Source organism: Pseudomonas sp. 9.2(2024), assembly GCF_039695385.1.
GTDB classification, from domain to species: domain Bacteria; phylum Pseudomonadota; class Gammaproteobacteria; order Pseudomonadales; family Pseudomonadaceae; genus Aquipseudomonas; species Aquipseudomonas paraglycinae.
In genome coordinates this window covers 5,791,740-5,847,165 of the sequence record NZ_CP155585.1, presented here as the reverse complement: position 1 = coordinate 5,847,165, position 55,426 = coordinate 5,791,740, and the positions used below count along the sequence as shown (strand labels likewise).

The 55,426-nt window shown below is 56.3% G+C and carries 58 protein-coding genes, 6 tRNA genes and 3 rRNA genes (2 of these 67 only partly in view); 57 read left to right on the top strand and 10 right to left on the bottom strand.

All coding sequences use genetic code 11. The features are described 5' to 3' along the window. Positions 1–388: the 3' end of an anthranilate synthase component I gene (trpE, locus tag ABFB52_RS26520; protein WP_039768096.1), read on the top strand. It extends 1,091 nt beyond the left edge of the window; only the last 388 of its 1,479 coding nucleotides appear in the window; its start codon lies beyond the left edge, outside the window; its stop codon occupies positions 386–388. A gap of 70 nt (positions 389–458) precedes the next feature. Here trpE and estP read toward each other — a convergent pair whose 3' ends face one another. Then, on the bottom strand, positions 459–2,369 hold the full coding sequence (estP, locus tag ABFB52_RS26515) for an esterase EstP (protein WP_129972170.1): 1,911 nt from the start codon (positions 2,367–2,369) through the stop codon (positions 459–461). A 403-nt stretch (positions 2,370–2,772) separates the two neighbouring features. Here estP and ABFB52_RS26510 point away from each other — a divergent pair, with 403 nt between their 5' ends. The 4 genes from ABFB52_RS26510 (at position 2,773) to ABFB52_RS26495 (ending at position 6,053) form a co-directional block, all read left to right on the top strand. Next, complete coding sequence (locus ABFB52_RS26510; protein WP_007956309.1) at positions 2,773–3,366, top strand: aminodeoxychorismate/anthranilate synthase component II; 594 nt, start codon at positions 2,773–2,775, stop codon at positions 3,364–3,366. Between the two features lie 9 nt (positions 3,367–3,375). Further along, positions 3,376–4,425 (top strand): anthranilate phosphoribosyltransferase, encoded by a 1,050-nt coding sequence (gene trpD / locus ABFB52_RS26505; RefSeq protein ID WP_039768098.1) that lies wholly within the window; start codon positions 3,376–3,378, stop codon positions 4,423–4,425. After that, entirely contained in the window at positions 4,422–5,258 is an 837-nt protein-coding gene (gene trpC, locus ABFB52_RS26500) for an indole-3-glycerol phosphate synthase TrpC (protein WP_007956311.1), read from the top strand. Before trpD ends, trpC begins: the two co-directional genes overlap by 4 nt. 96 nt (positions 5,259–5,354) lie before the next feature. After that, on the top strand, positions 5,355–6,053 hold the full coding sequence (locus ABFB52_RS26495; RefSeq protein ID WP_129972169.1) for a lipoate--protein ligase family protein: 699 nt from the start codon (positions 5,355–5,357) through the stop codon (positions 6,051–6,053). A gap of 10 nt (positions 6,054–6,063) precedes the next feature. Here ABFB52_RS26495 and crp read toward each other — a convergent pair whose 3' ends face one another. After that, the gene (gene crp, locus ABFB52_RS26490) at positions 6,064–6,708 is read right to left on the bottom strand and encodes a cAMP-activated global transcriptional regulator CRP (RefSeq protein WP_007956313.1); all 645 of its coding nucleotides are present in this window, start codon (positions 6,706–6,708) and stop codon (positions 6,064–6,066) included. Between the two features lie 236 nt (positions 6,709–6,944). Between crp and ABFB52_RS26485 the strand changes: the two genes are divergently transcribed. Both ABFB52_RS26485 and speD read left to right on the top strand, forming a co-directional pair. Then, on the top strand, positions 6,945–7,367 hold the full coding sequence (locus ABFB52_RS26485) for an OsmC family protein (RefSeq protein ID WP_003228794.1): 423 nt from the start codon (positions 6,945–6,947) through the stop codon (positions 7,365–7,367). 237 nt (positions 7,368–7,604) lie between these two features. Further along, a complete protein-coding gene (gene speD / locus ABFB52_RS26480; protein ID WP_007956315.1) occupies positions 7,605–8,399 on the top strand; it encodes an adenosylmethionine decarboxylase in 795 nt (264 codons plus the stop codon). 62 nt (positions 8,400–8,461) lie between these two features. On the opposite strand, the gene coq7 is transcribed toward speD, so the two are convergent. From coq7 to hemJ, 6 genes are all read right to left on the bottom strand, one after another. Continuing rightward, positions 8,462–9,109 (bottom strand): 2-polyprenyl-3-methyl-6-methoxy-1,4-benzoquinone monooxygenase, encoded by a 648-nt coding sequence (gene coq7, locus ABFB52_RS26475; RefSeq protein WP_007956317.1) that lies wholly within the window; start codon positions 9,107–9,109, stop codon positions 8,462–8,464. Between the two features lie 107 nt (positions 9,110–9,216). Next, positions 9,217–9,555 (bottom strand): histidine triad nucleotide-binding protein, encoded by a 339-nt coding sequence (locus ABFB52_RS26470; protein ID WP_007956318.1) that lies wholly within the window; start codon positions 9,553–9,555, stop codon positions 9,217–9,219. An 80-nt stretch (positions 9,556–9,635) separates the two neighbouring features. Beyond that, positions 9,636–10,424 (bottom strand): SDR family oxidoreductase, encoded by a 789-nt coding sequence (locus ABFB52_RS26465; protein ID WP_007956321.1) that lies wholly within the window; start codon positions 10,422–10,424, stop codon positions 9,636–9,638. A 61-nt stretch (positions 10,425–10,485) separates the two neighbouring features. After that, positions 10,486–11,436 carry a DUF805 domain-containing protein gene (locus ABFB52_RS26460; protein WP_085746575.1) on the bottom strand — a complete coding sequence of 317 codons (951 nt, stop codon included), beginning with the start codon at positions 11,434–11,436 and terminating at the stop codon, positions 10,486–10,488. A 70-nt stretch (positions 11,437–11,506) separates the two neighbouring features. Continuing rightward, positions 11,507–12,475, bottom strand: a complete 969-nt coding sequence (locus ABFB52_RS26455) for a nitronate monooxygenase family protein (RefSeq protein ID WP_129972168.1) — start codon at positions 12,473–12,475, stop codon at positions 11,507–11,509. Positions 12,476–12,508: 33 nt separating this feature from the next. Then, positions 12,509–12,937 carry a protoporphyrinogen oxidase HemJ gene (gene hemJ / locus ABFB52_RS26450; protein WP_011336184.1) on the bottom strand — a complete coding sequence of 143 codons (429 nt, stop codon included), beginning with the start codon at positions 12,935–12,937 and terminating at the stop codon, positions 12,509–12,511. Between the two features lie 135 nt (positions 12,938–13,072). On the opposite strand from hemJ, the gene argC reads away from it, so the two are divergent. Together argC and erpA are read left to right on the top strand one after the other, a co-directional pair. Then, positions 13,073–14,107 carry an N-acetyl-gamma-glutamyl-phosphate reductase gene (gene argC, locus ABFB52_RS26445; RefSeq protein WP_129972167.1) on the top strand — a complete coding sequence of 345 codons (1,035 nt, stop codon included), beginning with the start codon at positions 13,073–13,075 and terminating at the stop codon, positions 14,105–14,107. A gap of 168 nt (positions 14,108–14,275) precedes the next feature. Then, positions 14,276–14,626: an iron-sulfur cluster insertion protein ErpA gene (erpA, locus tag ABFB52_RS26440; protein WP_003228776.1), complete on the top strand. Its 351-nt coding sequence runs from the start codon at positions 14,276–14,278 to the stop codon at positions 14,624–14,626. A gap of 72 nt (positions 14,627–14,698) precedes the next feature. Here the strand turns inward: erpA and ABFB52_RS26435 are convergent, their stop codons facing one another. Together ABFB52_RS26435 and ABFB52_RS26430 are read right to left on the bottom strand one after the other, a co-directional pair. Next, a complete protein-coding gene (locus tag ABFB52_RS26435; protein WP_129972166.1) occupies positions 14,699–15,790 on the bottom strand; it encodes an anhydro-N-acetylmuramic acid kinase in 1,092 nt (363 codons plus the stop codon). A gap of 3 nt (positions 15,791–15,793) precedes the next feature. Beyond that, positions 15,794–17,218, bottom strand: a complete 1,425-nt coding sequence (locus tag ABFB52_RS26430; protein ID WP_085688419.1) for a peptidoglycan DD-metalloendopeptidase family protein — start codon at positions 17,216–17,218, stop codon at positions 15,794–15,796. Between the two features lie 210 nt (positions 17,219–17,428). Here ABFB52_RS26430 and tyrS point away from each other — a divergent pair, with 210 nt between their 5' ends. From tyrS to secY, 48 genes are all read left to right on the top strand, one after another. Beyond that, on the top strand, positions 17,429–18,628 hold the full coding sequence (gene tyrS, locus ABFB52_RS26425; protein WP_011336180.1) for a tyrosine--tRNA ligase: 1,200 nt from the start codon (positions 17,429–17,431) through the stop codon (positions 18,626–18,628). A 553-nt stretch (positions 18,629–19,181) separates the two neighbouring features. After that, a 16S ribosomal RNA gene (locus tag ABFB52_RS26420) occupies positions 19,182–20,718 on the top strand. A gap of 81 nt (positions 20,719–20,799) precedes the next feature. Then, positions 20,800–20,876, top strand: a tRNA-Ile gene (locus ABFB52_RS26415). 30 nt (positions 20,877–20,906) lie between these two features. After that, positions 20,907–20,982: transfer RNA gene (locus ABFB52_RS26410), tRNA-Ala, on the top strand. 244 nt (positions 20,983–21,226) lie between these two features. Next, positions 21,227–24,117, top strand: a 23S ribosomal RNA gene (locus tag ABFB52_RS26405). A gap of 150 nt (positions 24,118–24,267) precedes the next feature. Beyond that, positions 24,268–24,383, top strand: a 5S ribosomal RNA gene (gene rrf / locus ABFB52_RS26400). Together the 16S, 23S and 5S rRNA genes with 2 tRNA genes alongside form the textbook arrangement of a ribosomal RNA operon. Before the next feature lie 132 nt (positions 24,384–24,515). Beyond that, positions 24,516–25,469, top strand: a complete 954-nt coding sequence (gene birA, locus ABFB52_RS26395; RefSeq protein ID WP_085747587.1) for a bifunctional biotin--[acetyl-CoA-carboxylase] ligase/biotin operon repressor BirA — start codon at positions 24,516–24,518, stop codon at positions 25,467–25,469. Beyond that, a complete protein-coding gene (locus ABFB52_RS26390; RefSeq protein ID WP_085747588.1) occupies positions 25,459–26,208 on the top strand; it encodes a pantothenate kinase in 750 nt (249 codons plus the stop codon). The genes birA and ABFB52_RS26390 overlap by 11 nt, the downstream gene beginning before the upstream one ends. A 7-nt stretch (positions 26,209–26,215) precedes the next feature. Continuing rightward, a complete protein-coding gene (locus ABFB52_RS26385) occupies positions 26,216–26,656 on the top strand; it encodes a hypothetical protein (protein WP_102686412.1) in 441 nt (146 codons plus the stop codon). Between the two features lie 143 nt (positions 26,657–26,799). After that, a tRNA-Tyr gene (locus ABFB52_RS26380) sits at positions 26,800–26,884 on the top strand. A gap of 25 nt (positions 26,885–26,909) precedes the next feature. Beyond that, positions 26,910–26,983: transfer RNA gene (locus ABFB52_RS26375), tRNA-Gly, on the top strand. Between the two features lie 26 nt (positions 26,984–27,009). After that, a tRNA-Thr gene (locus tag ABFB52_RS26370) sits at positions 27,010–27,085 on the top strand. Between the two features lie 85 nt (positions 27,086–27,170). Beyond that, positions 27,171–28,364 (top strand): elongation factor Tu, encoded by a 1,194-nt coding sequence (gene tuf, locus ABFB52_RS26365; protein ID WP_010220303.1) that lies wholly within the window; start codon positions 27,171–27,173, stop codon positions 28,362–28,364. A 53-nt stretch (positions 28,365–28,417) separates the two neighbouring features. Then, a tRNA-Trp gene (locus ABFB52_RS26360) sits at positions 28,418–28,493 on the top strand. Between the two features lie 45 nt (positions 28,494–28,538). Next, positions 28,539–28,907, top strand: a complete 369-nt coding sequence (gene secE / locus ABFB52_RS26355; protein WP_007957600.1) for a preprotein translocase subunit SecE — start codon at positions 28,539–28,541, stop codon at positions 28,905–28,907. 9 nt (positions 28,908–28,916) lie between these two features. Continuing rightward, complete coding sequence (gene nusG / locus ABFB52_RS26350) at positions 28,917–29,450, top strand: transcription termination/antitermination protein NusG (protein ID WP_007957598.1); 534 nt, start codon at positions 28,917–28,919, stop codon at positions 29,448–29,450. A 117-nt stretch (positions 29,451–29,567) separates the two neighbouring features. Continuing rightward, positions 29,568–29,999 (top strand): 50S ribosomal protein L11, encoded by a 432-nt coding sequence (gene rplK, locus ABFB52_RS26345; RefSeq protein WP_003228756.1) that lies wholly within the window; start codon positions 29,568–29,570, stop codon positions 29,997–29,999. Then, the gene (rplA, locus tag ABFB52_RS26340; RefSeq protein WP_085747590.1) at positions 29,999–30,694 is read left to right on the top strand and encodes a 50S ribosomal protein L1; all 696 of its coding nucleotides are present in this window, start codon (positions 29,999–30,001) and stop codon (positions 30,692–30,694) included. The genes rplK and rplA overlap by 1 nt, the downstream gene beginning before the upstream one ends. Positions 30,695–30,892: 198 nt before the next feature. Further along, the gene (rplJ, locus tag ABFB52_RS26335; protein WP_007957597.1) at positions 30,893–31,393 is read left to right on the top strand and encodes a 50S ribosomal protein L10; all 501 of its coding nucleotides are present in this window, start codon (positions 30,893–30,895) and stop codon (positions 31,391–31,393) included. 79 nt (positions 31,394–31,472) lie between these two features. Continuing rightward, complete coding sequence (gene rplL / locus ABFB52_RS26330) at positions 31,473–31,838, top strand: 50S ribosomal protein L7/L12 (RefSeq protein WP_007957596.1); 366 nt, start codon at positions 31,473–31,475, stop codon at positions 31,836–31,838. 220 nt (positions 31,839–32,058) lie between these two features. After that, entirely contained in the window at positions 32,059–36,132 is a 4,074-nt protein-coding gene (rpoB, locus tag ABFB52_RS26325) for a DNA-directed RNA polymerase subunit beta (protein ID WP_007957595.1), read from the top strand. 63 nt (positions 36,133–36,195) lie between these two features. Beyond that, the gene (gene rpoC, locus ABFB52_RS26320) at positions 36,196–40,395 is read left to right on the top strand and encodes a DNA-directed RNA polymerase subunit beta' (protein ID WP_129972524.1); all 4,200 of its coding nucleotides are present in this window, start codon (positions 36,196–36,198) and stop codon (positions 40,393–40,395) included. A gap of 215 nt (positions 40,396–40,610) precedes the next feature. After that, the gene (rpsL, locus tag ABFB52_RS26315; RefSeq protein WP_003186084.1) at positions 40,611–40,982 is read left to right on the top strand and encodes a 30S ribosomal protein S12; all 372 of its coding nucleotides are present in this window, start codon (positions 40,611–40,613) and stop codon (positions 40,980–40,982) included. A gap of 108 nt (positions 40,983–41,090) precedes the next feature. Beyond that, positions 41,091–41,564: a 30S ribosomal protein S7 gene (gene rpsG / locus ABFB52_RS26310; protein ID WP_007957592.1), complete on the top strand. Its 474-nt coding sequence runs from the start codon at positions 41,091–41,093 to the stop codon at positions 41,562–41,564. A gap of 30 nt (positions 41,565–41,594) precedes the next feature. After that, positions 41,595–43,700 carry an elongation factor G gene (gene fusA, locus ABFB52_RS26305; RefSeq protein ID WP_011336173.1) on the top strand — a complete coding sequence of 702 codons (2,106 nt, stop codon included), beginning with the start codon at positions 41,595–41,597 and terminating at the stop codon, positions 43,698–43,700. 31 nt (positions 43,701–43,731) lie between these two features. Then, entirely contained in the window at positions 43,732–44,925 is a 1,194-nt protein-coding gene (tuf, locus tag ABFB52_RS26300) for an elongation factor Tu (RefSeq protein ID WP_010220303.1), read from the top strand. 157 nt (positions 44,926–45,082) lie between these two features. After that, positions 45,083–45,394, top strand: a complete 312-nt coding sequence (gene rpsJ, locus ABFB52_RS26295; protein WP_003186070.1) for a 30S ribosomal protein S10 — start codon at positions 45,083–45,085, stop codon at positions 45,392–45,394. An 80-nt stretch (positions 45,395–45,474) separates the two neighbouring features. Beyond that, a complete protein-coding gene (gene rplC / locus ABFB52_RS26290; RefSeq protein WP_007955641.1) occupies positions 45,475–46,110 on the top strand; it encodes a 50S ribosomal protein L3 in 636 nt (211 codons plus the stop codon). 12 nt (positions 46,111–46,122) lie between these two features. After that, the gene (rplD, locus tag ABFB52_RS26285; RefSeq protein ID WP_003228735.1) at positions 46,123–46,725 is read left to right on the top strand and encodes a 50S ribosomal protein L4; all 603 of its coding nucleotides are present in this window, start codon (positions 46,123–46,125) and stop codon (positions 46,723–46,725) included. After that, a complete protein-coding gene (gene rplW, locus ABFB52_RS26280) occupies positions 46,722–47,021 on the top strand; it encodes a 50S ribosomal protein L23 (protein ID WP_002555488.1) in 300 nt (99 codons plus the stop codon). The genes rplD and rplW overlap by 4 nt, the downstream gene beginning before the upstream one ends. Before the next feature lie 14 nt (positions 47,022–47,035). Then, positions 47,036–47,860 (top strand): 50S ribosomal protein L2, encoded by an 825-nt coding sequence (rplB, locus tag ABFB52_RS26275; protein WP_008018194.1) that lies wholly within the window; start codon positions 47,036–47,038, stop codon positions 47,858–47,860. Between the two features lie 16 nt (positions 47,861–47,876). Then, a complete protein-coding gene (gene rpsS / locus ABFB52_RS26270; protein WP_003228731.1) occupies positions 47,877–48,152 on the top strand; it encodes a 30S ribosomal protein S19 in 276 nt (91 codons plus the stop codon). Between the two features lie 11 nt (positions 48,153–48,163). Continuing rightward, positions 48,164–48,496 carry a 50S ribosomal protein L22 gene (gene rplV / locus ABFB52_RS26265; protein ID WP_003103908.1) on the top strand — a complete coding sequence of 111 codons (333 nt, stop codon included), beginning with the start codon at positions 48,164–48,166 and terminating at the stop codon, positions 48,494–48,496. Between the two features lie 13 nt (positions 48,497–48,509). Next, the gene (gene rpsC / locus ABFB52_RS26260; protein ID WP_003176422.1) at positions 48,510–49,196 is read left to right on the top strand and encodes a 30S ribosomal protein S3; all 687 of its coding nucleotides are present in this window, start codon (positions 48,510–48,512) and stop codon (positions 49,194–49,196) included. 12 nt (positions 49,197–49,208) lie between these two features. Continuing rightward, positions 49,209–49,622 (top strand): 50S ribosomal protein L16, encoded by a 414-nt coding sequence (gene rplP, locus ABFB52_RS26255; protein ID WP_003228729.1) that lies wholly within the window; start codon positions 49,209–49,211, stop codon positions 49,620–49,622. Next, positions 49,622–49,813: a 50S ribosomal protein L29 gene (rpmC, locus tag ABFB52_RS26250; RefSeq protein WP_002555481.1), complete on the top strand. Its 192-nt coding sequence runs from the start codon at positions 49,622–49,624 to the stop codon at positions 49,811–49,813. Before rplP ends, rpmC begins: the two co-directional genes overlap by 1 nt. A 2-nt stretch (positions 49,814–49,815) precedes the next feature. Next, entirely contained in the window at positions 49,816–50,082 is a 267-nt protein-coding gene (gene rpsQ, locus ABFB52_RS26245; RefSeq protein WP_003194644.1) for a 30S ribosomal protein S17, read from the top strand. Positions 50,083–50,105: 23 nt separating this feature from the next. Beyond that, positions 50,106–50,474, top strand: a complete 369-nt coding sequence (gene rplN, locus ABFB52_RS26240) for a 50S ribosomal protein L14 (RefSeq protein ID WP_002555479.1) — start codon at positions 50,106–50,108, stop codon at positions 50,472–50,474. 11 nt (positions 50,475–50,485) lie between these two features. Further along, positions 50,486–50,800 carry a 50S ribosomal protein L24 gene (gene rplX, locus ABFB52_RS26235; protein ID WP_003186046.1) on the top strand — a complete coding sequence of 105 codons (315 nt, stop codon included), beginning with the start codon at positions 50,486–50,488 and terminating at the stop codon, positions 50,798–50,800. A gap of 20 nt (positions 50,801–50,820) precedes the next feature. Continuing rightward, positions 50,821–51,360, top strand: coding sequence for a 50S ribosomal protein L5 (rplE, locus tag ABFB52_RS26230; RefSeq protein ID WP_003210069.1), 540 nt, complete (start codon positions 50,821–50,823; stop codon positions 51,358–51,360). A 13-nt stretch (positions 51,361–51,373) separates the two neighbouring features. Beyond that, positions 51,374–51,679 carry a 30S ribosomal protein S14 gene (gene rpsN, locus ABFB52_RS26225; RefSeq protein WP_007955639.1) on the top strand — a complete coding sequence of 102 codons (306 nt, stop codon included), beginning with the start codon at positions 51,374–51,376 and terminating at the stop codon, positions 51,677–51,679. 209 nt (positions 51,680–51,888) lie between these two features. Then, the gene (rpsH, locus tag ABFB52_RS26220; protein ID WP_011336171.1) at positions 51,889–52,281 is read left to right on the top strand and encodes a 30S ribosomal protein S8; all 393 of its coding nucleotides are present in this window, start codon (positions 51,889–51,891) and stop codon (positions 52,279–52,281) included. Between the two features lie 12 nt (positions 52,282–52,293). Further along, positions 52,294–52,827, top strand: coding sequence for a 50S ribosomal protein L6 (gene rplF / locus ABFB52_RS26215; protein ID WP_011336170.1), 534 nt, complete (start codon positions 52,294–52,296; stop codon positions 52,825–52,827). A gap of 10 nt (positions 52,828–52,837) precedes the next feature. Continuing rightward, a complete protein-coding gene (gene rplR, locus ABFB52_RS26210) occupies positions 52,838–53,188 on the top strand; it encodes a 50S ribosomal protein L18 (protein WP_003186037.1) in 351 nt (116 codons plus the stop codon). A 3-nt stretch (positions 53,189–53,191) separates the two neighbouring features. Further along, positions 53,192–53,692, top strand: coding sequence for a 30S ribosomal protein S5 (gene rpsE / locus ABFB52_RS26205; RefSeq protein WP_007955637.1), 501 nt, complete (start codon positions 53,192–53,194; stop codon positions 53,690–53,692). Positions 53,693–53,694: 2 nt separating this feature from the next. Further along, a complete protein-coding gene (gene rpmD, locus ABFB52_RS26200) occupies positions 53,695–53,871 on the top strand; it encodes a 50S ribosomal protein L30 (RefSeq protein ID WP_003176408.1) in 177 nt (58 codons plus the stop codon). Positions 53,872–53,874: 3 nt separating this feature from the next. Continuing rightward, on the top strand, positions 53,875–54,312 hold the full coding sequence (gene rplO / locus ABFB52_RS26195; RefSeq protein WP_003228720.1) for a 50S ribosomal protein L15: 438 nt from the start codon (positions 53,875–53,877) through the stop codon (positions 54,310–54,312). Beyond that, a protein-coding gene (gene secY, locus ABFB52_RS26190; protein ID WP_003228718.1) for a preprotein translocase subunit SecY crosses the window boundary here: on the top strand, positions 54,313–55,426 show its 5' portion. 215 nt of this gene lie beyond the right edge of the window; only the first 1,114 of its 1,329 coding nucleotides appear in the window; it begins with the start codon at positions 54,313–54,315; its stop codon lies off the right edge, out of view.

Genomic DNA, 55,426 nt, shown 5'->3' with positions numbered 1-55,426 from the left:
CGAGCGTTATTCCAACGTGATGCACATCGTGTCCAACGTCACCGGTCAGTTGAAAGCCGGGCTGACGGCGATGGACGCGCTGCGGGCGATCCTGCCGGCGGGCACTTTGTCGGGCGCGCCGAAGATCCGTGCGATGGAAATCATCGACGAGCTGGAGCCGGTCAAACGTGGCGTGTATGGCGGGGCGGTCGGTTACTTCGCCTGGAACGGCAACATGGACACCGCGATTGCGATCCGTACCGCCGTGATCAAGAACGGCGAGCTGCACGTGCAGGCCGGTGGCGGCATCGTCGCCGACTCGGTGCCGGCGCTGGAATGGGAAGAAACCATCAACAAACGCCGGGCGATGTTCCGCGCTGTTGCGCTCGCCGAGCAAACCCCGGACTGAGTGATTGATGCTTCAGCTATAAAAAAAACGCGGCGCCTGTGAGGGCGCCGCGTTTTTTATGGCCTGCGAATCAGAAGTCGAGCGCTACGCCGACGTTGATCCCTTGCTGGGTGAAGTCGTCATCCTTGCGGATGTCGTAGCTCGCGCGCAATGCCAGATCCTTGGTGAGGTTGTGGCTCACGCCGAGGTTCAGGCGGTTCAGGTTGGTTTGAGGGGCGTAGCCGGCCAGGGTATAGCGGTTGTTCGGCAGGCTGTTGAGGTTCATCGTCACATTCTGGGTGTCGTCATTGTACTCGCGCTCATGAGCCAGTTCGCCGAACACCTGGGTCTGCGAGGTGATCTGGTACTTGCCCTGGATCCCGAGACCGAGACGGCGGGAGATGCGCGACTGGTCATCGAACGTCAGCGCGGTGGAGTCGGCGCCGTTTTCCGAGTAACCATCGACTTCAACCTTGGCAAAGTCAGCACTGACGAATGGCGACAGGTGCCATGGGCTGCTCGCTTCTGGCGCAATGTCGTAACCCACGCGTCCGCTGAAGGCCAGAACATAGCCGTCGGTATCGCCTTTCTCGCCGCGTTCGTTGACTCCCAGCTGGAATTTGCGTTTGAGGCTGTCGTAATCCAGATGCCCGGCGGTTACGGCGGCGTCACCCCACCAGCGGTTCTGCTGGTACTGGGCGAATGCGGTGCCCAGATAAGTGTTCAGCTTGTAGTCCGAATCGTTGTCGCCGGCCTCGAGTTTCTGATTGTAGAAACCGGCCGCCACACCCACGCGCCAGGCATCGTTGAGGCGATAGCTGCCGCCGATGTTCAGGTTGTAACCGTTGCCGTCGGCGCTGGCGCCGCTGCGCTGGCTGTCGAAGTCCTGTTGCTGGCCGCCGCCGGCGACAATCGCCCGCCATTGGCCAACGGCCTGCCAGTTTTCCCAATCCGCCAGCCACTGGTTGCGCAGTTCATCCTGATGCGAGCGCAGGGTGCCTTGAGCCATTTGCGGCAACAGGGTCGCTTCCCATGGTGCGGCCAGCAGCGAGTAGGCGTAATCGGCAATCAGGCGCTGCCCGGCTTCGGTCGGGTGGACGGCGTCGTTGTAGATCAGCTTGGTCGGATCCGGGGTGGCGCTGTTGATGCCATACCGGGCGTTTTCCGTGCAGCTGTTGCCGCTGAAGCAGGTGCCGACCAGATTCTGGTCGGTCGCCAGGCCGAACTGCGCCGGATTGGCGAATGCCTCTTTGAGCAGAACCGGGACGTTCAGTGGGATGACGTTGGCATTGACGCTCTGCAACTGGCTGACCAGTTCGGTGTTGAACTGGGCGCTGAGTTGCGAGGTGAAGGCTTGTAGCGGCGAGCCGTTGATGGCCGGAGTCAGGCCGATGTCCGGCAACAGCCAGACCATAATGTAGCGGGCGCCGGCGCCTTGCAGCGTGCGGACGCTGTCGACCAGTCGATCGGCGGCGGCATTAGCCTGCGGAAGACTGGTGACGCGGCCCTGTAGGAAATCGTTACCGCCCCCGGTCAGGTAATACAGGGCATTCGGGTCCGCGCGGAAGCCGTTCGATGGCAGGTAACCGGCGCGGGTGCGTTCGCCGGTGGCGGACTGGCTGGTGATCGAGTCGAGAATCTGGTCGGTGCGGTAGCCGCCGACAGCCCAGTTGTTACCGTCCGGCTGGCCTTGGCCGGCACGAACTGCCGAGGACGAGGAGGCGGTTTGATCCGGTGTGAAACCGAGTCGGCCACCGAGCAGTTGCGTCGAGTTCAGCGAGCGGAGTTCACCGCTGCCGTCCAGATACACCGGGCCGGTGCGGTTGGTGTAGCGCTGCGTGGCGCCGGCCGGGCCGCCGCTGTCAGTGAAAGTCCCGGCATCGCTCAGGCTGTCGCCGAAAACCACGAAATTCGAATAAGGATTGGGTGCGGCGTTCGCCTGGGCGCAGGCCATCGCGAGCAGGCATCCGGCGAGCGGTACAAACAACGTCTGTTTGATCATGAGCAAGTCCGTTTATTTATTGTTGTAGTGAACGAAACGACAGTACCAAAAACTTCCGGCGTTTTGCCATCGGTCGTCAACCCTCCCATTGTTTTATCCCCCACGGCCCCGGCCATATTGCACGCTCCGCCCAGCTAAGTTACTGTGCCGAAACGTATGAACGAGACCTTCCCCGTGTTGATCACCAGCAAACTTCTGGATCAAGTCATCAAGGCACACGCCCGCTGGCGTTGGCGCGCCTGAATCTTTTCTGCCGGCCCCGCCGGATCTGTATCGCTTTGCCTTCCTTGCCCGTTTGAAATGCCGCTGTGCCGATGCGACCTGCGCGTCCGGCAGTGTGCAGCGCCCTGGCAAGTCATCCGAAGGCTGTCTTCAAGTCAGAATTCAAGAGGTTCGAAACGCCATGTTGCTGATGATCGACAACTACGACTCCTTTACTTACAACGTTGTGCAATACCTCGGCGAGCTGGGTGCCGAGGTCAAGGTGGTGCGCAACGACGAACTGACCATTGCCGAAATCGAAGCGCTCAACCCTGAGCGGATCGTCGTATCCCCTGGCCCGTGCACACCGACCGAAGCCGGCATCTCCATCGAAGCCATCAAGCACTTCGCCGGCAAACTGCCGATCCTCGGCGTCTGCCTCGGTCACCAGTCCATCGGCCAGGCTTTTGGCGGCGATGTCGTCCGCGCCCGGCAAGTGATGCACGGTAAGACTAGCCCGGTATTCCACGAGGACAAGGGCGTGTTTGCCGGTCTGAACCGTCCGCTGACCGTCACCCGCTATCATTCCCTGATCGTCAAACACGAAACGTTGCCCGATTGCCTGGAGCTGACGGCGTGGACCCAGCACGATGACGGTTCGGTCGACGAAATCATGGGCCTGCGTCACAAGACCCTGAACATCGAGGGCGTACAGTTCCACCCGGAATCGATCCTCACCGAACAGGGCCATGAACTGTTTGCCAACTTCCTCAAACAAACCGGCGGCACGCGCTAAGGACTTTCCATGAATATCAAGACAGCCCTGAGCCGTATCGTCGATCACCTCGACCTCAGCACCGATGAAATGCGCGACGTGATGCGCGAAATCATGACCGGCCAATGCACTGACGCGCAGATCGGCGCGTTCATGATGGCCATGCGCATGAAGAGCGAGAGCATCGACGAGATCGTCGGCGCCGTGTCGGTGATGCGCGAGCTGGCGGACAAGGTCGAACTCAAGACCCTCGACGGCGTGGTCGATGTGGTCGGCACCGGCGGTGACGGGGCAAACATTTTCAACGTGTCGACCGCGTCTTCCTTTGTGGTCGCCGCAGCTGGCTGCACCGTGGCCAAACACGGTAACCGTGCAGTGTCGGGCAAGAGCGGCAGTGCCGACTTGCTGGAAGCCGCCGGCATCTACCTCAACCTGACCCCGGTTCAGGTGGCGCGCTGCATCGATAACGTCGGCATCGGCTTCATGTTTGCCCAGACTCACCACAAAGCCATGAAATACGCCGCCGGCCCGCGTCGCGATCTCGGCCTGCGTACCTTGTTCAACATGCTCGGCCCGCTTACGAATCCGGCCGGTGTGAAACATCAGGTGGTGGGCGTGTTCACCCCGGCGCTGTGCCGGCCGTTGGCTGAAGTCTTGCAGCGTCTGGGCAGCAAGCACGTGCTGGTGGTGCATTCGAAGGACGGTCTGGACGAATTCAGTCTGGCGGCGCCGACGTTTGTCGCCGAGCTGAAGGACGATCAGATCACCGAATATTGGGTCGAGCCGGAAGATCTGGGCATGAAGAGCCAGAGCCTGCACGGCCTGTCGGTCGAAGGCCCGGAAGCGTCGCTGGCGCTGATCCGCGATGCACTCGGCAAGCGCAAGACCGAGAACGGTCAGAAGGCTGCCGAAATGATCGTGCTCAATGCCGGTGCGGCGCTGTACGCCGCCGACCTGGCGACAAGTCTGAAAGAGGGCGTGGCACTGGCCCACGACGCTCTGCACACCGGTCTTGCTCGGGAGAAACTCGAGGAGTTGGGTGCCTTTACCGCGGTATTCAAAGTGGAGAATGAGGGATGAGTGTACCGACGGTTCTGGAAAACATTCTGGCCCGCAAGGTTCAGGAAGTCGCCGAGCGTAGCGCTCGTGTGAGCCTGAGCGAGCTGGAAAGTCTGGCCAAGGCGGCCGATGCACCCCGTGGTTTTGCCCAGGCATTGCTGGCGCAGGCCAAGAAGAAACAACCGGCAGTGATCGCCGAAATCAAGAAAGCGTCGCCGAGCAAGGGCGTGATCCGCGAGAACTTCGTTCCTGCCGACATCGCCAAAAGCTACGAGAAGGGCGGGGCGACCTGCCTGTCGGTGCTGACCGACATCGACTACTTCCAGGGCGCCGATGCCTACCTGCAACAGGCCCGCGCGGCCTGCTCGCTGCCGGTGATCCGCAAGGACTTCATGATCGATCCGTACCAGATCGTCGAAGCCCGTGCGCTGGGCGCCGATTGTGTGTTGTTGATCGTCTCCGCACTGGATGACGTGAAAATGGCCGAATTGGCGTCGGTCGCCAAAGACGTCGGCCTCGATGTGCTGGTGGAAGTGCACGACGGCGATGAGCTGGAGCGCGCGCTGAAAACCCTCGACACGCCGCTGGTCGGGGTCAACAACCGCAATCTGCACACTTTTGACGTCAGCCTGGAAACCACCCTCGACCTGCTGCCGCGCATTCCGCGCGATCGTCTGGTGATCACCGAGAGCGGGATCCTCAACCGTGCCGATGTCGAACTGATGGAAATCAGCGACGTTTACGCGTTCCTGGTCGGCGAAGCATTCATGCGCGCCGAAAGCCCGGGCATCGAACTGCAGCGTCTGTTTTTCCCGGAGCGCGGCGTTCCGGTGAGCGGTTCGACCCTCGACTGATCGAGTCTTCGCAGGCGCCCGTTCCCCTGTGGGAGCGGGCTTGCCCGCGAAGGCGGCATAAGATTCACCTCAGACTCAACGTCCTATGGAAACCTTATGATCCCCACGTCCCTGACCATCGAAGCCGGTCTGCAAGCCGAACAGGATCTGCTGGCCTCGGTCTGCGCTGGTGATGCCGAATTTGGCTTGCTGTTCTGGCAGCCCAGCGACCGCGCTTTGGTCATGCCACGTCGTTTGAACCGCTTGCCCGGATTCGATCACGCCTGTGAAGTCTCCGCTGCTGCCGGCTGGCCGGTGTTGCTGCGTGAGACCGGCGGCGAACCTGTTCCGCAGTCGGCTTCGACCATCAACATTGCACTGGTCTACGCACCGCCTCGCAGCGAAGGCGATCTGAACCGTATCGAAACCGGTTACCGGCGTCTGTGTGATCCGATCTGTGAGTTGCTGGATGAATTGGGTGGCACTTCGTCGTTGGGTGAAATCGACGGTGCGTTTTGCGATGGTCGCTTCAACGTCAATCTCGACGGTCGCAAGATGGTCGGCACCGCTCAGCGCTGGCGCCAGAGTCAGGGTGGTCAGCGACCGGTGGGATTGGTGCACGGTGCGATGCTGGTGGAGGACGAGCGTGAGTCGATGGTGGCGGCGGTCAACCGCTTCAACGAAGCGTGTGGTCTGGAGCAGCGGGTTCGTGCCGCCAGCCACATCGCTCTGCATGAGAAATTCCCGGCGCCCCATGCACTGGCGCGTCTCGATGAACTCTTTCGTTTGATGCTGGCGCAGATCTACGCCGGCTGAGTTTTCGCACTCAGCGAGTGCCGAAGACCACCATGGTCTTGCCTTTCACATCGACCAGGTTGCGTTCTTCAAGATCCTTGAGCACGCGACCGACCATCTCTCGCGAACAACCGACAATCCGGCCGATTTCCTGACGGGTCACTTTGATCTGCATGCCGTCCGGGTGGGTCATGGCATCCGGTTGTTTGCACAGCTCCAGCAGGCAGCGAGCGACACGACCGGTGACGTCGAAGAACGCCAGGTCGCCGACCTTACGCGTGGTGTTGCGCAGGCGTTGTGCGATTTGTCCGCTGAGGACGTAAAGAATGTCTGGATCCTGCTGCGACAGTTCGCGGAACTTGGTGTAGCTGATTTCCGCCACTTCGCATTCAACCTTGGCCCGCACCCAGGCGCTGCGCTGTTGCTCCTGGCCGGCTTCTTCGAAAAGACCCAGCTCGCCGAAGAAGTCCCCGGCATTCAGGTACGCGATGATCATCTCGCGGCCGTCGTCGTCCTCGATCAGGATCGTGACCGAGCCGCGGATGATGAAGTACAGCGTGTCGGAGCGATCCCCGGCGCAGATGATGTTGCTCTTGGCCGCGTGACGGCGGCGCTGGCAATGCATCAGCAGCTTGTCGAGGTTCTTGATTTTGGGTGTGGGGGTAATACCAACCATGGTTGTATCCCGAAAAGACTGCACGGTTATATTTGGTTTTTATATGAGGCGCTGAGGCGGTCGCTACACAGTCTGGCGAAGGCGCCAGTGAATTGGCGCCAGCTTACCAGACACTTCGTCGAAATTTCGAGAAATCGCCTACGTCAAAGGTGCATTCGTCCCAGGAACGTGCTCGCTGTCCGGGCAGGGCCCTGTGCTAAGCTGGCGACCCTTTTTTCTACAGTGGAGTCTTGACGATGAAGGCACGCATCCAATGGGCTGGCGAAGCCATGTTCCTCGGCGAATCCGGCAGCGGTCATGTCGTGGTCATGGACGGTCCGCCGGACGCCGGTGGTCGTAACCTGGGTGTCCGCCCGATGGAAATGCTCCTGCTGGGTGTTGGTGGTTGCAGCAACTTCGACGTGGTCAGCATCTTGAAGAAGTCCCGTCAGGCCGTTGAAAGCTGCGAAGCCTTTCTCGAAGCCGAGCGCGCGACCGAAGATCCGAAAGTGTTCACCAAGATCCACATGCACTTCGTGGTCAAGGGCCGTGGCCTGAAAGAAGCCCAGGTCAAACGCGCCATCGAACTGTCTGCCGAGAAGTATTGCTCGGCCTCGATCATGCTCGGCGCAGCTGGCGTAGCGATCACCCACGACTACGAAATCGTTGAACTCGGCTGAGCCGACATTCAACTATCATAAAAGCAGTGCAGACTCTGGCGATCCCCCGCTGACGTCTGCATAATGCGCCACTTTTTTCAGGGCCGTGATCAGTCAACCGACGGGTCATCCGCCTGAACAGATAACCAAAATCGCCATCGCGAAGAGGTGTTAACCGTCCTACGCAGGTGCGTTGTTCGCACTTGACGGGCATGCTTGATCACGCGGCCGTGCCGCATACATAGAGAGTTTTTAACGGTGAAAAGCAAACTCAAGCTCCACGGGTTCAATAACCTGACAAAGACCTTGAGCTTCAACATCTATGACATCTGCTACGCGGAAACCCCGCAAGACCAGCAGGCTTACGTCGAGTACATCAATCAAGAGTACAACGCCGAACGCCTGACGCAGATCCTCACGGAAGTTGTCGAAATCATTGGTGCCAACATTCTGAACATTGCGAGTCAGAACTATGAGCCTCAGGGTGCCAGCGTCACGATTCTGATCTCGGAAGAGCCGGTGACCCCGACCGAAAGCCAGATCGAAGAATCCCCGGGCCCGTTGCCCGAAATCATCCTGGCCCACCTCGACAAGAGCCACATCACGGTGCACACCTACCCGGAAATCCATCCGGACGCCGGTATTGCGACTTTCCGTGTGGACATCGATGTGTCGACCTGTGGTGTCATTTCACCGCTCAAAGCGCTCAACTTCCTCATTCACCAGTTCGATTCGGACATCGTGACCGTGGATTACCGTGTGCGCGGCTTCACCCGTGACGTTGAAGGCAACAAGCATTTCATCGATCACGAGATCAACTCGATCCAGAACTACCTCTCCGAAGACACCCGCGACGCGTACCAGATGACCGACGTGAACGTGTATCAGGAAAACCTGTTCCACACCAAAATGCTGCTGAAGAACTTCGAACTGGACAACTACCTGTTCGGCGATGCCACCAGCAATCTGTCTTCCGAGCAACGTGCTCAGGTGACCGAGCGTGTGAAACACGAAATGCTGGAAATCTTCTACGCGCGCAATATGCCGAGCTAAGAAATCCGGGCACAAAAAAAAGGCGACTGCTTTGCGGCAGTCGCCTTTTTTGTGGGCGTTTTTCAGATCCGGTAAGTGCTCTTGGTCATCACTTTGGCCAACAGGCTCATGCCGAACTTCACCGGCGCCGGGAAGCGGAAGCCGCCGGCCTCCAGTGCGCTTTCCGCGTGATGTTCTTCATCTATGCGCATCTGCTCCAGAATTGCCCGGGATTTTTCGTCCTCGGCCGGCAGTTGCTCCAGATGCTCGTTCAAATGCTTGCACACCTGATGCTCGGTGGCGGCAACAAATCCGAGGCTGACCTTGTCGCTGATCAACCCGGCGACTGCGCCGATGCCGAACGACATACCGTAGAACAGTGGGTTGAGCACGCTGGTGTGGCTGCCCAGCTGGTGAATGCGCTGTTCGCACCAGACCAGATGATCGATCTCTTCTTCGGCCGCATGCTCCATGGCCTCGCGCACCTGCGGCAGCTTGGCGGTCAGCGCCTGGCCCTGATACAGCGCCTGCGCGCAGACTTCACCGGTGTGGTTGATGCGCATCAGGCCGGCGACATGGCGGGTGTCTTCATCGCTCATCTGCACATCGGGCTGCACGATTGCCGGCGACGGACGGTACGGCTGGCCGCTGAAGGGCAGCAAGGTACGCATCGCGGCATCGGCTTGCAGCAGAAGACGATCAATGGGCGAGTAGTGACGTTGGGTAGTCATGCTGACCTCCGGGAAGAATCTCGGCGGCCAGTTTAACCGAATCGGCCGGGGAAGGTTTGCGCTGGGTCATGTGGGAGCAGGGCGCTCCCACCGATCTGCGGGTTCAATCAGCCCGGCGGCCAGTTCATCTGGCGTTGACCGAGTACGTGCATGTGAATGTGGTAGACCGTCTGCCCGCCCATTTCATTGCAGTTCATCACCACCCGGAAGCCTTCCTCGCAACCCAGTTCCAGCGCCAGACGCTGGGCGGTGAACAGGATATGCCCGGCCAGTGCCTTGTCGTCTTCGGTCAGGTCGTTGAGGGTGCGTACCGGTTTCTTCGGGATTACCAGAAAATGCACCGGTGCCTGTGGGGCGATGTCGTGGAACGCCAGAACCTGGTCGTCCTCGTAGATGATCTTCGCCGGGATTTCCCGGTTGATGATCTTGGTGAACAGAGTATCCACAGCTGTTTTCTCCGTTGTGTGAGCTGGACTGAGTGTACCCACGGAGGATCACCACGCCCAGCCATTTGCCTGTCGGCCCTTCAGCGAGGGCAGTAAGCTTTGTTGACCATGCCGACGATGGTGCGGTTGAGCCAGCGCGAACCGAGCCGAGGCAGAAAGGCGAACCAGCGGTTTCGGCGTCCGGGAATGATGATCGCGCGGTTTTTCTCCAGGGCGCGCACGGTATACAGCGCGACCTCCTCGGGACTCATCAGCAGTTTGCTGGCGTTGAGTTTGTCGTTGTTCAGTTGTGCGGTTCTGAAGAACGCGGTGCGGGTCGGGCCGGGGCAGAGCACCGACACCTTGACCGCACACTTCTTCAGTTCCACCCGCAGTGCTTCCGAGAAATGCAGTACATACGCCTTGCTGGCGTAGTAGGTGCTCATCCACGGCCCGGGGTTGAAGGCTGCCACCGACGCGACGTTGAGAATCTGCCCGCCGCCCTGCAACGCCATGCTGTTGCCGATGGCATGGCAAAGGCGGGTAAGGGCGAGGATGTTCACTTCGATCAGGTCCTGTTCGGTCATCCAGTCCTGGGCCAGGAACGGGCCGCAAGTACCGATGCCGGCGCAATTGACCAGCAGATCGATTTGGCGATCGCCTTCTTCAAGCTCCAGCAGAAAACCGGACAGGCGCAGCGGCTCGCCAAGATCACAGGCGCGGAACAGCACTTCCACGCCGAAGCGCTGGGTCAGTTCAATCGCAATGCTTTCCAGCTGATCACGCTGGCGAGCCACCAGAATCAGGCTGCGGCCACGGCGCGCCAGGGCTTCGGCCATGGCCAGGCCAATGCCGCTGGAGGCGCCGGTGATCAGAGCGTAACGGGTCATGCAAATCTCCATCGCAACAGCGCCGCGCCGTGGACGCAGGTGTCACGGCGGGGAGCGTTGTTCATTCTTTCGCCGAGTCTACAGGGGCGAGGGTGGCTTCGGCTGCATCGTCTGCCGAATTCGCGGTGGGCTCGACTTCCACATCGATTTCATCGGTGGTCACCGAGCCGCTCTCGTAGCTGCTTTCAAGACTGCTTTCGTATTCCTGCTGGATGGCGGTAATCCCGCCCAGCATGCCGCCCATGAAAAACAGCCCGATAAACACGATCCACAAAGAGCACAGCACTTTGACTGCCGTGCTGTTCGGCGGAGGCGGTGGGCCATAGCGATTGGCGCCGGTATTGCCCGGCACGACCATGATCACCAGCGGGAAGAAGCTCCCCACGAACGGCACCAGCGTCAGCAGCCAGAGCCAACCCGACCAGCCGATATCGTGCAGGCGCTGAATGCTGAACAGGATCCCGACGATCGCGAAGGCCAGAAACAGGAAGAAGGCGAGGAGACCGCCGATGATCAGGCCGGTCGTCGAGTCGGCGCTCACCAGGCCCAGACCGATCAGCGCGAACACGCTGACGATTGGCAGGGCTACCAGGCTCAACACCATCGACCATGCCAGGTAACGCAAGCGGCCGATCCGGCCTTCAACGCTGAACGGTTTGAGAGGTGCGAATGCCGGCAGGTTTTCACCGACGACGGCGCGAGGCGGCGCATAAGGCGAGTCAGGCTCCGCAACGGCGGCGCTTTGTTCGTGGACATCCGACAGGTTCAGTTCGATGGGTGTTTCCGTTTCGATCCGGGCATCGATCCCGGTCTTGCCCAGCGCTTGCAGGTAGGTCTGCGCATCGCTGTGGGACAGATCACGCTTGAGCGCGACGGTGCGGCCATTGAACAGGCGCTCGATGGCGGCGACATCGCTTTTGAACAGATCGGCCAGGTTGAGCTTGGCCGTGGTGATATCGACGCCGGGCTGGAGCGCGCCGTCGAAAACGATCTTGTAACGGGGTTCGCTCATGGCCGAGGCATCCTTGTCGCGAGATAAATTGAGTCTAAGGCCAGTCAGACAGCGACTGGACGGGTTTCATTCAACGTGGCCAGCGTTTCGGCAGTTGTGCTGCGTGCTCCAGGGCCTGGCGGTATTCGGTATCGAGACGCGCCACCAGTTGATCCACGCTTGGCAGATCGTCGATCTGGCCTACGCCCTGACCCGCCGACCACACGGTTTTCCAGGCCTTGGCTTCGTCGTTGATCGGCTTGAGCTTGTCGCCGAAATTCACTTCGCCCTTGCCTTGCAGGGCGGCCATGTCGAAACCGGCGGCCTCCAGGCTTTGGCGCATGAAACTGGCCGGTACACCGGACACGGCAGGAGTATGAATGATGTCGGCGGCTTTGGCAGTCAGCAGCATCTCCTTGTAAGCGTCAGGCGCATGACTTTCAGTGGTGCCGATAAATCGCGTGCCCAAGTAGGCCAGATCCGCGCCGAGCAGTTGTGCGGCGAGAATCTCATGCCCATGGTTCAAACATCCTGCAAGCAACAGGGTTTTGTCGAAGAACTCGCGGATCTCGGCGATCAGCGAGAACGGGCTCCAGGTCCCGGCGTGCCCACCGGCACCGGCCGCGACGGCGATCAAGCCATCGACACCGGCCTCGGCGGCTTTCTCGGCATGGCGGCGGGTCGTCACGTCGTGGAAGACCAGGCCGCCGTAGCTGTGCACGGCGTCTACCACTTCCTTCACGGCACCGAGACTGGTGATGACGATGGGGACTTTGTGCTCGACGCAGATGTCCAGGTCAGCCTGCAGGCGCGGGTTGCTGTGGTGGACGATCAGGTTCACCGCGTACGGCGCCGGGTTCTCCAATGTCGCCAGCCCCGCTTCGATCTGCTCCAGCCAGGCCTTGAACCCGCTGCTTTCGCGTTGGTTCAGTGCCGGGAAGCTGCCAACCACGCCGTTGCGACAGCACGCCAGCACCAGTTCAGGATTGGAGATAAGGAACATCGGCGCCGCCACTACGGGCAGGCGCAGACGTTGTTCGAGCAGAGCGGGCAGCGACATCGGAAGTACCCCGGAAAGTTGTATTTGTTGAAGTTAGAACGGCTTGACCACGACCAGAATTACGATAGCCAGCAATAGCAGAACCGGTACTTCATTGAACCAGCGATAAAAGACATGGCTGCGGGTATTCTCGCCACGGGCAAAGCGTTTTACCTGCGCGCCGCACATGTGGTGGTAACCGATCAACAGCACGACCAGGGTCAGTTTGGCGTGGATCCAGCCACCGCTGCTGAAGATGCTCGGGTTCAGATAGATCAGCCAGCCACCGAAGATCAGCGCGGCGATCATTGCCGGGCCCATGATGCCGCGATAGAGCTTGCGCTCCATGATGCTGAAGCGTTCCTTGCTGATCGTGTCTTCACTTTGCGCGTGATAAACGAACAGTCGCGGAAGATAGAAGAGGCCGGCAAACCAGCACACGATGCTGACGATATGCAGCGCTTTGATCCACAGATAGAGCATTTTGGGTTATTCCCTGATTCACGGTAGGCCCGATAGTAGAGGCTTGAGCGTCCGCACGTCACCTTGGCGGTTGTCGCAGGGGCGCGCGGCCCCTATTATCGACGGCTTTCCAGTGGGTTCGTTGAGGGCAGGTTTATGGTCAAGGTCGGTATCGTCGGCGGCACGGGTTACACCGGTGTCGAACTGCTGCGTCTGTTGGCACAGCATCCGCAGGCAGAAGTGGTAGTGATCACTTCCCGATCCGAGGCCGGTCTGGCCGTGGCTGATATGTACCCGAACCTGCGCGGTCACTACGACGGTCTGGCATTCAGCGTGCCGGACATCAAGACGCTGGGCGCTTGCGACGTGGTGTTCTTCGCCACTCCGCACGGCGTTGCCCACGCACTGGCAGGCGAATTGCTGGCGGCCGGCACCAAGGTCATCGACCTGTCGGCAGACTTCCGTCTGCAGGACGCCGATGAGTGGGCCAAGTGGTACGGCCAGCCGCACGGCGCGCCGGAGTTGCTGGACGAGGCGGTTTACGGTCTGCCGGAAGTCAATCGTGAGCAGATCAGGAAAGCACGTCTGATCGCGGTGCCGGGTTGCTACCCGACCGCGACGCAGCTGGGTTTCCTGCCGTTGCTTGAAGCGGGTATTGCCGACGCTTCGCACCTGATCGCCGACTGCAAGTCCGGTGTCAGCGGTGCCGGCCGTGGCGCTGCCGTAGGCTCGCTGTACTCCGAGACGTCGGAAAGCATGAAGGCTTATGCGGTGAAAGGTCACCGTCATCTGCCGGAAATTCGCCAGGGACTGCGTCGTGCCGCAGGCAAGGATGTCGGTCTGACTTTTGTGCCGCACCTGACGCCGATGATCCGTGGCATTCACTCCACGCTCTACGCGACCGTGGTGGATCGCTCGGTGGATCTGCAGGCGTTGTTCGAGAAGCGTTATGCCAATGAGCCGTTCGTCGACGTGATGCCGGCTGGTAGCCATCCAGAAACCCGTAGTGTGCGTGGCGCCAACGTCTGCCGCATCGCGGTTCACCGCCCGCAGGATGGTGATCTGGTGGTAGTGCTCTCGGTGATCGACAACCTGGTCAAGGGCGCGTCGGGTCAGGCGGTGCAGAACATGAACATTCTGATCGGGCTGGATGAGCGTTTGGGCCTGTCCCACGCCGGCATGCTGCCGTAACGACTGATCTTGCTTGGCAAAAAGGCCCGTTTGACGGGCCTTTTTGCATTCTGGTCGGCTGATCAGCTTTATTGATATACCGTAACAATAGTTGACCGATTTTCTAGGACAAGCGGATAATGCGCGTCATCACGCATTATGGCGGCGTAACGCCGGGAGAAAGTCAGCATGAGCGTCGAATCCTTCACCCCCACGGCTTTGCAATTCACTCAAGGTGCCGCGCACAAGGTGAAGAGCCTGGTCGATGAAGAGGGGAATGATCGCTTGAAGCTGCGCGTATTCGTTACGGGCGGCGGTTGTTCAGGGTTTCAGTACGGCTTCACCTTCGATGAAGATGTGGCCGAGGACGACACCATCGTCGAGCGCGAAGGCGTCAGTCTGGTGGTCGATCCGATGAGCTTCCAGTATCTGGCGGGGGCCGAGGTGGATTATCAGGAAGGTCTGGAAGGTTCGCGTTTCGTGATCAAGAACCCGAATGCCACCACCACTTGTGGTTGCGGCTCCTCGTTCTCGATCTGATCGCGCTTCAACGTACACAATAAAACGCCGCAGAACCTCACGGTTCTGCGGCGTTTTGTTATCTGCGATTTGTCAGTTGGGGTAGATGGCGCCGAGCACGCGCAAGCCTTTGGCGCCGGTGACGCTCGGGCGATTGGCGGCGATGCCCTCCAGACAGCAGTGGGCCAGCCAGGCGAAGGCCATGGCCTCGACCCAGTCCGGATCGACGCCGTGGGTCGCGGTACTGGCGACTTTGGCGTTGGGTAGCAGGTCGGCCAAGCGCTTCATCAGCGTGGCGTTGTGGGCACCGCCCCCGCAGACCAAGATCTCTTCGGTATTCGATTGAGCGCTTTGCAGCGATTCGACGATTGTCAGCGCCGTCAGTTCGAGCAGTGTTGCCTGTACGTTTTCGGGTGCGAAACCTGGCAGGCGCGACAGTTGCTGCTCCAGCCAAGGCAAGTTGAAGACTTCGCGACCGGTGCTCTTCGGGCCTTGTGTCACGAAAAACGGATCGCTGAGCAGGGCTTTCAGCAGGGTAGGCTCAACCTTCCCGCTGGCTGCCCACTGCCCGTTTCGGTCGAAGTTCTCGCCCCGTTGCTGATGAATCCAGGCGTCCATCAGCACATTCCCCGGCCCGCAGTCGAAACCGGCTACAGGCTTGTTCGGCTCAATCAGACTGAGATTGCTGAAACCGCCGACATTCAGGATCGCGCGGTTGCCGGTACGCTCTTCGAATAACGCTTCATGGAAGGCCGGAACCAAAGGGGCGCCCTGGCCGCCAGCGGCCACATCGCGACTGCGGAAATCGCTGACGACGGTGATACCGGTCAGTTCAGTGAGCAGGGCGGGGTTGCCGATCTGTACGGTGAAACCACGCGCCGGCTCGTGGCGAATAGTCTGGCCGTGGCTGCCGATTGCGCGAATGGCTTCAGGCTTGAGCTGTTGCCGTTCGAGAAGGGTATGGATCCCTTGCGCGGCGAGCTTCACCCAGTTCTGCTGGGCAATCGCCGAACGGGCGATCTCGTCAGGGCCGCTGGCGCACAAGCCAAGCAGCTCGGCGCGCAGGGTTTCAGGCATGGGGATGTAGTGCGTGGCGATCAGGTTGATCGCCGAGGATTGCTCGATCAGGGCGATGTCCAGCCCGTCGAGACTGGTGCCGGACATCACTCCGATATAAAGAGCCATGGCTTAACGCTTGCTCGAAGCCAGCATGGTGGCTTTTTCCTGGTCCATGCGAGCCATCAACGGCTGGCTCTGTGCCAGGAAGCGGGCGCGTTCGGATTTGGCGATCGGGTCGGCCATCGGCAGCTTCTGGCCCAGTGGATCGACGTGGACACCGTTGACCTGGAACTCATAGTGCAGGTGCGGGCCGGTGGACAGGCCGGTGGTGCCGATGTAACCGATCACCTGGCCCTGTTTGACGGTGCCGCCGGTCTTCACGCCCTTGGCGAAGCCCTGCATGTGGCCATACAGCGTACGGTAAGTGTTGCCGTGCTGGATGATCACGGTGTTGCCGTAACCGCCGCGACGGCCGGCCAGCAGCACTTTGCCGTCGCCGGCAGCCTTGATCGGCGTACCGCGTGGAGCGGCATAGTCGACGCCTTTGTGGGCGCGGATCTTGTTGAGGATCGGGTGTTTGCGCCCCATGGAGAATTTCGAGCTGATGCGGGCGAAGTCCACCGGTGTACGGATGAACGCCTTGCGCATGCTGTTGCCATCGGCGGTGTAGTAGCTGCTGTTGCCCTGCTTGTTGGTGTAACGCACGGCAGTGTAAGTCTTGCCGCGGTTGGTGAAGCGGGCGGACAGGATCGGACCGTTGCCAACGGCTTTGCCATTGACCACTTTCTGTTCATAGATGACATCGAACTCGTCGCCCTGACGGATATCCTGAGCGAAGTCGACGTCGTAGCCAAACACGCTGGCCATATCCATGGTCAGGCTGTGGGACAGGCCTGCGCGGGCGGCGGACTGCGACAGCGAGCTGTTGATCACACCGTGCACGTAGGCGGTGCGAACAGTCGGTTTGGCGGTAACGCGGTTGAACACATAACCCTTGTCGTTCTTGGTCAGGGTGATGGTTTCAACGTCGCTGACCTTGCTGTGCAGGTTGGTCAGCTGGCCTTGTGGGTTCAATTCGAATTCGAGTTTCTGGCCATGTTTGAGCTGGCTGAACTGCTTGGCTTGTTTGTCGCTGGCCAGCACTTCATGCACGGCCGCGGCCGGGAGACCGACTTTCTCGAACAGTGTAGAAAGCGTATCGCCCTTGGAGACGATCACTTCCCTGTGATTTGGGGCCTTCTTTTCTTCAGCTACCGGTGTCGGCGCTGGTGCGGCCTGAGCGGTTTCCTGCGTTTCTTCGGCGCTATTTTCGATCTGTGCGAAAGGGGAAGCTACGGACTCATTTGTGGCTTGAGCTGCGTCGGCAGCGTCTTGATCTTGTGTCAGTTGTTCAGCAGGACTTTCCAGTTCAAGGCTCAGCGTTGTCTTTTTGGCTTCAACATCACTGGATGGAAACACCAGGAGCGCCAGGCTGAGAAGGGCGGCGATCCCACTTGCGGCGAGCAGGTGGGTCTTCGGGTAAAGCGGTGGCGCTTTAGACGGTTCAGTGGTCATAAGTAATTTGGCTTTGAAAAAGATGAATTGGAAAAGATGAATGACATGATGAAGATGAAATAACTGTATAAAATATAACCAAATCATCCCTGAAGCAAGTCTGCGGACGCCCTGTCTGTGGATTGGCGTCCGTGCGCCGGGCAAAACTTGTATTTGGTGCGCGATCTTGTATGGTTGGTTCCCTTTGAATCTGAGCCTTGCGGGTCTGTTATGAAGTCGGTTGAAGAGCAGCTAGCGCTGATTAAACGTGGTGCGGAAGAACTGTTGGTCGAGTCCGAGCTGATCGAAAAGCTCAAACGTGGCCAGCCGCTGCGAATCAAGGCCGGCTTCGATCCAACTGCGCCGGATCTGCACCTTGGTCACACTGTGCTTATTAATAAGCTGCGCCAGTTCCAGGAACTGGGGCATCAGGTGATCTTCCTTATTGGTGATTTCACCGGAATGATCGGTGATCCGAGCGGCAAGAGCGCCACACGTCCTCCGTTGACCCGTGAGCAGGTTCTGGAAAACGCAGAGACCTACAAGACTCAGGTGTTCAAGATTCTTGATCCGGCGAAAACCGAAGTCGCGTTCAACTCCACCTGGATGGATCAGATGGGGCCTGCGGACTTTATTCGTCTGACTTCGCAATACACCGTTGCTCGTATGCTCGAGCGTGACGACTTCGACAAGCGCTACACCACCAATCAGCCGATCGCCATTCACGAGTTCCTCTATCCGCTGGTGCAGGGTTATGACTCGGTTGCTTTGCGCGCTGATGTGGAGCTGGGTGGTACCGATCAGAAGTTCAACCTGCTGATGGGGCGTGAGCTGCAGCGTGGTTATGGTCAGGAGGCGCAGTGCATCCTGACGATGCCGCTGCTTGAAGGTCTGGATGGCGTGAAGAAAATGTCCAAGTCGTTGGGCAACTACGTCGGTATTCAGGAAGCGCCAGGTGTCATGTATAGCAAACTGGTTTCGATTCCCGATGCGTTGATGTGGCGCTACTTCGAGTTGCTCAGCTTCCGTTCGATGGATGAGATCAATGCGTTCCGTGCTGATGTAGAGGCGGGCGCTAATCCTCGCGATATCAAGATCAAGCTGGCCGAAGAGATTGTCGCGCGCTTCCATGGTGAAGAGGCTGCGGCCAATGCTCACCGTGGCGCGGGTAACCGTATGAAGGACGGTGAGTTGCCGGATGATCTGCCAGAGGTCGAGCTGACTGCTGCCGAGGATATGCCGATTGCCGCTGTCCTTAATAAGGCAGGTCTGGTGAAGAACTCGGCAGCTGCACGTGATCTGCTGGCTTCCGGTGGTGTACGTGTAGATGGTGAGGTGGTTGATCGCTCCTTTATATACGTACTGGGCGCGACTCACGTTTGCCAGGCCGGCAAGAAGGCTTTTGCACGGATTACGCTGAAATCTGAGTAAAGTTGAAATAAGGGGTTGACGGCGAATTCCAGAGGTCTATAATTCGCCCCACTTCCGGCGCAGTCGAAACGGAAAACTCCTTGAGATTCAATGAGTTAGGTAGGTTTCGAAGGCGGGTCGCTTCAGTTCATCGAAGCCTGGAAGGAGTTGGAAGTGTCGACTTGTTCGGCGCTTTTAACGGTTCGATCTTCTCGGTCGAAAGCGGAGAAAAAGAGGTGTTGACAGCAGCGTGTAACGCTGTAGAATTCGCCTCCCGCTAACGAGAGATCGGAAGCGCAAGTGGTTGAAGTTGTTGAAGAAATCTTCGAAAGCTTCTGAAAATAATCACTTGACAGCAAATGAGGCTGCTGTAGAATGCGCGCCTCGGTTGAGACGAAAGATCTTAACCAACCGCTCTTTAACAACTGAATCAAGCAATTCGTGTGGGTGCTTGTGGAGTCAGACTGATAGTCAACAAGATTATCAGCATCACAAGTTACTCCGCGAGAAATCAAAGATGTAACCAACGATTGCTGAGCCAAGTTTAGGGTTTCTTAAAAACCCAAAGATGTTTGAACTGAAGAGTTTGATCATGGCTCAGATTGAACGCTGGCGGCAGGCCTAACACATGCAAGTCGAGCGGATGAAGGGAGCTTGCTCCTGGATTCAGCGGCGGACGGGTGAGTAATGCCTAGGAATCTGCCTGGTAGTGGGGGACAACGTTTCGAAAGGAACGCTAATACCGCATACGTCCTACGGGAGAAAGCAGGGGACCTTCGGGCCTTGCGCTATCAGATGAGCCTAGGTCGGATTAGCTAGTTGGTGAGGTAATGGCTCACCAAGGCGACGATCCGTAACTGGTCTGAGAGGATGATCAGTCACACTGGAACTGAGACACGGTCCAGACTCCTACGGGAGGCAGCAGTGGGGAATATTGGACAATGGGCGAAAGCCTGATCCAGCCATGCCGCGTGTGTGAAGAAGGTCTTCGGATTGTAAAGCACTTTAAGTTGGGAGGAAGGGTTGTAGATTAATACTCTGCAATTTTGACGTTACCGACAGAATAAGCACCGGCTAACTCTGTGCCAGCAGCCGCGGTAATACAGAGGGTGCAAGCGTTAATCGGAATTACTGGGCGTAAAGCGCGCGTAGGTGGTTCGTTAAGTTGGATGTGAAATCCCCGGGCTCAACCTGGGAACTGCATCCAAAACTGGCGAGCTAGAGTATGGTAGAGGGTGGTGGAATTTCCTGTGTAGCGGTGAAATGCGTAGATATAGGAAGGAACACCAGTGGCGAAGGCGACCACCTGGACTGATACTGACACTGAGGTGCGAAAGCGTGGGGAGCAAACAGGATTAGATACCCTGGTAGTCCACGCCGTAAACGATGTCAACTAGCCGTTGGGAGCCTTGAGCTCTTAGTGGCGCAGCTAACGCATTAAGTTGACCGCCTGGGGAGTACGGCCGCAAGGTTAAAACTCAAATGAATTGACGGGGGCCCGCACAAGCGGTGGAGCATGTGGTTTAATTCGAAGCAACGCGAAGAACCTTACCAGGCCTTGACATCCAATGAACTTTCCAGAGATGGATTGGTGCCTTCGGGAACATTGAGACAGGTGCTGCATGGCTGTCGTCAGCTCGTGTCGTGAGATGTTGGGTTAAGTCCCGTAACGAGCGCAACCCTTGTCCTTAGTTACCAGCACGTAATGGTGGGCACTCTAAGGAGACTGCCGGTGACAAACCGGAGGAAGGTGGGGATGACGTCAAGTCATCATGGCCCTTACGGCCTGGGCTACACACGTGCTACAATGGTCGGTACAAAGGGTTGCCAAGCCGCGAGGTGGAGCTAATCCCATAAAACCGATCGTAGTCCGGATCGCAGTCTGCAACTCGACTGCGTGAAGTCGGAATCGCTAGTAATCGCGAATCAGAATGTCGCGGTGAATACGTTCCCGGGCCTTGTACACACCGCCCGTCACACCATGGGAGTGGGTTGCACCAGAAGTAGCTAGTCTAACCTTCGGGAGGACGGTTACCACGGTGTGATTCATGACTGGGGTGAAGTCGTAACAAGGTAGCCGTAGGGGAACCTGCGGCTGGATCACCTCCTTAATCGACGACATCAGCTGCTCCATAAGTTCCCACACGAATTGCTTGATTCATTGAAGAAGACGAAAGAAGCAGCCCGAAATTGGGTCTGTAGCTCAGTTGGTTAGAGCGCACCCCTGATAAGGGTGAGGTCGGCAGTTCGAATCTGCCCAGACCCACCAATTTTGTGTGGGAAACGCCTGTAGAAATACGGGGCCATAGCTCAGCTGGGAGAGCGCCTGCCTTGCACGCAGGAGGTCAGCGGTTCGATCCCGCTTGGCTCCACCACTACTGCTTCTGAAGTAAGAGCTTAGAAATGAGCATTCCATCGCTGCGATGGTGAATGTTGATTTCTAGTCTTTGACTGGTTCGTTCTTTAAAAATTTGGGTATGTGATAGAAAGATAGACTGATGGCCACTTTCACTGGTGGTGATCAGGCTAAGGTAAAATTTGTGAGTTCTCTTAGTTGAGAAATTCGAATTTTCGGCGAATGTCGTCTTCACAGTATAACCAGATTGCTTGGGGTTATATGGTCAAGTGAAGAAGCGCATACGGTGGATGCCTTGGCAGTCAGAGGCGATGAAAGACGTGGTAGCCTGCGAAAAGCTTCGGGGAGTCGGCAAACAGACTTTGATCCGGAGATGTCTGAATGGGGGAACCCAGCCATCACAAGATGGTTATCTTGTACTGAATACATAGGTGCAAGAGGCGAACCAGGGGAACTGAAACATCTAAGTACCCTGAGGAAAAGAAATCAACCGAGATTCCCTTAGTAGTGGCGAGCGAACGGGGACTAGCCCTTAAGTGGCTTTGAGATTAGCGGAACGCTCTGGAAAGTGCGGCCATAGTGGGTGATAGCCCTGTACGCGAAAGTCTCTTAGTCATGAAATCGAGTAGGACGGAGCACGAGAAACTTTGTCTGAATATGGGGGGACCATCCTCCAAGGCTAAATACTACTGACTGACCGATAGTGAACTAGTACCGTGAGGGAAAGGCGAAAAGAACCCCGGAGAGGGGAGTGAAATAGATCCTGAAACCGTATGCGTACAAGCAGTGGGAGCAGACTTTGTTCTGTGACTGCGTACCTTTTGTATAATGGGTCAGCGACTTATTTTCAGTGGCGAGCTTAACCGAATAGGGGAGGCGTAGCGAAAGCGAGTCTTAATAGGGCGTCTAGTCGCTGGGAATAGACCCGAAACCGGGCGATCTATCCATGGGCAGGTTGAAGGTTAGGTAACACTGACTGGAGGACCGAACCGACTACCGTTGAAAAGTTAGCGGATGACCTGTGGATCGGAGTGAAAGGCTAATCAAGCTCGGAGATAGCTGGTTCTCCTCGAAAGCTATTTAGGTAGCGCCTCATGTATCACTGTAGGGGGTAGAGCACTGTTTCGGCTAGGGGGTCATCCCGACTTACCAAACCGATGCAAACTCCGAATACCTACAAGTGCCGAGCATGGGAGACACACGGCGGGTGCTAACGTCCGTCGTGAAAAGGGAAACAACCCAGACCGTCAGCTAAGGTCCCAAAGTTATGGTTAAGTGGGAAACGATGTGGGAAGGCTTAGACAGCTAGGAGGTTGGCTTAGAAGCAGCCACCCTTTAAAGAAAGCGTAATAGCTCACTAGTCGAGTCGGCCTGCGCGGAAGATGTAACGGGGCTCAAACCATACACCGAAGCTACGGGTATCACGTAAGTGATGCGGTAGAGGAGCGTTCTGTAAGCCTGTGAAGGTGAGTTGAGAAGCTTGCTGGAGGTATCAGAAGTGCGAATGCTGACATGAGTAACGACAATGGGTGTGAAAAACACCCACGCCGAAAGACCAAGGTTTCCTGCGCAACGTTAATCGACGCAGGGTTAGTCGGTCCCTAAGGCGAGGCTGAAAAGCGTAGTCGATGGAAAACAGGTTAATATTCCTGTACTTCTGGTTATTGCGATGGAGGGACGGAGAAGGCTAGGCCAGCTTGGCGTTGGTTGTCCAAGTTTAAGGTGGTAGGCTGAGATCTTAGGTAAATCCGGGATCTTAAGGCCGAGAGCTGATGACGAGTTGCCTTTAGGCGACGAAGTGGTTGATGCCATGCTTCCAAGAAAAGCTTCTAAGCTTCAGATAACCAGGAACCGTACCCCAAACCGACACAGGTGGTTGGGTAGAGAATACCAAGGCGCTTGAGAGAACTCGGGTGAAGGAACTAGGCAAAATGGCACCGTAACTTCGGGAGAAGGTGCGCCGGTGAGGGTGAAGCACTTGCTGCGTAAGCCCACGCCGGTCGAAGATACCAGGCCGCTGCGACTGTTTATTAAAAACACAGCACTCTGCAAACACGAAAGTGGACGTATAGGGTGTGACGCCTGCCCGGTGCCGGAAGGTTAATTGATGGGGTTAGCTAACGCGAAGCTCTTGATCGAAGCCCCGGTAAACGGCGGCCGTAACTATAACGGTCCTAAGGTAGCGAAATTCCTTGTCGGGTAAGTTCCGACCTGCACGAATGGCGTAACGATGGCGGCGCTGTCTCCACCCGAGACTCAGTGAAATTGAAATCGCTGTGAAGATGCAGTGTATCCGCGGCTAGACGGAAAGACCCCGTGAACCTTTACTATAGCTTTGCACTGGACTTTGAATTTGCTTGTGTAGGATAGGTGGGAGGCTTTGAAGCGTGGACGCCAGTTCGCGTGGAGCCATCCTTGAAATACCACCCTGGCAACTTTGAGGTTCTAACTCAGGTCCGTTATCCGGATCGAGGACAGTGTATGGTGGGTAGTTTGACTGGGGCGGTCTCCTCCTAAAGAGTAACGGAGGAGTACGAAGGTGCGCTCAGACCGGTCGGAAATCGGTCGTAGAGTATAAAGGCAAAAGCGCGCTTGACTGCGAGACAGACACGTCGAGCAGGTACGAAAGTAGGTCTTAGTGATCCGGTGGTTCTGTATGGAAGGGCCATCGCTCAACGGATAAAAGGTACTCCGGGGATAACAGGCTGATACCGCCCAAGAGTTCATATCGACGGCGGTGTTTGGCACCTCGATGTCGGCTCATCACATCCTGGGGCTGAAGCCGGTCCCAAGGGTATGGCTGTTCGCCATTTAAAGTGGTACGCGAGCTGGGTTTAGAACGTCGTGAGACAGTTCGGTCCCTATCTGCCGTGGACGTTTGAGATTTGAGAGGGGCTGCTCCTAGTACGAGAGGACCGGAGTGGACGAACCTCTGGTGTTCCGGTTGTCACGCCAGTGGCATTGCCGGGTAGCTATGTTCGGGAAAGATAACCGCTGAAAGCATCTAAGCGGGAAACTTGCCTCAAGATGAGATCTCACTGGAACCTTGAGTTCCCTGAAGGGCCGTCGAAGACTACGACGTTGATAGGTTGGGTGTGTAAGCGCTGTGAGGCGTTGAGCTAACCAATACTAATTGCCCGTGAGGCTTGACCATATAACACCCAAGCAATTTGAGTCGAAAGGCCAGATTGCGGTGTGTGAAGACGAAAATGAACCGAAAGTTCGACGCTCACAAAACACCTAGCTGTCACATACCCAATTTGCTGAAGCGAGGCCCTCTGGCCACGACTCAGTACCCGAATTTCTTGACGACCATAGAGCGTTGGAACCACCTGATCCCATCCCGAACTCAGAAGTGAAACGATGCATCGCCGATGGTAGTGTGGGGTTTCCCCATGTGAGAGTAGGTCATCGTCAAGATTAAATTCCGAAACCCCAATTGCGAAAGCAGTTGGGGTTTTGTTTTGCCCGCAGGAAAATGGATTGTTTGAATTCTATGCAGCGGCCCGGTGCATGGCTATTATTCGGGCCTCATTCTGAGGCGAGACCTGCATGCTGACGTTGTTGAACCTTCTGAAGGATGGTCGATTCCATTCCGGTCAGGCCCTGGGTGTTGCTCTGGGAATTAGTCGAAGTGCGGTGTGGAAGCAGCTTCAGCATCTGGAGGCGGAGCTTGGGTTATCCATACATAAAGTTCGAGGGCGGGGCTATCAATTGGCTTCGCCATTGGCGCTGCTTGACTCGCTCAGGATAGAGGAAAGTCTTTCCGGCTGGTCTGTCAGTATCTTCGATTCCGTGGACTCGACTAATGCTGAATCGCTGCGCGCGGTGGATGGGGGGCGGGCGGCTCCCTTTCTTGTACTGGCTGAGCGCCAGAGCTCAGGGCGGGGGCGCAGAGGCCGTAAATGGGTGAGTCCGTTTGCTGAAAACCTCTATTACAGTCTCGTGCTGCGCATCGATGGTGGGATGCGTCAGCTTGAAGGGTTAAGTCTCGTTGTTGGTCTCGCGGTCATGCAGGCCTTGCATGCGCTTGGGGTGCCAGGTGCAGGGCTGAAATGGCCCAATGATGTATTGGTCGACCAAAAAAAAATCGCCGGGATCCTGTTGGAGCTGGTTGGTGATCCAGCAGACGTGTGCCATGTAGTGTTGGGCATAGGCATTAATGTGAACATGCAGGCTACAGACGAAGTTGATCAGCAATGGACTTCAATGCGTCTAGAATCGGGCAAATCTTGTGATCGCAATATTCTGGCGATTGAGCTGAGTAAGCAGCTGCAACTCTATCTGCAGCGTCACCAATCAGGTGGCTTCTCTGCGCTTCAGGCGGAGTGGGAGGCGAGTCATTTGTGGCAAGGGCAGCCGGTTTCTCTCACCGCCGGTGTCAATCAGGTAGAGGGTGTGGTGCTGGGAATCGATAATCAGGGCGCGCTTAGGCTGAAGGTAGATGGTGTGGAAAAGGTCTTTAGTGGCGGTGAGCTCAGCTTGAGGTTGCGTGATGATTCTTGAGCTCGATTGTGGAAACAGCTTTATCAAATGGCGTGTGCTGAGCGTTGAGGCCGGCGTCTTGGTCGCGGAGGGCGTGGTCGACTCTGACATGGCGTTGGTTGACGGTCTTCGATCGTTCGAGAAAGTGTCTCTCAAGAAATGTCGCCTCGTCAGCGTAAGAACCGAAGATGAGACTAATTTGCTGATTGGCTTGCTCAAGCATGAGTTCGGCATTTCCGTTGTCTGTGCGGCGCCCGCTCGCGAGATGTCCGGCGTAAAGAATGGTTACGACGACTATGAGCGCCTTGGTCTCGATCGCTGGCTGGCGATGCTTGGTGGTTTTCACCTGGCTAAAGGTGCTTGTCTGGTTCTTGATTTCGGGACAGCGGTGACTGCGGACTTTATCTCCGTGGACGGCGAGCATCTGGGAGGCTTCATTTGTCCTGGCATGCCGCTGATGCGTAATCAGTTGCGTACGCATACTCGAAAAATTCGCTATGGAGACCTGGCGGCAGAGCGTGCATTGACGAGCCAGGCTCCGGGGCGCAATACGGCTGAGGCTGTAGAGCGTGGCTGTTCGTTGATGCTCAGGGGATTTGTGTTGACGCAGCTGGAGATGGCGCGCTCCTACTGGGGTGATGACTACAGTGTCTTCATTACGGGTGGTGATGCCGAGCTGGTTTCGGATGTTGCGCCTGAGGCTCGGATTGTTCCCGATTTGGTGTTCGTGGGTTTGGCTATGGCGTGTCCTTTGTCCTGAGGTTTGTATGCGTTGGTTGTTTCTTCTGCTTCTGGTACTCAATGTGTTTTATTACGTCTGGCATCAGCAGGAGGCCCCGCTACGCGCAAAGGATGTAACGCCGCTCAGTCTTTATCGTGGCTCGCAACAGGATATTCGCTTGCTGAGTGAGGCTGGTGGTGATGCTTCCCGTGAAAAAAGGACTGGGGGGAAGTCTGATGGGCAGTGCCTTTATGTAGGTGGTTTGGCGCGCCCCGAGACCGCTCAGGCGTTGGAACAGCGTTTGACGGAGATTGGAGCAAAAGCTCTTCCTTCATCAAAAGAGTCTTCCGGCGGCTCATATTGGTTCCAGATTACGCCCGAAACCCAGCGTTTGCTGGGTGATGCTCAGTTACAAAACCTTTCCAAGGAATTCAATGAGTTAAAACATAAAATAATGCTGTGCGAGGGGGTTGCACCCACTGAATAGTTTGCATAGAATGGCGCCCGCTCCACAGCGAAGACCTGAAAAGGTAGAAGCAGTGGGGTGGTGTCAATGCAGCTAACCTCAGGTTTTTAAATGAGAAAATGCTTGACAGGGGTTTGGCATAGTATAGAATGCCGGCCTGATTAGGAGGGGTTCCCGAGCGGCCAAAGGGATCAGACTGTAAATCTGACGTCTACGACTTCGAAGGTTCGAATCCTTCTCCCTCCACCAGATTTTAGCGTGAGCTGCAGGCTCCGCGGGTATAGTTTAGTGGTAGAACCTCAGCCTTCCAAGCTGATGATGCGGGTTCGATTCCCGCTACCCGCTCCAAGTTTGCAGGTTGTGCAAAGTTTTACGCTCTTGTAGCTCAGTTGGTAGAGCACACCCTTGGTAAGGGTGAGGTCAGCGGTTCAAATCCGCTCAAGAGCTCCATATAACAAGGCAGATATGAAAATATCTGCCTTTGTTTTAATGGCTCGTGTTGTTTGCTCAATTTCTTCTGTTAGGGGTGATATCGATGGCTAAGGAAAAATTTGATCGTTCCCTGCCGCACGTCAACGTAGGCACCATCGGTCACGTAGACCACGGTAAGACCACGCTGACCGCTGCTCTGACTCGCGTCTGCTCCGAAGTTTTCGGTTCGGCCGTAGTTGAATTCGACAAGATCGACAGCGCTCCAGAAGAAAAAGCTCGCGGTATCACCATCAACACCGCGCACGTTGAGTACAACTCGAACATTCGTCACTACGCTCACGTTGACTGCCCAGGTCACGCTGACTACGTGAAGAACATGATCACTGGTGCTGCGCAAATGGACGGCGCGATCCTGGTTTGCTCGGCCGCTGATGGTCCGATGCCACAAACCCGTGAGCACATCCTGCTGTCCCGTCAGGTAGGCGTTCCGTACATCGTGGTTTTCCTGAATAAGGCTGACCTGGTAGACGACGCTGAGCTGCTGGAACTGGTTGAGATGGAAGTTCGCGACCTGCTGTCCACCTACGACTTCCCAGGCGACGACACTCCGATCATCATCGGTTCGGCTCGTATGGCGCTGGAAGGCAAAGACGACAACGAAATGGGCACCACCGCTGTCAAGAAGCTGGTGGAAACTCTGGACAGCTACATCCCAGAGCCAGAGCGTGCTATCGACAAGCCTTTCCTGATGCCAATCGAAGACGTGTTCTCGATCTCGGGTCGCGGTACTGTTGTGACCGGTCGTATCGAGCGCGGTATCGTTCGCGTTCAAGACGCCCTGGAAATCGTTGGTCTGCGTGACACCACCACCACCACCTGCACCGGTGTTGAGATGTTCCGCAAGCTGCTGGACGAAGGTCGTGCTGGCGAGAACTGCGGCGTTCTGCTGCGTGGCACCAAGCGTGACGACGTTGAGCGTGGTCAGGTTCTGGTTAAGCCGGGTTCGGTTAAGCCGCACACCAAGTTCACCGCAGAAGTTTACGTTCTGAGCAAGGAAGAAGGCGGCCGTCACACTCCGTTCTTCAAAGGCTACCGTCCACAGTTCTACTTCCGTACTACTGACGTGACCGGTAACTGCGAGCTGCCAGAAGGTGTTGAAATGGTAATGCCAGGTGACAACATTCAGATGACTGTTACCCTGATCAAAACCATCGCGATGGAAGACGGCCTGCGTTTCGCAATCCGTGAAGGCGGCCGTACCGTTGGTGCTGGCGTCGTAGCCAAGATCATCGAGTAAATAGTTGTAATGTCTTTTTCAGGCCGGCATAATGGCCGGCCTGATTTTGTTTTAGGTCAGTAGCTCAATTGGCAGAGCGACGGTCTCCAAAACCGTAGGTTGGGGGTTCGATTCCCTCCTGACCTGCCAGATTCACTTGGTGTGTCTGGCTTTCTTTTCACAGGATCTTCATAGATGACTCCTAAAGCTGAAGCTCAAGGCTCTCGCTTCGATTTGCTCAAGTGGCTTGTCGTAGTCGCTTTGGTAATTGTTGGCGTTGTCGGCAATCAGTATTACGCTGCTTCGCCGATCCTGTACCGTGTACTCGCATTGCTTGTTATTGCTGCTGTAGCTGCCTTTGTAGGCCTGCAGACTGCCAAGGGCAAGTCTTTCTTTGTACTGGTTAAGGAAGCTCGCACCGAGATTCGTAAAGTCGTATGGCCAACTCGCCAAGAAACCACGCAGACCACGCTGATTGTTGTGGCTGTTGTTCTGGTTATGGCGTTGCTGTTGTGGGGGCTTGATTCCCTGCTCGGCTGGCTTGTTTCCTTGATTGTCGGCTAAGGGTGTCCCGTGGCTAAGCGTTGGTACGTTGTGCATGCTTACTCGGGTTACGAGAAGCATGTCATGCGTTCGTTGATCGAGCGTGTAAAGCTGGCTGGCATGGAAGATGGCTTCGGCGAAATTCTGGTTCCCACTGAAGAAGTGGTTGAAATGCGTAATGGCCAGAAACGCAAAAGCGAGCGCAAATTCTTCCCAGGTTATGTGCTGGTTCAGATGGATATGAACGAGGGTACTTGGCACTTGGTCAAGGATACTCCTCGGGTGATGGGTTTTATCGGCGGTACTGCTGATAAGCCAGCACCAATCACCGATAAAGAAGCTGAAGCGATTCTGCGTCGCGTTGCTGACGGTAGCGACAAGCCGAAGCCGAAGACGCTGTTCGAGCCAGGCGAAACCGTTCGAGTCAATGATGGTCCGTTTGCTGACTTTAACGGTGTTGTTGAAGAAGTTAACTACGAAAAGAGCCGGATCCAAGTGGCAGTGCTCATTTTCGGACGCTCTACTCCGGTAGAGTTGGAGTTCAGTCAGGTCGAAAAGGTCTAGCTGAGCAAGCATCCCAACCCCGCAGCCCTAGGCTGTGGGGTTTTGTCGTCACTGGGATAAACGCGCAAGTAACCGGGGAGCCTTTCGAGGCGTTCGAACCCGTAATTGGAGTGCCTCATGGCCAAGAAGATTACCGCTTACATCAAGCTGCAAGTGAAGGCCGCTCAGGCTAACCCAAGCCCACCTGTTGGTCCTGCTCTGGGTCAGCACGGCGTGAACATCATGGAATTCTGCAAAGCTTTCAACGCCCGTACCCAGGGTCTGGAAGCTGGTCTGCCGACTCCAGTGATCATCACTGTCTACAGCGACCGTAGCTTCACTTTCGAAACCAAATCCACCCCTGCTTCGGTTCTGCTGAAGAAGGCGGCCGGTCTGACCAGCGGTTCCGCTCGTCCGAACACCGTTAAGGTTGGCACTGTTACCCGTGCTCAGCTGGAAGAAATCGCGAAAACCAAAAACGCGGATCTGACTGCAGCTGATATGGATGCAGCCGTGCGTACTATCGCCGGTTCTGCTCGTAGCATGGGCCTTAACGTGGAGGGTGTGTAATGGCTAAGCTGACCAAGCGTCAAAAGGCTATCGCCGGCAAAATCGAAGCAGGCAAGGCCTACAACATTGTAGAAGCCGCTGCACTGCTGGCCGAGCTGTCGACTGTCAAGTTCAGCGAGTCGTTCGACGTAGCTGTAAACCTGGGCGTAGACCCGCGTAAATCCGACCAGGTCGTTCGTAGCGCTACTGTGCTGCCACACGGCACTGGCAAGACTGTTCGCGTTGCTGTGTTCACCCAGGGTCCAGCTGCTGAGGCCGCTCTGGCTGCCGGCGCTGACCGTGTAGGTATGGACGAACTGGCTGCCGAAATGAAAGGCGGCGACCTGAACTATGACGTAGTGATCGCATCCCCGGATGCCATGCGCGTTGTAGGTCAGTTGGGTCAGATCCTCGGTCCACGTGGTCTGATGCCTAACCCGAAAGTCGGCACTGTTACCCCAGACGTCGCTACCGCGGTTAAAAATGCCAAGGCTGGTCAGGTTCGTTATCGCACTGACAAAAACGGCATCATCCACACTTCCGTTGGCAAGATCGGCTTCGATGCCGTCAAGCTGAAGGAAAACGTTGAAGCCCTGATCGCTGATCTGAAGCGTATCAAGCCAGCTTCTTCGAAAGGTATCTACGTCAAGCGCGTTACCCTGAGCACCACTATGGGCCCAGGTCTGGTCATCGACCAGAGCTCGCTGGACGCGTAAGACAAAAATTGGCGCAGTTGACTGCGCCAATTGAAAGATTGGGGTCCCTGCCTGGCGGGGGCTATCCAAGACCGTAGGCGACGCAAGTCTTAAACCTCAAGCCTACGCAGATGGTGCTCCCGGTTCCTTACCGAATCAGACACCAAAACGACATTCGGTTTCGATCGAATGAAACGGTAACAAGCAGGAGTTAAACCCGTGGCAATTAATCTCGAAGACAAGAAGGCCATCGTCGCTGAAGTCAACGAGGCTGCCAAAGTCGCTCTGTCCGCTGTCGTGGTTGATGCCCGTGGCGTAACAGTAGGCGCAATGACCGGACTCCGTAAAGAGGCTCGTGAAGCTGGCGTTTACGTACGTGTTGTACGTAACACCCTGCTCAAGCGCGCTGTTGCTGACACTCCTTACAGTGTCCTCAACGACGTGTTCACCGGCCCGACCCTGATTGCATTCTCCAACGAACACCCGGGCGCTGCTGCTCGTCTGTTCAAGGAATTTGCCAAGGGTCAGGATAAGTTCGAGATCAAGGCAGCTTCGTTCGAGGGCAAGTTCCTCGCAGCGAATGAGATCGACGTGCTGGCAAGCCTGCCAACTCGCGACGAAGCTATTGCGAAACTGATGAGCGTGATTCAAGGCGCTACCAGCAAGCTGGCTCGTACTCTGGCGGCAATTCGCGATCAGAAAGAAGCAGCTGCAGCCTGAGGCTGAGCGTTTCCACTCTCGCGTATTTTTGTTTATTTCGACGGCCGTACAGGCTGTCCACCAAATCAGGAATTGAGTCATGTCTCTGACTAACGAACAAATCATCGAAGCAATCGGCCAGAAAACCGTTCTGGAAGTTGTTGAGCTGATCAAAGCAATGGAAGAAACCTTCGGCGTGACCGCTGCTGTTGCTGCTGCTGGTCCAGCTGCTGCTGCCGCTGTTGTTGAAGAGCAAACCGAGTTCAACGTTGTTCTGGTTGAAGCCGGCGAGAAGAAAGTAAACGTGATCAAGGCAGTTCGTGAACTGACCGGTCTGGGCCTGAAAGAAGCCAAAGAGAAAGTCGACGGCGCTCCTCAGGTTGTAGCTGAAGGCGTTTCGAAAGAAGCTGCTGAAGACGCTAAGAAGAAGCTGGAAGAAGCAGGCGCTAAAGTCGAGCTGAAGTAAGCATCGACTTTGCTCCTCCAGCCCGAGCGTCAAGCGACAGGCTGATGGCTGGTGGCTCTTGCCACCGGCCTTTTTCCGTTATTGGCAGCCGACTGGGTCGGTGTCGATAACGAGCTGTAACCACCCGATGCGGTGGCGCAAACCATGGGGTTTGCACGATTTTCTGGCTGCTCCCGTCGGGAGGGGCCAAACAAGCAGGTGACCAAGCTGGGGAACGCTGATGGCTTACTCATATACTGAGAAAAAACGTATCCGCAAGGACTTTAGCAAGTTGCCGGACGTCATGGATGTGCCTTACCTCCTGGCCATCCAGCTGGATTCGTATCGTGAATTCTTGCAAGCGGGAGCGACTAAAGATCAGTTCCGCGACGTGGGCCTGCATGCGGCCTTCAAATCCGTTTTCCCGATCATCAGCTACTCCGGCAATGCTGCGCTGGAGTACGTCGGTTATCGCTTGGGCGAACCGGCATTTGATGTCAAAGAATGCGTATTGCGCGGTGTAACTTTCGCCGTACCTTTGCGGGTAAAAGTGCGCCTGATCATTTTCGACAAAGAATCGTCGAACAAAGCGATCAAGGACATCAAAGAGCAAGAAGTCTACATGGGTGAAATCCCATTGATGACTGAGAACGGTACCTTCGTAATCAACGGTACCGAGCGTGTTATCGTTTCCCAGCTGCACCGTTCCCCGGGCGTGTTCTTCGACCACGACCGTGGCAAGACGCACAGCTCCGGCAAACTGCTGTACTCCGCGCGCATCATTCCTTACCGCGGTTCGTGGCTGGACTTCGAGTTCGACCCGAAAGACTGCGTATTCGTGCGTATCGACCGTCGTCGCAAACTGCCGGCCTCGGTACTGCTGCGCGCGCTCGGTTATACCACCGAGGAAGTGCTGGACGCGTTCTACACCACCAACGTATTCCACGTGAAAGGCGAAGGCCTGAGCCTGGAGCTGGTGCCTCAGCGCCTGCGTGGTGAAGTCGCAGTTCTCGACATCCAGGATGACAAAGGCAAGGTGATCGTTGAGCAGGGCCGTCGTATTACTGCCCGCCACATCAACCAGCTGGAAAAAGCCGGGATCAAAGAGCTGGACGTGCCTCTGGATTACGTTCTGGGTCGTACCACCGCCAAGGCCATCGTACACCCGGCTACCGGTGAGATCCTGGCAGAATGCAACACCGAGCTGTCGACCGAGATCCTGGCGAAAATCGCCAAGGCCGGCGTCGTACGCATCGAAACTCTGTACACCAACGACATCGACTGCGGTCCGTTCGTCTCCGACACGCTGAAGATCGACTCCACCAGCAACCAATTGGAAGCGCTGGTCGAGATCTATCGCATGATGCGTCCAGGCGAGCCGCCAACCAAAGACGCTGCCGAGACCCTGTTCAACAACCTGTTCTTCAGCCCTGAGCGCTATGACCTGTCTGCGGTCGGCCGGATGAAGTTCAACCGTCGTATCGGTCGTACCGAGATCGAAGGTTCGGGCGTGCTGTGCAAGGAAGACATCGTCGCGGTACTGAAGACTCTGGTCGACATCCGTAACGGTAAAGGCATCGTCGACGACATCGACCACCTGGGTAACCGTCGTGTTCGCTGCGTAGGCGAAATGGCCGAGAACCAGTTCCGCGTTGGCCTGGTACGTGTTGAGCGTGCGGTCAAAGAGCGTCTGTCGATGGCTGAAAGCGAAGGCCTGATGCCGCAAGACCTGATCAACGCCAAGCCAGTGGCTGCGGCGGTGAAAGAGTTCTTCGGTTCCAGCCAGCTGTCGCAGTTCATGGACCAGAACAACCCGTTATCCGAGATCACCCACAAGCGTCGTGTCTCTGCACTCGGCCCTGGCGGTCTGACTCGTGAGCGCGCGGGCTTCGAAGTCCGTGACGTACACCCGACTCACTACGGTCGTGTCTGCCCGATTGAAACGCCGGAAGGTCCGAACATCGGTCTGATCAACTCGCTGGCTGCTTACGCTCGCACCAACCAGTACGGCTTCCTCGAGAGCCCGTACCGTGTGGTGAAAGAGGGTGTGGTCACCGACGACATCGTGTTCCTGTCCGCCATTGAAGAAGCCGATCACGTGATCGCGCAGGCTTCGGCGACCATGAACGAGCAGAAAGTCCTGATCGACGAACTGGTGGCCGTGCGTCACCTGAACGAATTCACCGTCAAGGCGCCGGAAGACGTCACCTTGATGGACGTTTCGCCGAAGCAGGTAGTTTCGGTTGCAGCGTCGCTGATTCCGTTCCTCGAGCACGACGACGCCAACCGTGCGTTGATGGGTTCGAACATGCAGCGTCAAGCTGTACCAACCCTGCGCGCTGACAAGCCGCTGGTAGGTACCGGCATGGAGCGTAACGTGGCTCGCGACTCCGGCGTTTGCGTCGTGGCTCGTCGTGGCGGCGTGATCGACTCCGTTGATGCCAGTCGTATCGTGGTTCGTGTTGCTGATGACGAAGTTGAAACCGGCGAAGCTGGTGTCGACATCTACAACCTGACCAAATACACCCGCTCGAACCAGAACACCTGCATCAACCAGCGTCCGCTGGTGAGCAAAGGTGATCGCGTTCAGCGTAGCGACATCATGGCCGACGGCCCGTCCACCGACATGGGTGAACTGGCTCTGGGTCAGAACATGCGCATCGCGTTCATGGCATGGAACGGCTTCAACTTCGAAGACTCCATCTGCCTGTCCGAGCGTGTGGTTCAGGAAGACCGCTTCACCACGATCCACATTCAGGAACTGACCTGTGTGGCCCGTGACACCAAGCTTGGCCCAGAGGAAATCACTGCGGACATCCCGAACGTGGGTGAAGCCGCTCTGAACAAGCTGGACGAAGCCGGTATCGTTTACGTAGGTGCTGAAGTCGGCGCAGGCGACATCCTGGTAGGCAAGGTCACTCCGAAAGGCGAGACCCAACTGACTCCGGAAGAAAAACTGCTGCGTGCGATCTTCGGTGAAAAAGCCAGCGACGTTAAAGACACCTCCCTGCGCGTGCCTACCGGCACCAAAGGTACTGTCATCGACGTGCAGGTCTTCACTCGTGACGGCGTTGAGCGTGATGCTCGTGCACTGTCGATCGAGAAGTCCCAGCTGGACGAGATCCGCAAGGATCTGAACGAAGAGTTCCGCATCGTTGAAGGCGCGACCTTCGAACGTCTGCGTTCCGCTCTGGTAGGCCACAAGGCTGAAGGCGGCGCGGGCCTGAAGAAAGGTCAGGACATCACCGACGAAGTACTCGACGGTCTTGAGCATGGTCAGTGGTTCAAACTGCGCATGGCTGAAGATGCTCTGAACGAGCAGCTCGAGAAGGCTCAGGCCTACATCGTTGATCGCCGCCGTCTGCTGGACGACAAGTTCGAAGACAAGAAGCGCAAACTGCAGCAGGGCGATGACCTGGCTCCAGGCGTGCTGAAGATCGTCAAGGTTTACCTGGCAATCCGTCGTCGCATCCAGCCGGGCGACAAGATGGCCGGTCGTCACGGTAACAAAGGTGTGGTCTCCGTGATCATGCCGGTTGAAGACATGCCGCACGATGCCAATGGCACCCCGGTCGACGTGGTCCTCAACCCGCTGGGCGTACCTTCGCGTATGAACGTTGGTCAGATCCTTGAAACCCACCTGGGCCTCGCGGCCAAAGGTCTGGGCGAGAAGATCAACCGGATGGTCGAAGAGCAGCGCAAAGTCGCTGAGCTGCGTACCTTCCTGGACGAGATCTACAACCAGATCGGCGGTCGTAACGAAGATCTGGACAGCTTCTCCGATCAGGAAATCCTGGATCTGGCGAAGAACCTGCGTGGCGGTGTTCCAATGGCCACTCCGGTGTTCGACGGTGCCAAGGAAAGCGAAATCAAGGCCATGCTGAAACTGGCAGACCTGCCAGAAAGCGGCCAGATGCAGCTGACCGACGGCCGTACCGGCAACAAGTTCGAGCGTCCAGTTACCGTTGGCTACATGTACATGCTGAAGCTGAACCACTTGGTAGACGACAAGATGCACGCGCGTTCTACCGGTTCGTACAGCCTGGTTACCCAGCAGCCGCTGGGTGGTAAGGCGCAGTTCGGTGGTCAGCGTTTCGGGGAGATGGAGGTCTGGGCACTGGAAGCATACGGTGCTGCTTACACTCTGCAAGAAATGCTCACAGTGAAGTCGGACGATGTGAACGGCCGGACCAAGATGTACAAAAACATCGTGGACGGCGATCACCGTATGGAGCCGGGCATGCCCGAGTCCTTCAACGTGTTGATCAAGGAAATTCGTTCCCTCGGCATCGATATCGATCTGGAAACCGAATAACACGTGACGCGATCGAGAGCGGGGCAGGATTGCCCGCTCTCTGCTCCGCCAGGAGGAAAGGCCTTGAAAGACCTACTGAATTTGCTGAAAAACCAGGGTCAAGTCGAAGAGTTCGACGCCATCCGTATCGGATTGGCCTCGCCTGAGATGATCCGCTCGTGGTCGTTCGGTGAAGTTAAAAAGCCGGAAACCATCAACTACCGTACGTTCAAACCTGAGCGTGACGGTCTGTTCTGCGCCAAGATCTTTGGCCCGGTAAAGGATTACGAGTGCCTGTGCGGTAAGTACAAGCGCTTGAAGCACCGTGGTGTGATCTGCGAGAAGTGCGGCGTTGAAGTTGCACTGGCCAAGGTTCGTCGTGAGCGCATGGCGCACATCGAACTGGCTTCGCCAGTTGCCCACATCTGGTTCCTGAAATCGCTGCCGTCCCGTATCGGCCTGCTGATGGACATGACCCTGCGTGATATCGAACGCGTTCTCTACTTCGAGAGCTATGTCGTTATCGACCCGGGCATGACCACTCTTGAAAAAGGTCAGCTGCTGAACGACGAGCAGTACTTCGAAGCGCTGGAAGAGTTCGGTGATGACTTCGACGCCCGTATGGGTGCCGAAGCTGTCCGTGAACTGCTGCACGCTATCGACCTGGAACACGAGATTGGCCGTCTGCGTGAAGAAATTCCGCAAACCAACTCCGAAACCAAGATCAAGAAGCTGTCCAAGCGTCTGAAGTTGATGGAAGCCTTCCAGGGTTCCGGCAACCTGCCAGAGTGGATGGTGCTGACCGTTCTGCCGGTTCTGCCGCCAGATCTGCGTCCACTGGTTCCGCTGGATGGCGGTCGTTTCGCGACTTCCGACCTCAACGATCTGTATCGTCGAGTGATCAACCGTAACAACCGTTTGAAGCGTCTGCTGGATCTGTCCGCTCCGGACATCATCGTGCGCAACGAAAAGCGTATGTTGCAGGAAGCTGTCGATGCACTGCTCGACAACGGTCGTCGTGGCCGCGCTATCACAGGTTCCAACAAGCGTCCTCTGAAATCCCTGGCTGACATGATCAAGGGTAAGCAAGGTCGTTTCCGTCAGAACTTGCTCGGTAAGCGTGTTGACTACTCCGGTCGTTCGGTAATTACCGTAGGCCCGACCCTGCGTCTGCATCAGTGCGGTCTGCCGAAGAAGATGGCTCTCGAGCTGTTCAAGCCGTTCATTTTCGGCAAGCTGGAAATGCGTGGTCTCGCGACCACCATCAAAGCGGCCAAGAAAATGGTCGAGCGCGAACTGCCAGAAGTTTGGGACGTTCTCGCTGAAGTGATTCGCGAACACCCGGTCCTCCTCAACCGTGCACCGACTCTTCACCGTCTGGGTATCCAGGCGTTTGAACCGGTACTGATCGAAGGTAAGGCTATCCAGCTGCACCCTCTGGTCTGCGCCGCGTACAACGCCGACTTCGACGGCGACCAAATGGCCGTACACGTACCGCTGACGCTGGAAGCCCAGCTCGAAGCGCGTGCGTTGATGATGTCGACCAACAACATTCTGTCGCCAGCCAACGGTGAGCCAATCATCGTTCCGTCGCAGGACGTTGTATTGGGTCTGTACTACATGACTCGTGAAGCGATCAACGCCAAGGGCGAAGGTCGTGTGTTTGCGGATCTGCAGGAAGTTGACCGTGTGTTCCGTGCCGGCGAAGCCGCACTGCACGCCAAGATCAAGGTTCGTATCAACGAAACCGTGAACGATCGTGACGGCAACAGCGTGAACAACACCCGTATCGTCGACACCACTGTCGGCCGTGCGCTGCTGTTCCAGGTTGTGCCAAAAGGTCTGTCGTTCGACGTCGTCAACCTGCCGATGAAGAAAAAGGCGATCTCCAAGCTGATCAACCAGTGCTACCGCGTGGTTGGTCTGAAAGAGACCGTGATCTTCGCTGACCAGTTGATGTACACCGGTTTTGCCTATTCGACCATTTCCGGCGTTTCCATCGGTGTTAACGACTTCGTTATCCCGGATGAAAAAGCCCGCATCATCGGTGCTGCCACCGACGAAGTGAAAGAAATCGAGAGCCAGTACGCCTCCGGCCTGGTAACCCAGGGCGAGAAGTACAACAAAGTGATCGACCTTTGGTCGAAAGCGAACGACGAAGTCTCCAAGGCGATGATGGCCAACCTCTCGAAAGAGAAAGTCATCGACCGTCACGGCGACGAAGTCGAGCAAGAATCGTTCAACTCGATGTACATGATGGCCGACTCGGGTGCGCGGGGTTCCGCAGCACAGATTCGTCAGCTGGCCGGTATGCGTGGTCTGATGGCCAAGCCGGACGGTTCCATCATTGAAACGCCGATTACTGCGAACTTCCGTGAAGGTCTGAGCGTACTCCAGTACTTCATCTCGACTCACGGTGCTCGTAAAGGTCTGGCGGATACCGCGTTGAAAACTGCGAACTCCGGTTACCTGACTCGTCGTCTGGTAGACGTGGCGCAGGATCTGGTTGTAACCGAGATCGATTGCGGCACTGAACACGGTCTGCTGATGACTCCGCACATTGAAGGCGGTGACGTTGTAGAGCCGTTGGGTGAGCGCGTATTGGGTCGTGTCATTGCCCGTGACGTATTCAAGCCGGGTACCGAGGACGTCATCGTTCCTGCTGGCACTCTGGTAGACGAGAAGTGGGTCGAGTTCATCGAGCTGAACAGCATCGACGAAGTGATCGTGCGTTCGCCGATCAGCTGCGAAACCCGCTATGGCATTTGCGCCAAGTGCTACGGCCGTGACCTGGCTCGTGGTCACCAGGTGAACATCGGTGAAGCGGTCGGCGTTATCGCTGCCCAGTCCATCGGTGAGCCGGGTACCCAGCTGACGATGCGTACGTTCCACATCGGTGGTGCGGCAAGCCGTACTTCCGCAGCCGACAGCGTTCAGGTGAAGAATGGCGGTACCGTCCGTCTGCACAACCTGAAATACGTTGAGCGTGTGGATGGCAACCTGGTTGCTGTGTCCCGTTCCGGTGAGCTGGCAATCGCTGACGACTTCGGTCGTGAGCGCGAGCGTTACAAGCTGCCGTATGGTGCCGTGATTTCGGTTAAAGAAGGTGACAAGGTCGACGCTGGCGCAATCGTGGCCAAGTGGGATCCGCACACTCACCCGATCGTTACCGAAATGAAAGGTACCGTGACCTACGTGGGCATGGAAGAAGGCATCACGATCAAGCGTCAGACTGACGAATTGACCGGTATGACCAACATTGAAGTACTCGATGCCAAAGACCGTCCGGCTGCCGGCAAGGACATCCGTCCTGCGGTGAAGATGGTTGATGACAACGGCAAGGATCTGTTGCTGCCAGGCACTGACGTTATCGCTCAGTACTTCCTGCCAGCCAACGCCCTGGTCGGTGTTGCGGACGGTGCGAAGATCGCGATCGGTGACGTTATCGCTCGTATCCCGCAAGAAACTTCGAAAACCCGTGACATCACCGGTGGTCTGCCGCGTGTTGCCGACCTGTTCGAAGCTCGTCGTCCGAAAGAAGCGTCGATCCTGGCTGAAGTCAGCGGCACCATCGCGTTCGGTAAAGAGACCAAAGGCAAGCGCCGTCTGGTCATTACCCCGAACGACGGTAGCGATCCGTACGAAGAGCTGATTCCGAAGTGGCGTCACCTGAACGTGTTCGAAGGCGAACAGGTAAACCGCGGCGAAGTTATCTCCGACGGTCCGAGCGATCCGCACGACATCCTGCGTCTGCTGGGTGTGAGCGCGCTGGCCAAGTACATCGTCAACGAGATCCAGGACGTTTACCGTCTGCAAGGCGTGAAGATCAACGACAAGCACATCGAGACCATCCTGCGTCAGATGCTGCGTAAAGTTGAGATCTCCGAGTCCGGCGACTCCAGCTTCATCAAGGGCGACCAGATGGAACTGACTCACGTTCTGGTAGAGAACGAGCGTCTGAACGCGGAAGACAAATTTGTCTCCAAGTTCACCCGCGTTCTGCTGGGTATCACCAAGGCGTCGTTGTCGACCGAATCGTTCATCTCGGCGGCTTCCTTCCAGGAAACCACCCGCGTACTGACCGAAGCGGCCGTAACCGGCAAGCGCGATTACCTGCGCGGCCTGAAAGAAAACGTGGTCGTGGGTCGTCTGATCCCGGCCGGTACCGGTCTGGCTTATCACAGCGAGCGCAAGCGTCGTCGTGATGCAGACAAGCCGTTGCGCGTAAGCGCCAGTGAAGTGGAAGCTGCACTGACCGAAGCGCTGAACTCGAGCGGTAACTGAGTTCTGCGAAAAATGAGCTGAGGCCCTGATCAAGCCGTTCATCGAATCGAGACAATTTGTCGAGGTTCGACGAGCGGGGAGGTCGGGGCCTTGCCTTGACTGGGGACAAGATCCTCTTTAGACTCTTGATCCCCTAAATTTGGCGGGAATTCGTTCCTGCCATTTTGCTTTTCTTGCAAGACAATAGCGTCGCAAGACAACAGTGGAGCTAGTAGATGGCAACTATCAACCAGCTGGTACGTCAGCCGCGTAAGCGTATCGTCGAGAAATCCGACGTGCCTGCGCTGCAGAACTGCCCGCAACGTCGTGGCGTGTGCACCCGTGTGTACACCACTACGCCGAAAAAACCTAACTCGGCACTGCGTAAAGTATGCCGTGTGCGTCTGACCAACGGTTTCGAGGTTTCCTCGTACATCGGTGGTGAAGGCCACAACCTGCAAGAGCACAGCGTGGTACTGATCCGCGGCGGTCGTGTAAAAGACTTGCCAGGTGTTCGTTACCACACCGTTCGCGGCTCCTTGGATACTTCCGGCGTTAAAGGCCGTAACCAGGGTCGTTCGAAGTACGGTACCAAGCGTCCGAAGTAATCGGCCGTTTTGCAGATTTTCATTTTATTGAGTCGATAAGAGTAAGGTCGGGCGCGCATCCACTGGATCTGTCCCGAGCTAACCTGAAGACCGTTTGAGGGCTTATCAATGCCAAGACGTCGCGTAGCAGCAAAGCGTGAGATTCTGGACGATCCGAAATACGGAAGCCAAATCCTCGCCAAATTCATGAACCACGTTATGGAAAGCGGCAAGAAAGCCGTTGCCGAGCGTATCGTTTATGGTGCCCTGGAAACCGTTGCGGCTCGCAAGACCGGCACCGATCCCCTGGAACTCTTCGAAAAAGCACTCGACGCCATCGCTCCGCTGGTCGAAGTGAAGTCGCGCCGCGTTGGTGGTGCTACTTACCAGGTTCCGGTCGAGGTTCGTCCGTCCCGTCGTAACGCTCTGGCAATGCGCTGGTTGGTAGACTTCGCCCGCAAGCGCGGCGAGAAGTCTATGGCTCTGCGCTTGGCTGGCGAGCTGCTGGATGCTGCTGAAGGTAAAGGTGCTGCTGTTAAGAAGCGTGAAGACGTGCACCGTATGGCCGAAGCTAACAAAGCTTTCTCGCACTACCGCTTCTAATTTTAGCTTCACTAATTTTGCGAGGGCTTTATGGCTCGTACTACTCCGATTAGTCGCTACCGTAACATCGGTATCGTCGCACACGTGGATGCTGGTAAAACCACCACCACCGAGCGCGTCCTTTTTTACACTGGCAAAAGTCACAAAATGGGCGAGGTGCATGACGGCGCCGCGACCACAGACTGGATGGTTCAGGAGCAGGAGCGTGGTATTACCATTACTTCTGCTGCCATTACCGCCTTCTGGAAAGGTTCCGAGAAGCAGTACCCACACGAGCATCGCTTCAACGTAATCGATACTCCGGGCCACGTAGACTTCACCATTGAAGTAGAGCGTTCCCTGCGCGTACTCGACGGCGCGGTCGTTGTGTTCTGCGGTACTTCGGGTGTTGAGCCTCAGTCGGAAACCGTATGGCGTCAGGCCAACAAATACGGCGTTCCACGTCTTGTTTATGTAAACAAGATGGACCGTGCTGGTGCCAACTTCCTGCGCGTGATCGGTCAGATCAAACAGCGTCTGGGTCACACTCCGGTGCCGATCCAGCTGGCTATCGGTTCGGAAGATAACTTCCAGGGCCAGATCGACCTGATTAACATGCAAGCTGTCTACTGGAACGACTCTGACAAGGGTATGGTTCCGGTTCGCAAGGAAATCCCTGCGGACATGCTTGAACTGGCTGAAGAATGGCGCAACAACATGGTTGAAGCCGCCGCCGAAGCCAGCGAAGAGCTGATGAACAAGTATCTGGAAGGTGAAGAGCTGTCGATCGCCGAGATCAAGGCTGCTCTGCGTCAGCGTACTATCGCCGGCGAAATCGTTCTGGCTGTTTGCGGTTCTTCGTTCAAGAACAAGGGCGTTCCCCTGGTTCTCGACGCCGTTATCGACTTCCTGCCTGCTCCGACCGACATTCCTGCTATCAAGGGTTCCAACCCTGATAACGAGGAAGAAGAGATGGAGCGTCATGCAAGCGACGACGAGCCGTTCGCGGCCCTGGCGTTCAAGATCGCTACCGACCCATTCGTGGGTACCTTGACCTTCGTCCGCGTTTACTCGGGCGTGTTGAACTCCGGCGACGGCGTGATCAACTCGGTTAAAGGCAAGAAAGAGCGCGTGGGTCGTATGGTGCAAATGCACGCAAACGCCCGTGAAGAGATCAAGGAAGTACGCGCTGGCGACATCGCGGCCCTGATCGGCATGAAGGACGTCACCACTGGTGAAACCCTCTGCAATGCTGACAAGCCAATCATCCTGGTTCGCATGGACTTCCCGGAGCCGGTTATTTCGGTTGCCGTAGAGCCAAAGACCAAGGATGACCAGGAAAAAATGGGTATCGCTCTGGGCAAGCTTGCTCAGGAAGACCCGTCTTTCCGCGTCAAAACTGATGAAGAGACTGGTCAAACGATCATCTCCGGCATGGGCGAGCTGCACTTGGACATCCTGGTTGACCGGATGCGCCGTGAGTTCAACGTCGAAGCCAACATCGGCAAGCCACAGGTTTCGTACCGTGAGCGCATCACGAAGAACTGCGAAATCGAAGGCAAGTTCGTTCGTCAGTCCGGCGGTCGTGGCCAGTTCGGTCACTGCTGGATTCGCTTTGCTCCTGCTGACGAAGGTCAGGAAGGTCTGCAATTCCTGAACGAAGTAGTGGGTGGTGTGGTTCCTAAGGAATACATCCCGGCTATCCAGAAGGGTATCGAAGAGCAGATGAAGAACGGCGTTGTTGCCGGCTATCCGCTGATCGGCCTGAAGGCTACCGTGTTCGATGGTTCTTACCACGACGTCGACTCCAACGAGATGGCGTTTAAAGTGGCTGCTTCCATGGCGACCAAGCAACTGGCCCAGAAGGGCGGTGGTGAGTTGCTTGAGCCGATCATGGCGGTAGAGGTTGTTACGCCTGAAGACTATATGGGTGATGTGATGGGCGACCTTAACCGTCGTCGCGGCATGATCCAGGGTATGGAAGACACAGTGTCCGGCAAGGTTATCCGTGCCGAAGTTCCACTGGGTGAGATGTTCGGTTATGCGACCGACGTTCGTTCCATGTCTCAGGGTCGCGCAAGCTACTCTATGGAATTCAAAAAATACGATACGGCTCCGTCGCACATCGTCGAATCCGTTACCAAAAAACAAGGCTGATTCAGCCCCTTTAGGCTAGGAGTTAATTGTCGTGGCTAAAGAAAAATTTGATCGTTCCCTACCGCACGTAAACGTTGGCACCATCGGCCACGTTGACCACGGTAAAACCACTCTGACCGCTGCTCTGACTCGCGTCTGCTCCGAAGTTTTCGGTTCGGCCGTAGTTGAATTCGACAAGATCGACAGCGCTCCAGAAGAAAAAGCTCGCGGTATCACCATCAACACCGCGCACGTTGAGTACAACTCGAACATTCGTCACTACGCTCACGTTGACTGCCCAGGTCACGCTGACTACGTGAAGAACATGATCACTGGTGCTGCGCAGATGGACGGCGCTATCCTGGTTTGCTCGGCCGCTGATGGTCCGATGCCACAAACCCGTGAGCACATCCTGCTGTCCCGTCAGGTAGGCGTTCCGTACATCGTGGTTTTCCTGAACAAGGCTGACCTGGTAGACGACGCTGAGCTGCTGGAACTGGTTGAGATGGAAGTTCGCGACCTGCTGTCCACCTACGACTTCCCAGGCGACGACACTCCGATCATCATCGGTTCGGCTCGTATGGCGCTGGAAGGCAAAGACGACAACGAAATGGGCACCACCGCTGTTAAGAAGCTGGTGGAGACTCTGGACAGCTACATCCCAGAGCCAGAGCGTGCTATCGACAAGCCTTTCCTGATGCCAATCGAAGACGTGTTCTCGATCTCGGGTCGCGGTACTGTTGTGACCGGTCGTATCGAGCGCGGTATCGTTCGCGTTCAAGACGCCCTGGAAATCGTTGGTCTGCGTGACACCACCACCACCACCTGCACCGGTGTTGAGATGTTCCGCAAGCTGCTGGACGAAGGTCGTGCTGGCGAGAACTGCGGCGTTCTGCTGCGTGGCACCAAGCGTGACGACGTTGAGCGTGGTCAGGTTCTGGTTAAGCCGGGTTCGGTTAAGCCGCACACCAAGTTCACCGCAGAAGTTTACGTTCTGAGCAAGGAAGAAGGCGGCCGTCACACTCCGTTCTTCAAAGGCTACCGTCCACAGTTCTACTTCCGTACTACTGACGTGACCGGTAACTGCGAGCTGCCAGAAGGCGTTGAAATGGTAATGCCAGGTGACAACATTCAGATGACTGTTACCCTGATCAAAACCATCGCGATGGAAGACGGTCTGCGTTTCGCAATCCGTGAAGGCGGCCGTACCGTTGGTGCTGGTGTCGTAGCTAAAATCATCGAGTGATCTCTTTATTGAGTCAGCTTTGATGAGTTGAAAAAGCCCCCGCTTAGCGGGGGCTTTTTTATTGGGTTGACACCTATCTGGGGCGTCTATAGAATTGCGCCTCCTTTTAACGGGCGTATTGCGCCCGGTGGGAATAGCAGCCGGAGTCTGAAATCCAATGCAAAATCAGCAAATCCGTATCAGGTTGAAGGCTTTTGACCATCGCCTGATCGACCAATCAACCCAGGAAATCGTGGAAACCGCGAAACGTACTGGTGCTCAAGTGCGTGGTCCAATTCCACTGCCTACCCGTAAAGAGCGGTTCACCGTTCTGGTTTCCCCGCACGTCAACAAAGACGCGCGTGACCAGTACGAGATCCGCACTCATAAGCGCGTTCTGGACATCGTCCAGCCAACGGATAAAACCGTTGATGCACTTATGAAGCTTGATCTTGCGGCCGGTGTGGAAGTGCAGATCAGCCTCGGCTAAGACTCGGTCTTGGTCGTGTAACGCTCTGAAATGGGCGGCCATAGCGGGTGAAAGCCCCGTACACTCATGAGGTTTACAACATGACTATTGGTGTAGTCGGTCGTAAAGCGGGTATGACCCGTATTTTCACCGAAGAAGGTGTCTCCATTCCGGTCACGGTCATTGAGATCGAGCCGAATCGCGTCACCCAGTTCAAAACTGAAGAAACCGATGGCTATCGTGCAGTGCAAGTCACTGTCGGCGAGCGTCGTGCTTCCCGTGTAACAGCTGCTCAGGCTGGCCACTTCGCCAAAGCGAACGTTGCCGCTGGTCGTACCGTAATGGAATTCCGCCTTGAAGAAGGCGAGTACCAGGCCGGCGATCTGATCAACGCTGAAATCTTCGCTGCTGGTCAACTGGTTGATGTAACCGGTCAGTCCAAAGGTAAAGGCTTCCAGGGTACGATCAAGCGTTGGAATTTCCGCGGGCAAGATAACACCCACGGTAACTCCGTATCCCACCGCGTCCCAGGCTCTATCGGCCAGTGCCAGACTCCTGGTCGTGTATTCAAGGGCAAAAAAATGTCCGGTCATATGGGCGCTGAGCGCGTGACCGTGCAGTCCCTGGAAGTAGTGCGCGTGGACGCTGAACGCAATCTGTTGCTGGTCAAGGGTGCTGTTCCTGGCGCTACTGGCGGCAACCTGGTTGTACGTCCAGCAGCCAAGGCTCGCGGTTAAGGGGAAGCTGACATGCAATTAAATGTAAATGACGCTCAAGCGATCGAAGTTTCCGAACTGACATTTGGCGGCGAATTCAACGAGACGCTGGTTCACCAAGCAGTCGTGGCCTACATGGCCGGCGGCCGTCAAGGTAGCAAGCAGCAAAAGACCCGTTCCGACGTTCGTGGTGGCGGTAAGCGCCCATGGCGTCAGAAAGGTACTGGCCGTGCTCGTGCCGGTACTATCCGTAGCCCAATCTGGCGCGGCGGCGGCACCACTTTCGCAGCTCGTCCACAGGATCACTCGCAGAAGCTGAACAAGAAGATGTATCGCGCAGCAATGCGTTCCATCCTTGCTGAGCTGGTGCGTACTGATCGTCTGGTCGTGGTTCAGGATTTCGCAGTTGAAACTCCGAAAACCAAAGACCTGCTGGGCAAACTGAACAACATGAGCCTGACCGACGTTCTGATCGTGTCGGACGCTGTTGATCAGAACCTGTACCTGGCTGCTCGCAACCTGCCACACGTAGATGTACGTGACGTGCAAGGTTCCGATCCAGTTAGTCTGATCGCATACGACAAGGTGTTGATCACCGTGTCGGCCGTGAAGAAATTCGAGGAGCTGCTGGGATGAACCAGGAACGCGTATTTAAAGTTCTGCTTGGCCCGCACGTTTCCGAGAAGGCTACGGTTCTGGCAGACAAGAAAGGCCAGTTCGTTTTCAAGGTTGCTACTGACGCAACCAAGCTGGAAATCAAGAAGGCCGTCGAAAGCCTGTTCAGCGTGAAAGTTGAGCGTGTTACTACCCTGAACGTTCTGGGTAAGAGCAAGCGCACCGCTCGCGGTCTGGGCAAGCGTAATGACTGGAAGAAGGCAGTTATCTCCCTTCAGCCAGGCCAAGATCTCGATTTCAGCAGCAGTGCTGAGTAAGGAAGGGGTGCATCATGGCAATCGTTAAATGCAAACCGACTTCCCCTGGCCGCCGTTTTGTGGTCAAGGTGGTCAACCAGGAGCTGCATAAAGGCGCTCCTCACGCACCGCTGCTCGAGAAAAAATCGAAGACTGGTGGTCGTAACAACAATGGCCGTATTACCACTCGTCACATCGGTGGTGGTCATAAGCAGCATTACCGTATGGTCGATTTCCGTCGCAACGACAAAGATGGCATCGTCGCCACTGTTGAGCGTATCGAATACGATCCAAACCGTACTGCTCACATCGCACTGCTCTGCTACGCAGACGGCGAGCGCCGCTACATCATCGCCCCTAAAGGCGTGAGTGCTGGCGACACGCTGATCGCAGGTGCCCTGGCTCCAATCAAGCCAGGTAACGCTCTGCAACTGCGCAACATTCCAGTCGGTTCTACCGTACACGGCATCGAACTGAAGCCAGGTAAAGGCGCACAGATCGCTCGTTCCGCTGGTGCTTCGGCTCAGCTGATCGCTCGTGAAGGCGTTTACGTGACCCTGCGTCTGCGTTCCGGTGAAATGCGTAAAGTATTGGCTGAGTGCCGTGCGACCCTGGGCGAAGTCTCGAACTCCGAGCACAGCCTGCGTTCGCTGGGTAAAGCTGGTGCCAAGCGCTGGCGTGGCGTTCGCCCAACCGTTCGTGGTGTTGCCATGAACCCGGTTGACCACCCACATGGTGGTGGTGAAGGTCGTACCTCTGGTGGTCGTCATCCGGTATCGCCATGGGGCTTCCCGACTAAGGGCGCGAAGACTCGTGGTAATAAGCGTACCGACAAAATGATCGTCCGTCGTCGCAAGTAAATAGAGGGATACGACAGTGCCACGTTCTCTGAAAAAAGGTCCTTTTATTGATCTTCACCTACTGAAGAAGATCGAAGTGGCGGCGGAAAAGAACGATCGCAAACCAATTAAGACTTGGTCGCGTCGTTCGATGATCCTGCCACAAATGGTCGGTTTGACCATCGCTGTACACAACGGTCGTCAGCACGTCCCAGTTCTCGTAAACGAAGACATGGTCGGCCACAAACTGGGCGAGTTCGCCGGTACCCGCACTTATCGCGGGCACGTGGCAGACAAGAAAGCCAAGCGTTAAGGGGTAAGGAAATGGAAGTAGCCGCTAAGTTGTCGGGCGCTCGAATCTCCGCCCAGAAAGCCCGCTTGGTCGCCGACCAGATCCGCGGGAAGAAGGTGGGCGAAGCGCTCAACCTGTTGGCTTTCAGCAGTAAGAAAGCCGCCGAGATCATGAAAAAAGTGCTGGAGTCGGCCGTAGCCAACGCCGAGCATAACGAAGGCGCAGACGTTGATGACCTGAAGGTCAGCACCGTTTTCGTCAACGAAGGGCGTTCGCTGAAGCGCATCATGCCACGTGCCAAAGGCCGTGCTGATCGCATCGTCAAGCGGTCTTGCCATATCACTGTCAAGGTTGCTGACAAGTAACGGAGTCGAAGAGATGGGTCAGAAAGTACATCCCATTGGCATTCGCCTGGGAATCGTCAAGGAGCACACCTCCGTCTGGTACGCAGACGGTCGGACTTATGCGGACTACTTGTTCGCTGATCTGAAGGTGCGTGAATACCTCCAAGACAAACTAAAAAGCGCGTCCGTAAGCCGTATCGATATCCATCGTCCGGCCCAAACTGCACGCATCACCATCCACACCGCTCGTCCAGGTATCGTTATCGGGAAGAAAGGTGAAGATGTTGAGAAGCTGCGTCAGGACCTGACCAAGCAAATGGGTGTGCCTGTGCACATCAATATCGAAGAGATCCGCAAGCCGGAACTCGACGGTATGCTGGTTGCGCAGAGCGTAGCTCAGCAGCTGGAGCGTCGTGTAATGTTCCGTCGCGCCATGAAGCGCGCTGTACAGAACGCCATGCGCATTGGTGCCAAAGGCATCAAAATCCAAGTGAGCGGTCGTCTCGGCGGTGCTGAAATCGCACGTACTGAATGGTATCGCGAAGGTCGTGTGCCACTGCACACCCTGCGTGCCGACATCGACTATGCCAACTACGAAGCTCACACCACTTACGGTGTGATCGGTGTAAAGGTTTGGATCTTCAAAGGCGAAGTAATTGGTGGTCGCCAAGAAGAGCTGAAGCCACAAGCACCAGCGCCTCGTAAAAAAGCTGCTAAGTAAGGGGTACGCCAAATGTTGCAACCTAAGCGTACGAAGTTCCGCAAGCAGATGACCGGCCACAACCGTGGTCTGGCACTGCGCGGTAGCAAAGTCAGCTTCGGCGAGTTCGCGCTGAAGTCTGTAGCTCGTGGTCGTCTCACCGCTCGTCAGATCGAGTCAGCGCGTCGTGCTCTGACCCGTCACGTAAAACGTGGCGGCAAGATCTGGATCCGTGTATTCCCGGACAAGCCGATCTCCAAGAAGCCTCTCGAGGTTCGTATGGGTAAAGGTAAGGGTAACGTGGAGTACTGGGTTGCCCAGATTCAGCCAGGCAAAGTCCTGTATGAAATCGAGGGTGTTTCTGAAGAGCTGGCGCGTGAGGCTTTCGCCCTGGCTGCTGCAAAGCTGCCGCTCGCCACCTCCTTTGTTAAACGGACGGTGATGTGATGAAAGCGAATGAACTTCGTGAAAAATCCGCACAGCAGCTGAACGAGCAACTGCTCGGCTTGCTGCGCGACCAGTTCAATCTGCGCATGCAGAAAGCAACTGGCCAGTTGGGGCAGTCTCATCTGCTCTCGCAAGTTAAGCGTGACATCGCTCGCGTGAAGACTGTGCTCAACCAGCAGGCAGGTAAGTGATCATGGCTGAAGCCGAAAAAACTGTCCGTACGCTGACTGGCCGTGTTGTCAGCGACAAGATGGACAAAACCATCACCGTTCTGATCGAGCGTCGCGTTAAGCACCCGATCTACGGTAAATACGTTAAGCGTTCGACTAAGCTGCACGCGCACGACGAAACCAATCAGTGCCACATCGGCGACAAAGTCACTATTCGTGAAACTCGTCCGATGGCCAAGACCAAGTCTTGGGCGCTGGTTGATGTTCTCGAACGCGCTGTGGAAGTCTAAGGGCTAGGGGTCGGAGAAATTATATGATTCAGACTCAATCCATGCTCGATGTGGCCGATAACAGCGGCGCTCGCCGCGTTATGTGCATCAAGGTGCTGGGTGGCTCCCATCGTCGTTACGCTGGTATCGGTGACATCATCAAAGTTACCGTGAAGGAAGCAATTCCTCGCGGTAAGGTGAAAAAAGGCCAAGTGATGACTGCTGTTGTAGTCCGCACTCGTCACGGCGTACGTCGTGCTGATGGCTCCATTATCCGCTTTGATGGCAACGCTGCTGTTCTTCTGAACAACAAGCAAGAGCCGATCGGCACCCGTATCTTTGGGCCAGTGACCCGTGAACTTCGTACTGAGAAGTTCATGAAGATCGTCTCGCTCGCCCCAGAAGTGCTGTAAGGAGATCCGACATGCAAAAGATTCGTCGTGACGACGAGATCATCGTGATCGCCGGCAAAGACAAAGGTAAGCGCGGTAAGGTGCTGAAGGTTCTTGCTGACAACCGTCTGGTTGTTGGTGGTCTGAACCTGGTCAAGCGTCATACCAAGCCTAACCCGATGTCGGGCGTACAGGGCGGTATCGTCGAGAAAGAAGCGCCACTGCACGCTTCCAACGTCGCCATCTTCAACGGCGAAACCAACAAGGCTGACCGCGTTGGTTTCAAAGTAGAAGACGGTAAGAAAATTCGTGTCTTCAAGTCGACCCAAAAAGCGGTTGATGCTTGAACACTGCTAGGTAGAAGACCATGGCACGACTAAAAGAGATTTACCGGAAGGAAATCGCTCCGAAACTTAAGGAAGAACTTAAGCTTTCGAACGTGATGGAAGTTCCGCGCGTTACCAAAATCACCCTGAACATGGGTCTGGGCGAAGCGATCGGCGACAAAAAAGTCATCGAGCACGCTGTTGCTGACCTGGAAAAGATCACCGGCCAGAAAGTCGTTGTGACCTACGCTCGCAAATCCATCGCTGGCTTTAAAGTCCGTGAAGGTTGGCCGATCGGCGTCAAAGTGACCCTGCGCCGTGAGCGTATGTACGAGTTCCTGGATCGTCTGCTGTCGATCTCCCTGCCTCGGGTTCGCGACTTCCGCGGCCTGAATGCCAAGTCCTTCGATGGTCGTGGCAACTACAGCATGGGCGTGAAAGAGCAGATCATTTTCCCGGAAATCGACTACGACAAGATCGATGCTCTCCGCGGTCTGGACATTACCCTGACCACCACTGCCAAGAACGATGATGAAGGCCGCGCTCTGCTGCGTGCTTTCAAATTCCCGTTCCGCAACTGATTGGAGTAGGAAAATGGCCAAGAAGAGCATGAAAAACCGTGAGCTGAAGCGTCAGCTCACCGTTGCCAAGTACGCCGTCAAGCGTGCAGCGCTGAAAGCTATCATCGTTGATCTGAACGCAAGTCCAGAAGCACGTTGGGAAGCTACCGTAGCTCTGCAGAAGCAGCCACGTGACGCAAGCGCCTCGCGCATGCGTAACCGTTGCCGTCTGACCGGTCGTCCGCACGGCGTTTACCGCAAGTTCGGCCTCGGCCGTAACAAATTGCGTGAAGCGGCAATGCGTGGTGACGTACCAGGTCTGGTTAAAGCCAGCTGGTAATTGCTGTCAAAGCCTTGATGGTCGGGGTCGCAAGAACCTGACCATCGGTGGCCTTGAACTTGAATCAAGCCCCTTTTGGGGCTTGATTCATTTCTGGGGTATGTCTAGAATGACCGGCTCGCCTGAGCCCGTGTTTTTTATGCCCGGAATTTCTCGGCGACAAGTAGTAGCCGCAAGGCTAATTTTTCTGTATTAGGAGCGTCTAGCCCATGAGTATGCAGGACCCGTTAGCGGACATGCTAACTCGAATCCGTAATGCCCAGATGGCTGAAAAGTCCGTCGTAAGCATGCCGTCTTCCACGTTGAAGGTGGCTGTAGCAAAAGTCCTGAAGGACGAAGGTTACATCGCGGGTTATCAGATCAGCAGCGAAACCAAACCACTGCTGTCCATCGAGCTGAAATACTTCGAAGGCCGTCCGGTCATCGAGGAAGTGAAGCGCGTTAGCCGTCCAGGCCTGCGTCAGTACAAGTCCGTCGAAGAACTGCCAAAAGTACGTGGCGGTCTCGGTGTGTCTATCGTCTCCACCAACAAAGGTGTGATGACTGATCGTGCTGCGCGCGCTGCCGGTGTCGGCGGCGAAGTTCTTTGCACTGTGTTCTAAGGGGGGATAAGCATGTCTCGCGTCGCTAAGAACCCCGTTAAGCTGCCAGCCGGTGTCGAAGTAAAATTCGCAGGCCAACAGCTTTCGGTGAAGGGTGCCAAGGGTACTCTTGAACTGAACGTCCATTCGTCCGTTGAAGTCGTTGAAGAAGCCGGTGAGCTGCGTTTTGCTGCTCGCAATGGCGATCAACAGACTCGCGCAATGGCCGGTACCACTCGTGCGTTGGTAAACAACATGGTCCAGGGCGTAAGCCAAGGCTTCGAGCGTAAGCTCCAGCTGGTCGGTGTTGGTTACAAAGCGCAAGCAAAAGGTCAGGTGCTGAACCTGGCTCTTGGCTTCTCGCACCCAGTGGATTACGAACTGCCGGAAGGCATCACCGCTGAGACTCCTAGCCAGACCGATATCCTGATCAAGGGCATCGACAAGCAGCTGGTAGGTCAAGTGGCCGCCGAGATCCGCGACTTCCGTCCACCAGAGCCGTACAAAGGCAAAGGTGTGCGCTACGCGGACGAAGTCGTCCGTCGTAAAGAAGCCAAGAAGAAGTAGGGCATAGCAAATGACCGACAAAAAAGTTACTCGACTGCGTCGCGCTCGCAAAGCACGCCTGAAAATGCACGAACTCGAAGTCGTGCGTCTCTGCGTGTTCCGCTCTTCGCAGCACATCTACGCCCAGGTCATTTCGGCCGACGGCAACAAAGTCCTGGCAAGCGCCTCGACTTTGGATAAAGAACTGCGTGATGGCGCCACTGGCAACATCGACGCGGCCACTAAGGTTGGCCAGCTGGTCGCTACGCGTGCTAAGGCCGCTGGCGTCTCGCAGGTGGCTTTCGACCGCTCTGGCTTCAAGTACCACGGCCGCGTTAAAGCGCTGGCTGATGCTGCTCGTGAAGCTGGGCTGGAGTTCTAAGTTATGTCAAATAACGACCAAAAGCGCGACGAAGGCTACATCGAGAAGCTGGTTCAAGTTAACCGCGTAGCCAAAACCGTTAAAGGCGGCCGTATCTTCACTTTCACCGCGTTGACCGTGGTTGGTGATGGTAAAGGGCGTGTTGGCTTCGGCCGTGGCAAGTCGCGTGAAGTGCCTGCTGCGATCCAGAAGGCAATGGAAGCTGCTCGCCGCAACATGATCCAGGTTGATCTGAACGGCACCACTCTGCAGTACGCAATGAAGTCCGCCCATGGCGCTTCGAAGGTGTACATGCAGCCTGCTTCTGAAGGTACCGGTATCATCGCTGGCGGCGCTATGCGTGCTGTCCTCGAAGTTGCTGGCGTTCAGAACGTTCTGGCCAAGTGCTACGGCTCGACTAACCCTGTAAACGTGGTTCACGCCACTTTCAAGGGTCTGAAGGCTATGCAGTCTCCTGAATCCATTGCAGCCAAACGTGGCCTGCGTGTTGAGGAGATCAAGTAATCATGGCTACCGTTAAAGTTACGCTGATCAAAAGCATGACCGGCCGCATCCCTAACCACAAACTGTGCGTTAAGGGTCTGGGTCTGCGTCGCATCGGTCACACTGTAGAAGTCCAGGATACTCCCGAGAATCGCGGGATGATCAACAAGGCTTACTACATGCTGCGTGTCGAGGGTTAATCGATGAAACTCAATGATCTGAGTCCAGCGCCGGGTTCCCGTCGCGAAAAGCATCGTCCGGGCCGTGGTATCGGTAGTGGTTTGGGTAAGACTGGTGGCCGTGGTCACAAAGGTCAGACTTCCCGCTCCGGTGGCACCATTGCTCCAGGCTTTGAAGGCGGTCAACAGCCGCTGCATCGTCGCCTGCCGAAGTTCGGTTTCGTTTCCCTGAAAGCCATGGACCGCGCGGAAGTGCGTCTGTCCGAGCTGGCTAAAGTGGAAGGCGACATCGTCACCGTGCAGTCCCTGAAAGATGCCAACGTGATCAACGTCAACGTACAGCGTGTGAAAATCATGCTGTCCGGTGAAGTGACTCGCGCTGTCACTATCGGCAAGGGAATCGGCGCCACCAAAGGTGCGCGTGCGGCTATCGAAGCAGCTGGCGGCAAGTTCGAGGAATAAATGGCTAAGCAAGGTGCTCTCTCTGCGCTCGGCAAAGGCGGTATGTCTGAACTCTGGGCTCGTCTGCGTTTTCTGTTCCTGGCGATTATCGTCTACCGAATAGGCGCACACATCCCGGTTCCAGGTATCAACCCGGACCGACTCGCAGACCTGTTTCGACAGAATGAGGGGACCATTCTTAGCTTGTTCAACATGTTTTCCGGCGGCGCGCTGGAGCGGATGAGCATCTTTGCACTGGGGATCATGCCGTACATTTCGGCATCGATCATCATGCAGTTGATGACCGCCGTCAGCCCGCAGCTGGAGCAGTTGAAGAAGGAAGGTGAAGCTGGCCGTCGCAAGATCAGCCAGTACACCCGCTACGGCACCGTCGTCCTCGCTCTCGTTCAGGCCATTGGCATGTCCATTGGTCTGGCGGGGCAGGGCGTTGCGTTCACTGGTGACTTTGGCTTCCATTTCGTCGCGGTCTCCACGTTTGTGGCTGGCGCGATGTTCATGATGTGGCTGGGTGAGCAGATTACTGAGCGTGGTGTAGGCAACGGTATCTCGATGTTGATTTTTTCGGGTATCGTCGCCGGTCTTCCGAGAGCAATCGGGCAGTCTTTCGAGTCTGCGCGTCAGGGCGATATCAACATCTTCGCTTTGGTTGCCATCGGTTTGCTGGCAGTAGCGATTATCGGTTTCGTGGTGTTCATTGAGCGTGGTCAGCGTCGTATCGCTGTTCACTACGCCAAGCGTCAGCAGGGCCGCAAGGTTTTTGCTGCGCAGACAAGCCACTTGCCGCTGAAGGTGAACATGGCCGGTGTTATTCCGGCTATTTTCGCGAGCAGCATTTTGCTGTTCCCGGCTTCGTTGGGTGCCTGGTTTGGTCAGTCTGAAGGTATGGGCTGGTTGCAGGACATCTCGCAGTCGATCGCTCCTGGTCAGCCGTTGAATATTCTGCTGTTTAGTGCAGGGATTATTTTCTTCTGCTTCTTCTATACGGCGTTGATGTTCAATCCGAAAGACGTAGCGGAAAACCTGAAGAAGTCCGGTGCCTTTATTCCGGGCATCCGTCCAGGTGAGCAGTCCGCACGCTATATTGATGGCGTTTTGACTCGCTTGACCATGTTCG

Excerpts from the sequence above, each read along its gene's own strand:
- rplN (WP_002555479.1), top strand. The coding sequence starts at position 50,106 with ATGATTCAGACTCAATCCATGCTCGATGTGGCCGATAACAGCGGCGCT.
- rplD (WP_003228735.1), top strand. The coding sequence starts at position 46,123 with ATGCAATTAAATGTAAATGACGCTCAAGCGATCGAAGTTTCCGAACTG.
- trpC (WP_007956311.1), top strand. The coding sequence starts at position 4,422 with ATGAGTGTACCGACGGTTCTGGAAAACATTCTGGCCCGCAAGGTTCAG.
- erpA (WP_003228776.1), top strand. The coding sequence starts at position 14,276 with ATGAGCGTCGAATCCTTCACCCCCACGGCTTTGCAATTCACTCAAGGT.
- rplV (WP_003103908.1), top strand. The coding sequence starts at position 48,164 with ATGGAAGTAGCCGCTAAGTTGTCGGGCGCTCGAATCTCCGCCCAGAAA.
- tyrS (WP_011336180.1), top strand. The coding sequence starts at position 17,429 with ATGAAGTCGGTTGAAGAGCAGCTAGCGCTGATTAAACGTGGTGCGGAA.
- hemJ (WP_011336184.1), bottom strand. The coding sequence starts at position 12,937 with ATGCTCTATCTGTGGATCAAAGCGCTGCATATCGTCAGCATCGTGTGC.
- rpmD (WP_003176408.1), top strand. The coding sequence starts at position 53,695 with ATGGCTACCGTTAAAGTTACGCTGATCAAAAGCATGACCGGCCGCATC.
- rplF (WP_011336170.1), top strand. The coding sequence starts at position 52,294 with ATGTCTCGCGTCGCTAAGAACCCCGTTAAGCTGCCAGCCGGTGTCGAA.
- rpsC (WP_003176422.1), top strand. The coding sequence starts at position 48,510 with ATGGGTCAGAAAGTACATCCCATTGGCATTCGCCTGGGAATCGTCAAG.
- rplC (WP_007955641.1), top strand. The coding sequence starts at position 45,475 with ATGACTATTGGTGTAGTCGGTCGTAAAGCGGGTATGACCCGTATTTTC.
- rpsN (WP_007955639.1), top strand. The coding sequence starts at position 51,374 with ATGGCCAAGAAGAGCATGAAAAACCGTGAGCTGAAGCGTCAGCTCACC.
- rplP (WP_003228729.1), top strand. The coding sequence starts at position 49,209 with ATGTTGCAACCTAAGCGTACGAAGTTCCGCAAGCAGATGACCGGCCAC.
- rpsQ (WP_003194644.1), top strand. The coding sequence starts at position 49,816 with ATGGCTGAAGCCGAAAAAACTGTCCGTACGCTGACTGGCCGTGTTGTC.
- argC (WP_129972167.1), top strand. The coding sequence starts at position 13,073 with ATGGTCAAGGTCGGTATCGTCGGCGGCACGGGTTACACCGGTGTCGAA.
- rplE (WP_003210069.1), top strand. The coding sequence starts at position 50,821 with ATGGCACGACTAAAAGAGATTTACCGGAAGGAAATCGCTCCGAAACTT.
- rpsG (WP_007957592.1), top strand. The coding sequence starts at position 41,091 with ATGCCAAGACGTCGCGTAGCAGCAAAGCGTGAGATTCTGGACGATCCG.
- birA (WP_085747587.1), top strand. The coding sequence starts at position 24,516 with ATGCTGACGTTGTTGAACCTTCTGAAGGATGGTCGATTCCATTCCGGT.
- rplW (WP_002555488.1), top strand. The coding sequence starts at position 46,722 with ATGAACCAGGAACGCGTATTTAAAGTTCTGCTTGGCCCGCACGTTTCC.
- rplL (WP_007957596.1), top strand. The coding sequence starts at position 31,473 with ATGTCTCTGACTAACGAACAAATCATCGAAGCAATCGGCCAGAAAACC.
- tuf (WP_010220303.1), top strand. The coding sequence starts at position 27,171 with ATGGCTAAGGAAAAATTTGATCGTTCCCTGCCGCACGTCAACGTAGGC.
- rpmC (WP_002555481.1), top strand. The coding sequence starts at position 49,622 with ATGAAAGCGAATGAACTTCGTGAAAAATCCGCACAGCAGCTGAACGAG.
- ABFB52_RS26495 (WP_129972169.1), top strand. The coding sequence starts at position 5,355 with ATGATCCCCACGTCCCTGACCATCGAAGCCGGTCTGCAAGCCGAACAG.
- ABFB52_RS26465 (WP_007956321.1), bottom strand. The coding sequence starts at position 10,424 with ATGACCCGTTACGCTCTGATCACCGGCGCCTCCAGCGGCATTGGCCTG.
- ABFB52_RS26385 (WP_102686412.1), top strand. The coding sequence starts at position 26,216 with ATGCGTTGGTTGTTTCTTCTGCTTCTGGTACTCAATGTGTTTTATTAC.
- rplK (WP_003228756.1), top strand. The coding sequence starts at position 29,568 with ATGGCCAAGAAGATTACCGCTTACATCAAGCTGCAAGTGAAGGCCGCT.
- rpsL (WP_003186084.1), top strand. The coding sequence starts at position 40,611 with ATGGCAACTATCAACCAGCTGGTACGTCAGCCGCGTAAGCGTATCGTC.
- ABFB52_RS26460 (WP_085746575.1), bottom strand. The coding sequence starts at position 11,436 with ATGAGCGAACCCCGTTACAAGATCGTTTTCGACGGCGCGCTCCAGCCC.
- secE (WP_007957600.1), top strand. The coding sequence starts at position 28,539 with ATGACTCCTAAAGCTGAAGCTCAAGGCTCTCGCTTCGATTTGCTCAAG.
- ABFB52_RS26430 (WP_085688419.1), bottom strand. The coding sequence starts at position 17,218 with ATGACCACTGAACCGTCTAAAGCGCCACCGCTTTACCCGAAGACCCAC.
- ABFB52_RS26510 (WP_007956309.1), top strand. The coding sequence starts at position 2,773 with ATGTTGCTGATGATCGACAACTACGACTCCTTTACTTACAACGTTGTG.
- fusA (WP_011336173.1), top strand. The coding sequence starts at position 41,595 with ATGGCTCGTACTACTCCGATTAGTCGCTACCGTAACATCGGTATCGTC.
- estP (WP_129972170.1), bottom strand. The coding sequence starts at position 2,369 with ATGATCAAACAGACGTTGTTTGTACCGCTCGCCGGATGCCTGCTCGCG.
- ABFB52_RS26485 (WP_003228794.1), top strand. The coding sequence starts at position 6,945 with ATGAAGGCACGCATCCAATGGGCTGGCGAAGCCATGTTCCTCGGCGAA.
- rplB (WP_008018194.1), top strand. The coding sequence starts at position 47,036 with ATGGCAATCGTTAAATGCAAACCGACTTCCCCTGGCCGCCGTTTTGTG.
- rpsE (WP_007955637.1), top strand. The coding sequence starts at position 53,192 with ATGTCAAATAACGACCAAAAGCGCGACGAAGGCTACATCGAGAAGCTG.
- rplO (WP_003228720.1), top strand. The coding sequence starts at position 53,875 with ATGAAACTCAATGATCTGAGTCCAGCGCCGGGTTCCCGTCGCGAAAAG.
- rplR (WP_003186037.1), top strand. The coding sequence starts at position 52,838 with ATGACCGACAAAAAAGTTACTCGACTGCGTCGCGCTCGCAAAGCACGC.
- rplX (WP_003186046.1), top strand. The coding sequence starts at position 50,486 with ATGCAAAAGATTCGTCGTGACGACGAGATCATCGTGATCGCCGGCAAA.
- trpD (WP_039768098.1), top strand. The coding sequence starts at position 3,376 with ATGAATATCAAGACAGCCCTGAGCCGTATCGTCGATCACCTCGACCTC.
- ABFB52_RS26435 (WP_129972166.1), bottom strand. The coding sequence starts at position 15,790 with ATGGCTCTTTATATCGGAGTGATGTCCGGCACCAGTCTCGACGGGCTG.
- rpsJ (WP_003186070.1), top strand. The coding sequence starts at position 45,083 with ATGCAAAATCAGCAAATCCGTATCAGGTTGAAGGCTTTTGACCATCGC.
- rpoB (WP_007957595.1), top strand. The coding sequence starts at position 32,059 with ATGGCTTACTCATATACTGAGAAAAAACGTATCCGCAAGGACTTTAGC.
- crp (WP_007956313.1), bottom strand. The coding sequence starts at position 6,708 with ATGGTTGGTATTACCCCCACACCCAAAATCAAGAACCTCGACAAGCTG.
- ABFB52_RS26390 (WP_085747588.1), top strand. The coding sequence starts at position 25,459 with ATGATTCTTGAGCTCGATTGTGGAAACAGCTTTATCAAATGGCGTGTG.
- rpsH (WP_011336171.1), top strand. The coding sequence starts at position 51,889 with ATGAGTATGCAGGACCCGTTAGCGGACATGCTAACTCGAATCCGTAAT.
- ABFB52_RS26455 (WP_129972168.1), bottom strand. The coding sequence starts at position 12,475 with ATGTCGCTGCCCGCTCTGCTCGAACAACGTCTGCGCCTGCCCGTAGTG.
- coq7 (WP_007956317.1), bottom strand. The coding sequence starts at position 9,109 with ATGACTACCCAACGTCACTACTCGCCCATTGATCGTCTTCTGCTGCAA.
- rplA (WP_085747590.1), top strand. The coding sequence starts at position 29,999 with ATGGCTAAGCTGACCAAGCGTCAAAAGGCTATCGCCGGCAAAATCGAA.